This window comes from Streptomyces sp. STR69, assembly GCF_024519455.1.
Taxonomy (GTDB): Bacteria; Actinomycetota; Actinomycetes; order Streptomycetales; family Streptomycetaceae; genus Streptomyces.
Genome location: NZ_JALJRY010000019.1, coordinates 55143 through 110568, shown reverse-complemented (window position 1 = coordinate 110568; position 55426 = coordinate 55143). Strand labels below are relative to the sequence as shown.

59 protein-coding genes, 1 tRNA gene and 1 pseudogene (2 of these 61 only partly in view) are annotated in these 55426 nt (G+C 69.1%); 29 read left to right on the top strand and 32 right to left on the bottom strand.

The features are described from left to right. The 4 genes from OC490_RS31645 to OC490_RS31630 all read left to right on the top strand — a co-directional run. Window positions 1–294, top strand: the 3' portion of a protein-coding gene (locus tag OC490_RS31645; RefSeq protein WP_262061441.1) for a hypothetical protein. It extends 231 nt beyond the left edge of the window; the window shows 294 of its 525 coding nt (coding positions 232–525); its start codon lies off the left edge, out of view; it ends in the stop codon at window positions 292–294. A 183-nt stretch (window positions 295–477) separates the two neighbouring features. Next, window positions 478–1815, top strand: a complete 1338-nt coding sequence (mshA, locus tag OC490_RS31640) for a D-inositol-3-phosphate glycosyltransferase (RefSeq protein ID WP_262061440.1) — start codon at window positions 478–480, stop codon at window positions 1813–1815. Continuing rightward, complete coding sequence (locus OC490_RS31635) at window positions 1808–2317, top strand: YbjN domain-containing protein (protein ID WP_262061439.1); 510 nt, start codon at window positions 1808–1810, stop codon at window positions 2315–2317. The genes mshA and OC490_RS31635 overlap by 8 nt, the downstream gene beginning before the upstream one ends. Before the next feature lie 110 nt (window positions 2318–2427). Next, window positions 2428–4083, top strand: a complete 1656-nt coding sequence (locus tag OC490_RS31630; RefSeq protein ID WP_262061438.1) for a glycosyl hydrolase family 28-related protein — start codon at window positions 2428–2430, stop codon at window positions 4081–4083. A 28-nt stretch (window positions 4084–4111) separates the two neighbouring features. On the opposite strand, the gene OC490_RS31625 is transcribed toward OC490_RS31630, so the two are convergent. Together OC490_RS31625 and OC490_RS31620 are read right to left on the bottom strand one after the other, a co-directional pair. Then, complete coding sequence (locus OC490_RS31625; protein ID WP_262061437.1) at window positions 4112–4756, bottom strand: methyltransferase domain-containing protein; 645 nt, start codon at window positions 4754–4756, stop codon at window positions 4112–4114. A gap of 9 nt (window positions 4757–4765) precedes the next feature. Next, complete coding sequence (locus tag OC490_RS31620; RefSeq protein WP_262061436.1) at window positions 4766–5611, bottom strand: helix-turn-helix transcriptional regulator; 846 nt, start codon at window positions 5609–5611, stop codon at window positions 4766–4768. A gap of 49 nt (window positions 5612–5660) precedes the next feature. Between OC490_RS31620 and OC490_RS31615 the strand changes: the two genes are divergently transcribed. Beyond that, the gene (locus tag OC490_RS31615; RefSeq protein ID WP_262061435.1) at window positions 5661–6098 is read left to right on the top strand and encodes a DUF2000 domain-containing protein; all 438 of its coding nucleotides are present in this window, start codon (window positions 5661–5663) and stop codon (window positions 6096–6098) included. 75 nt (window positions 6099–6173) lie between these two features. On the opposite strand, the gene OC490_RS31610 is transcribed toward OC490_RS31615, so the two are convergent. Further along, window positions 6174–7436, bottom strand: coding sequence for an MDR family MFS transporter (locus OC490_RS31610; RefSeq protein WP_262061539.1), 1263 nt, complete (start codon window positions 7434–7436; stop codon window positions 6174–6176). 176 nt (window positions 7437–7612) lie between these two features. Here OC490_RS31610 and OC490_RS31605 point away from each other — a divergent pair, with 176 nt between their 5' ends. After that, window positions 7613–8374, top strand: a complete 762-nt coding sequence (locus OC490_RS31605; RefSeq protein WP_262061434.1) for a phosphoglyceromutase — start codon at window positions 7613–7615, stop codon at window positions 8372–8374. 88 nt (window positions 8375–8462) lie between these two features. Here the strand turns inward: OC490_RS31605 and OC490_RS31600 are convergent, their stop codons facing one another. Next, window positions 8463–8726, bottom strand: coding sequence for a hypothetical protein (locus OC490_RS31600; protein ID WP_262061433.1), 264 nt, complete (start codon window positions 8724–8726; stop codon window positions 8463–8465). A gap of 182 nt (window positions 8727–8908) precedes the next feature. Between OC490_RS31600 and OC490_RS31595 the strand changes: the two genes are divergently transcribed. From OC490_RS31595 to OC490_RS31585, 3 genes are read left to right on the top strand one after another with little or no spacing between them, the layout of a single operon-like run. Then, entirely contained in the window at window positions 8909–9568 is a 660-nt protein-coding gene (locus tag OC490_RS31595; RefSeq protein ID WP_262061432.1) for a hypothetical protein, read from the top strand. 32 nt (window positions 9569–9600) lie between these two features. After that, on the top strand, window positions 9601–11217 hold the full coding sequence (locus OC490_RS31590; RefSeq protein ID WP_262061431.1) for a hypothetical protein: 1617 nt from the start codon (window positions 9601–9603) through the stop codon (window positions 11215–11217). Then, window positions 11214–11930, top strand: a complete 717-nt coding sequence (locus OC490_RS31585; RefSeq protein WP_262061430.1) for a nucleotide-binding protein — start codon at window positions 11214–11216, stop codon at window positions 11928–11930. The genes OC490_RS31590 and OC490_RS31585 overlap by 4 nt, the downstream gene beginning before the upstream one ends. 59 nt (window positions 11931–11989) lie before the next feature. Here the strand turns inward: OC490_RS31585 and OC490_RS31580 are convergent, their stop codons facing one another. Beyond that, window positions 11990–12781, bottom strand: a complete 792-nt coding sequence (locus tag OC490_RS31580; RefSeq protein ID WP_262061429.1) for a macro domain-containing protein — start codon at window positions 12779–12781, stop codon at window positions 11990–11992. A 208-nt stretch (window positions 12782–12989) separates the two neighbouring features. Here OC490_RS31580 and OC490_RS31575 point away from each other — a divergent pair, with 208 nt between their 5' ends. Both OC490_RS31575 and OC490_RS31570 read left to right on the top strand, forming a co-directional pair. After that, window positions 12990–14375, top strand: a complete 1386-nt coding sequence (locus OC490_RS31575) for a macro domain-containing protein (RefSeq protein WP_262061428.1) — start codon at window positions 12990–12992, stop codon at window positions 14373–14375. Between the two features lie 305 nt (window positions 14376–14680). Continuing rightward, window positions 14681–14992, top strand: a complete 312-nt coding sequence (locus OC490_RS31570) for a hypothetical protein (protein ID WP_262061427.1) — start codon at window positions 14681–14683, stop codon at window positions 14990–14992. A gap of 81 nt (window positions 14993–15073) precedes the next feature. On the opposite strand, the gene OC490_RS31565 is transcribed toward OC490_RS31570, so the two are convergent. The 5 genes from OC490_RS31565 to phoU all read right to left on the bottom strand — a co-directional run bounded on the left by OC490_RS31565 (window position 15074) and on the right by phoU (window position 18441). Beyond that, window positions 15074–16453: a S8 family serine peptidase gene (locus OC490_RS31565; protein ID WP_262061426.1), complete on the bottom strand. Its 1380-nt coding sequence runs from the start codon at window positions 16451–16453 to the stop codon at window positions 15074–15076. A 157-nt stretch (window positions 16454–16610) separates the two neighbouring features. After that, window positions 16611–16802 (bottom strand): hypothetical protein, encoded by a 192-nt coding sequence (locus tag OC490_RS31560; RefSeq protein ID WP_262061425.1) that lies wholly within the window; start codon window positions 16800–16802, stop codon window positions 16611–16613. Between the two features lie 158 nt (window positions 16803–16960). Next, window positions 16961–17209 (bottom strand): SCO4226 family nickel-binding protein, encoded by a 249-nt coding sequence (locus tag OC490_RS31555; RefSeq protein WP_262061424.1) that lies wholly within the window; start codon window positions 17207–17209, stop codon window positions 16961–16963. Window positions 17210–17369: 160 nt separating this feature from the next. Next, window positions 17370–17525, bottom strand: a complete 156-nt coding sequence (locus tag OC490_RS31550; protein WP_019062518.1) for a hypothetical protein — start codon at window positions 17523–17525, stop codon at window positions 17370–17372. A gap of 226 nt (window positions 17526–17751) precedes the next feature. Then, window positions 17752–18441, bottom strand: coding sequence for a phosphate signaling complex protein PhoU (gene phoU / locus OC490_RS31545; RefSeq protein WP_019062517.1), 690 nt, complete (start codon window positions 18439–18441; stop codon window positions 17752–17754). Between the two features lie 231 nt (window positions 18442–18672). On the opposite strand from phoU, the gene OC490_RS31540 reads away from it, so the two are divergent. Both OC490_RS31540 and OC490_RS31535 read left to right on the top strand, forming a co-directional pair. Continuing rightward, window positions 18673–19926 carry a sensor histidine kinase gene (locus tag OC490_RS31540; protein WP_262061423.1) on the top strand — a complete coding sequence of 418 codons (1254 nt, stop codon included), beginning with the start codon at window positions 18673–18675 and terminating at the stop codon, window positions 19924–19926. After that, window positions 19923–20603 (top strand): response regulator transcription factor, encoded by a 681-nt coding sequence (locus OC490_RS31535; protein WP_009340348.1) that lies wholly within the window; start codon window positions 19923–19925, stop codon window positions 20601–20603. The genes OC490_RS31540 and OC490_RS31535 overlap by 4 nt, the downstream gene beginning before the upstream one ends. A gap of 49 nt (window positions 20604–20652) precedes the next feature. On the opposite strand, the gene OC490_RS31530 is transcribed toward OC490_RS31535, so the two are convergent. Then, the gene (locus OC490_RS31530) at window positions 20653–21312 is read right to left on the bottom strand and encodes a DUF461 domain-containing protein (protein WP_262061422.1); all 660 of its coding nucleotides are present in this window, start codon (window positions 21310–21312) and stop codon (window positions 20653–20655) included. Window positions 21313–21923: 611 nt separating this feature from the next. On the opposite strand from OC490_RS31530, the gene OC490_RS31525 reads away from it, so the two are divergent. From OC490_RS31525 to OC490_RS31500, 6 genes are all read left to right on the top strand, one after another. Beyond that, complete coding sequence (locus tag OC490_RS31525; RefSeq protein ID WP_003953493.1) at window positions 21924–22406, top strand: CarD family transcriptional regulator; 483 nt, start codon at window positions 21924–21926, stop codon at window positions 22404–22406. Between the two features lie 250 nt (window positions 22407–22656). Then, window positions 22657–23409 (top strand): 2-C-methyl-D-erythritol 4-phosphate cytidylyltransferase, encoded by a 753-nt coding sequence (ispD, locus tag OC490_RS31520; protein ID WP_262061421.1) that lies wholly within the window; start codon window positions 22657–22659, stop codon window positions 23407–23409. Beyond that, window positions 23399–23899 (top strand): 2-C-methyl-D-erythritol 2,4-cyclodiphosphate synthase, encoded by a 501-nt coding sequence (ispF, locus tag OC490_RS31515; RefSeq protein WP_262061420.1) that lies wholly within the window; start codon window positions 23399–23401, stop codon window positions 23897–23899. Before ispD ends, ispF begins: the two co-directional genes overlap by 11 nt. A 118-nt stretch (window positions 23900–24017) precedes the next feature. Continuing rightward, entirely contained in the window at window positions 24018–25418 is a 1401-nt protein-coding gene (gene cysS / locus OC490_RS31510; RefSeq protein ID WP_262061419.1) for a cysteine--tRNA ligase, read from the top strand. 110 nt (window positions 25419–25528) lie between these two features. Continuing rightward, the gene (gene rlmB, locus OC490_RS31505) at window positions 25529–26473 is read left to right on the top strand and encodes a 23S rRNA (guanosine(2251)-2'-O)-methyltransferase RlmB (protein WP_262061418.1); all 945 of its coding nucleotides are present in this window, start codon (window positions 25529–25531) and stop codon (window positions 26471–26473) included. A 129-nt stretch (window positions 26474–26602) separates the two neighbouring features. Next, window positions 26603–28246: a DoxX family protein gene (locus tag OC490_RS31500; protein WP_262061417.1), complete on the top strand. Its 1644-nt coding sequence runs from the start codon at window positions 26603–26605 to the stop codon at window positions 28244–28246. Window positions 28247–28412: 166 nt separating this feature from the next. On the opposite strand, the gene OC490_RS31495 is transcribed toward OC490_RS31500, so the two are convergent. The 3 genes from OC490_RS31495 to OC490_RS31485 form a co-directional block, all read right to left on the bottom strand. Beyond that, window positions 28413–29144 (bottom strand): NDP-sugar synthase, encoded by a 732-nt coding sequence (locus OC490_RS31495; protein WP_262061416.1) that lies wholly within the window; start codon window positions 29142–29144, stop codon window positions 28413–28415. A 96-nt stretch (window positions 29145–29240) separates the two neighbouring features. Further along, a complete protein-coding gene (locus OC490_RS31490) occupies window positions 29241–29696 on the bottom strand; it encodes a hypothetical protein (protein ID WP_026179108.1) in 456 nt (151 codons plus the stop codon). 219 nt (window positions 29697–29915) lie between these two features. Next, complete coding sequence (locus tag OC490_RS31485) at window positions 29916–31052, bottom strand: ABC transporter ATP-binding protein (RefSeq protein ID WP_262061415.1); 1137 nt, start codon at window positions 31050–31052, stop codon at window positions 29916–29918. A gap of 248 nt (window positions 31053–31300) precedes the next feature. Here OC490_RS31485 and OC490_RS31480 point away from each other — a divergent pair. Then, window positions 31301–31374 (top strand) — tRNA-Thr (locus OC490_RS31480). Between the two features lie 370 nt (window positions 31375–31744). Here OC490_RS31480 and OC490_RS31475 read toward each other — a convergent pair. After that, window positions 31745–32578, bottom strand: coding sequence for a hypothetical protein (locus tag OC490_RS31475; RefSeq protein WP_262061414.1), 834 nt, complete (start codon window positions 32576–32578; stop codon window positions 31745–31747). Window positions 32579–32881: 303 nt separating this feature from the next. On the opposite strand from OC490_RS31475, the gene OC490_RS31470 reads away from it, so the two are divergent. After that, window positions 32882–33838, top strand: coding sequence for an LD-carboxypeptidase (locus OC490_RS31470; protein ID WP_262061413.1), 957 nt, complete (start codon window positions 32882–32884; stop codon window positions 33836–33838). A gap of 150 nt (window positions 33839–33988) precedes the next feature. Here the strand turns inward: OC490_RS31470 and OC490_RS31465 are convergent, their stop codons facing one another. After that, window positions 33989–34756, bottom strand: coding sequence for a hypothetical protein (locus OC490_RS31465; RefSeq protein ID WP_262061412.1), 768 nt, complete (start codon window positions 34754–34756; stop codon window positions 33989–33991). A gap of 78 nt (window positions 34757–34834) precedes the next feature. Here OC490_RS31465 and OC490_RS31460 point away from each other — a divergent pair, with 78 nt between their 5' ends. Continuing rightward, entirely contained in the window at window positions 34835–35164 is a 330-nt protein-coding gene (locus OC490_RS31460) for a GNAT family N-acetyltransferase (protein WP_262061411.1), read from the top strand. Between the two features lie 318 nt (window positions 35165–35482). Here OC490_RS31460 and OC490_RS31455 read toward each other — a convergent pair whose 3' ends face one another. The 4 genes from OC490_RS31455 to OC490_RS31440 form a co-directional block, all read right to left on the bottom strand. Then, a complete protein-coding gene (locus tag OC490_RS31455) occupies window positions 35483–36214 on the bottom strand; it encodes an ATP-binding cassette domain-containing protein (protein WP_262061410.1) in 732 nt (243 codons plus the stop codon). Beyond that, the gene (locus OC490_RS31450; RefSeq protein ID WP_262061409.1) at window positions 36211–36795 is read right to left on the bottom strand and encodes a hypothetical protein; all 585 of its coding nucleotides are present in this window, start codon (window positions 36793–36795) and stop codon (window positions 36211–36213) included. The genes OC490_RS31455 and OC490_RS31450 overlap by 4 nt, the downstream gene beginning before the upstream one ends. Beyond that, the gene (locus OC490_RS31445) at window positions 36795–38066 is read right to left on the bottom strand and encodes a hypothetical protein (protein WP_262061408.1); all 1272 of its coding nucleotides are present in this window, start codon (window positions 38064–38066) and stop codon (window positions 36795–36797) included. Before OC490_RS31445 ends, OC490_RS31450 begins: the two co-directional genes overlap by 1 nt. Window positions 38067–38149: 83 nt before the next feature. Beyond that, window positions 38150–38524: a hypothetical protein gene (locus OC490_RS31440; protein WP_262061407.1), complete on the bottom strand. Its 375-nt coding sequence runs from the start codon at window positions 38522–38524 to the stop codon at window positions 38150–38152. Window positions 38525–39289: 765 nt separating this feature from the next. Here OC490_RS31440 and OC490_RS31435 point away from each other — a divergent pair. Next, window positions 39290–39664: a hypothetical protein gene (locus OC490_RS31435; RefSeq protein WP_262061406.1), complete on the top strand. Its 375-nt coding sequence runs from the start codon at window positions 39290–39292 to the stop codon at window positions 39662–39664. Between the two features lie 69 nt (window positions 39665–39733). Here the strand turns inward: OC490_RS31435 and OC490_RS31430 are convergent, their stop codons facing one another. Continuing rightward, window positions 39734–40123, bottom strand: coding sequence for a hypothetical protein (locus tag OC490_RS31430; protein WP_262061405.1), 390 nt, complete (start codon window positions 40121–40123; stop codon window positions 39734–39736). 231 nt (window positions 40124–40354) lie between these two features. Here OC490_RS31430 and corA point away from each other — a divergent pair, with 231 nt between their 5' ends. Beyond that, entirely contained in the window at window positions 40355–41449 is a 1095-nt protein-coding gene (gene corA / locus OC490_RS31425; protein ID WP_262061404.1) for a magnesium/cobalt transporter CorA, read from the top strand. Here corA and OC490_RS31420 read toward each other — a convergent pair. The 5 genes and pseudogenes from OC490_RS31420 to OC490_RS31400 form a co-directional block, all read right to left on the bottom strand. Next, window positions 41427–42115 (bottom strand): annotated as a pseudogene (locus OC490_RS31420) (ABC transporter ATP-binding protein). The gene corA and the pseudogene OC490_RS31420 sit on opposite strands and share 23 nt — an antisense overlap. 113 nt (window positions 42116–42228) lie before the next feature. After that, window positions 42229–42369 carry a hypothetical protein gene (locus tag OC490_RS31415; RefSeq protein WP_262061403.1) on the bottom strand — a complete coding sequence of 47 codons (141 nt, stop codon included), beginning with the start codon at window positions 42367–42369 and terminating at the stop codon, window positions 42229–42231. After that, window positions 42363–43322, bottom strand: coding sequence for a DUF4037 domain-containing protein (locus OC490_RS31410; RefSeq protein WP_262061402.1), 960 nt, complete (start codon window positions 43320–43322; stop codon window positions 42363–42365). The genes OC490_RS31415 and OC490_RS31410 overlap by 7 nt, the downstream gene beginning before the upstream one ends. Before the next feature lie 121 nt (window positions 43323–43443). Then, window positions 43444–43920 carry a GNAT family N-acetyltransferase gene (locus tag OC490_RS31405; protein WP_262061401.1) on the bottom strand — a complete coding sequence of 159 codons (477 nt, stop codon included), beginning with the start codon at window positions 43918–43920 and terminating at the stop codon, window positions 43444–43446. Continuing rightward, window positions 43917–45164, bottom strand: a complete 1248-nt coding sequence (locus OC490_RS31400) for an MFS transporter (RefSeq protein WP_262061400.1) — start codon at window positions 45162–45164, stop codon at window positions 43917–43919. Before OC490_RS31400 ends, OC490_RS31405 begins: the two co-directional genes overlap by 4 nt. A gap of 203 nt (window positions 45165–45367) precedes the next feature. On the opposite strand from OC490_RS31400, the gene OC490_RS31395 reads away from it, so the two are divergent. Then, a complete protein-coding gene (locus OC490_RS31395) occupies window positions 45368–46021 on the top strand; it encodes a rhomboid-like protein (RefSeq protein ID WP_262061538.1) in 654 nt (217 codons plus the stop codon). A 9-nt stretch (window positions 46022–46030) separates the two neighbouring features. Further along, a complete protein-coding gene (locus OC490_RS31390; protein ID WP_262061399.1) occupies window positions 46031–47437 on the top strand; it encodes an NAD(P)/FAD-dependent oxidoreductase in 1407 nt (468 codons plus the stop codon). A 177-nt stretch (window positions 47438–47614) separates the two neighbouring features. On the opposite strand, the gene OC490_RS31385 is transcribed toward OC490_RS31390, so the two are convergent. Continuing rightward, the gene (locus OC490_RS31385; RefSeq protein WP_262061398.1) at window positions 47615–49120 is read right to left on the bottom strand and encodes an MFS transporter; all 1506 of its coding nucleotides are present in this window, start codon (window positions 49118–49120) and stop codon (window positions 47615–47617) included. A gap of 59 nt (window positions 49121–49179) precedes the next feature. Beyond that, on the bottom strand, window positions 49180–50145 hold the full coding sequence (locus OC490_RS31380) for a zinc-binding dehydrogenase (protein WP_262061397.1): 966 nt from the start codon (window positions 50143–50145) through the stop codon (window positions 49180–49182). Window positions 50146–50227: 82 nt separating this feature from the next. Between OC490_RS31380 and OC490_RS31375 the strand changes: the two genes are divergently transcribed. Further along, window positions 50228–50908, top strand: coding sequence for a pentapeptide repeat-containing protein (locus tag OC490_RS31375; protein WP_262061396.1), 681 nt, complete (start codon window positions 50228–50230; stop codon window positions 50906–50908). Window positions 50909–50965: 57 nt separating this feature from the next. Here OC490_RS31375 and OC490_RS31370 read toward each other — a convergent pair whose 3' ends face one another. Further along, on the bottom strand, window positions 50966–51466 hold the full coding sequence (locus tag OC490_RS31370; RefSeq protein ID WP_262061395.1) for a hypothetical protein: 501 nt from the start codon (window positions 51464–51466) through the stop codon (window positions 50966–50968). A 48-nt stretch (window positions 51467–51514) separates the two neighbouring features. Continuing rightward, window positions 51515–51940: a hypothetical protein gene (locus tag OC490_RS31365; RefSeq protein ID WP_262061394.1), complete on the bottom strand. Its 426-nt coding sequence runs from the start codon at window positions 51938–51940 to the stop codon at window positions 51515–51517. 41 nt (window positions 51941–51981) lie between these two features. Between OC490_RS31365 and OC490_RS31360 the strand changes: the two genes are divergently transcribed. After that, window positions 51982–53394 carry a M1 family metallopeptidase gene (locus OC490_RS31360; protein ID WP_262061393.1) on the top strand — a complete coding sequence of 471 codons (1413 nt, stop codon included), beginning with the start codon at window positions 51982–51984 and terminating at the stop codon, window positions 53392–53394. Between the two features lie 94 nt (window positions 53395–53488). Here OC490_RS31360 and OC490_RS31355 read toward each other — a convergent pair whose 3' ends face one another. Next, window positions 53489–54451 (bottom strand): bifunctional GNAT family N-acetyltransferase/NUDIX hydrolase, encoded by a 963-nt coding sequence (locus OC490_RS31355; protein WP_262061392.1) that lies wholly within the window; start codon window positions 54449–54451, stop codon window positions 53489–53491. A 417-nt stretch (window positions 54452–54868) separates the two neighbouring features. Here OC490_RS31355 and OC490_RS31350 point away from each other — a divergent pair, with 417 nt between their 5' ends. Beyond that, a complete protein-coding gene (locus OC490_RS31350) occupies window positions 54869–55210 on the top strand; it encodes a GNAT family N-acetyltransferase (protein WP_262061391.1) in 342 nt (113 codons plus the stop codon). A 113-nt stretch (window positions 55211–55323) separates the two neighbouring features. Here the strand turns inward: OC490_RS31350 and OC490_RS31345 are convergent, their stop codons facing one another. Beyond that, window positions 55324–55426, bottom strand: partial view of a DUF1266 domain-containing protein gene (locus tag OC490_RS31345; protein ID WP_262061390.1) — the final stretch only. The gene runs 1160 nt beyond the window's last position; the window shows 103 of its 1263 coding nt (coding positions 1161–1263); its start codon lies off the right edge, out of view; its stop codon occupies window positions 55324–55326.

Sequence of the window (55426 nt, the reverse complement as noted above, 5' to 3'; positions counted from 1 at the left end):
GAGATCGTCGAGGTCCCGTTCCGGCCGGTGTCGCAGGAGGCGAAGCTGCGGCAGTGGAACTGGAAGAACGCGTGGGAGCTGGGACTTGAGGAGCGCGACTACCGCGTGCGGTACTCCGCGACAGGCATGGACGACGGCCGGCGCAAGAACGTCCGGGAGGACGACGAGCCGCAGACCGGCGACCGGTATCTCCTGCAGATCTGGCCTGCCGCGCCCGAGCCGGCCCGGCTGCTCAAGCAGACCGGCGGCGCGGCGGCGTACTGGCACGCCTTCGCCACGTCACCCGTGGGCTGACCGCCGGACAGCCGACCCGATGGCGTCAACGCGACCATCCCTCGAACGGTTGAGCGACGCCCGGTATTGGATGGGTAAAAACTGGCTCCCCTGGAATGGGAGCCGCGCCCGCTGACGTTGCATCCCCTTGGAGGGAACCGCACGCCCTCCCTCAGGCATGCCCGCAGCGAGGAGGAACGCCACGTGAGCCAGTACGGCAGCAGGCTCGGGCGGCGTTCCCCTGCCGCGTCCGCCCGGCTGCGGCTGCACCGCAAACCCCGCCGGGTCGCCATGCTCTCCGTGCACACCTCACCGCTGCACCAGCCCGGCACGGGCGACGCCGGCGGCATGAACGTCTACATCGTCGAGCTCGCGCAGCGCCTCGCCGCGATCAACATCGAGGTGGAGATCTTCACGCGCGCGACCACCGCCGTCCTCCCCCCGACCGTCGAGCTGGCCCCCGGCGTCCTCGTCCGGCACGTCGACGCGGGCCCGTACGAGGGTCTTGCCAAGGAGGAACTCCCCGCCCAGCTCTGCGCGTTCACGCATGGAGTGATGCAGGCGTGGGCCGGTCACCGCCCCGGCTACTACGACCTCGTGCACTCGCACTACTGGCTCTCCGGGCACGTCGGCTGGCTCGCCGCCCAGCGCTGGGGCGTCCCGCTCGTGCACGCGATGCACACCATGGCCAAGGTCAAGAACGCCAACCTGGCCGACGGCGACACCCCCGAACCGGCCGCCCGCGTCATCGGCGAGACCCAGATCGTCTCCGCCGCCGACCGCCTCATCGCCAACACGGCGGAGGAGGCCGACGAACTCGTACGGCACTACGCGGCCGACCCCGCCAAGGTCGCCGTAGTGCATCCGGGCGTGAACCTCGAACGCTTCCGCCCTGCCGACGGTCGAGCGGCGGCCCGCGCGCGCCTCGGGCTCCCCCAGGACGCCCTGATCCCGCTCTTCGCCGGCCGCATCCAGCCCCTGAAGGCGCCGGACGTGCTGCTGCGCGCGGTCGCCGTGCTGCTCGACGAGCGGCCGGAACTGCGCTCGAACATCGTCGTCCCGGTCGTCGGCGGCCCCAGCGGCAGCGGCCTCGCCAGGCCGGAGGGGCTGCAGAAGCTGGCCGCGCGGCTGGGCATCGCGGACGTCGTACGGTTCCGGCCGCCGGTCGGGCAGGAGCAGCTCGCGGACTGGTTCCGGGCCGCGTCCGTGCTGGTCATGCCGTCGTACAGCGAGTCCTTCGGGCTGGTCGCCATAGAGGCGCAGGCGGCCGGTACGCCGGTGCTCGCGGCCTCGGTCGGCGGCCTCCCGGTGGCGGTGCGCGACGGTGAGACCGGCTTCCTCGTCCAGGGCCACGATCCCGCCGCGTACGCGCGCGTGCTGCGCGACCTCGCCGACGACCCCCACCTCGCGCCCCGCATGGGCGAGGCCGCCGCCCGGCACGCGCAGTCCTTCGGCTGGGACACGGCCGCCGCCGCCACGGCCGACGTCTACACGGCCGCGGCCCAGGCCCACCGCCGTCACGTACGCTCGCACCATGGGTGAGAAAGCGGACCAGGACCGGGCGGCGCAGGTCATCGAGGGTTTCCTCAAGGGCGCCGAACTCGACTGGGAGAGCCCGGAGTCGGGCACGTTCGTCGTGCAACTCCCGGGCACCCGCAAGCTGTCGACGACCGTCTCCCTCCTCGTCGGCCGCCACTCCCTCTCGCTCAACGCCTTCGTCATCCGCCACCCCGACGAGAACGAGACGGGCGTCCACCGCTGGCTCCTGGAGCGCAACCTCAAGCTGTACGGCGTGAGTTACGCCGTCGATCAGCTCGGTGACGTGTACGTCACCGGCCGCCTCCCGCTGTCCGCCGTCACCGAGGCCGAGATCGACCGCCTCCTCGGCCAGGTCCTGGAGGCCGCCGACGGCAGCTTCAACACCCTCCTTGAACTGGGCTTCGCCACCGCGATCCGCAAGGAGTACACGTGGCGGATGTCGCGCGGGGAGTCGACGCGGAACCTGGACGCGTTCACGCATCTGACCCAGCGCCCGACCGACTGATCGCTATCCAACCCCTTCCCTGCTGACGGGGCTTCGTGGCATGCTCACCGCCAGCACATTTCTGAACGTCGTTCACATCCATGAAGAGCCGCATGGGAGGACGTACGTACATGAGCCACATCCGTCACATTCGTCACACCCGTCTCACCAGACGAACCCTGCTCGGAAGCACGCTGGCCCTGGCGGTCCCCCTGCCGAAGCCGGGACCCAAGGGCTCCGGGGGTGAAGTCCCCTCCCTCTGGCGGGAGTTCACCCGCACCCCCTTCACCCACCCGCAGATCCCGTACGTCGGCAGGGCGGGCGCCCGGCGCCACCCGCGCCCCTCCCGGGTGTTCGACGTCCTCCGCTACGGCGCCGTCCCGGACGGCGTCACCGACTCCGCCCCCGCGATCAACCGTGCCATCGCCGCTGCCGGCCGGGCCGGCGGTGGCACGGTCCACATCCCGCCCGGCACCTTCCGCATCGACGACGTGATCCGCGTGGGCCACTCGAACGTCCTGGTCAGGGGCGCGGGCAGCGACCGTACAAAGCTCTACGCCACCAGGAACCTCACCGAACTCATCGGCGTCTATGGCTCCCGCTACGGCGGCGACAAGTCGTCCTGGTCCTGGGCGGGCGGCCTCATCTGGCTTGCCCCGACGGCCCGTTGGGACTCACTGGTCGCCGCGATCAGGGCGAAGGCCTGGCCCTTCGAGGGCTGGACCGGCAACAGGCGTGACGAATGGCGGCAGTTGACGGCGATCGAACCGGCGAAGCAGGGCGCGTGGACGGTGCGGGTGGCGGACGCCTCGCAACTCAAGCCCGGCACCCTGGTGTTGCTCCGCCTCGCCGACGACCCCGCCCACACCCTCCTCCAGCACATGTCGGGCGGTGGCCCCGGCCCCGAGGCGTACTACTGGGACGACAAGACGAAGCTGCTGTCGTACGTCCCCTACGAATGGCCCGTCCGCATCGCCCACGTCCACGGCCGGAACGTCACGCTGGAGCGCCCGCTGCCGCTCGACCTCCGTCCCGAGTGGAACCCCCAATTCACCACCCATGCGGAGGAGTTGACGGGCTCGGGCGTCGAAGGCCTCACCTTGGAGGCAGTCGAGACCCCGCAGCAACCGCACCTCCTCGACAAGGGCTACAACGGGGTCGTCCTCCAATGTGCCTACGACTGCCGACTGGACGATGTGACGGTCCGTCACGTCGACAACGGCTTCGGCCTGGTGGCGGCCTCGGCGTGCACCCTGCGTGGTACGACGGTGGCGGGCCGGGGCTCGCACCACCCCTACTTCTGCCGCGAGGGCTCGCACGACAACCTCATCGAGGACTTCACGATCGAGGACCGGACGGTCCCGGCACCGCCCAACACCCAGCTCCACGGCATCAACGTCGAGGGCCTGTCCTCCTACAACGTCTGGTCGCGCGGCGACATGCGCATGGGCACCTTCGACAGCCACCGCGGCCTGCCCTTCGCCAACGTCCGCACCGACATCACGGTGAACAACGACGGCCGCCACGGCGGCGACGCGAACGCCGGCCCGCTCTTCGGCGCCCGCTTCACGCACTGGAACATCCGCGTCACCAACGGCCGCGCGGGCCTGATGAAGATCGACCAACTGGCGCCGTACAGCGCCACGGTGGGCCTCAACACGGTCACCGAGTTCGACCAGACCGACGTCCCCGACTTCACCGGCGACCTCGACTCACGCCTTGAGCTCTACGGCACGACGGACGCCGTACGCCCGCGGAACCTGTACGAGGCGCAGCGGAAGCTGTGACTCAGGTGCGCCACCGGGTCTCTGCGACTCAGGTGCGCCACAGGGTGTCGTAGCCGATGAAGTCGAACATGCGCTGTCCGGGAGGGAGTTGGCGTTGCTCGCCGGTGAAGCGGTGGGCGCCGACGGACGCGGTGAGCGCGGGGTCGGAGACCCACAGCCGTTCGAAGCCGCGCTCCTCCAGCCAGGCGCAGATCTGCGGGACGAGGTCCGGGGCCTTGCGGTTGCGGGTCCAGATCACCGTGCCGCCGGTGCGGCAGAGTTGGGTGCAGTGGTCGAGGAGGCGTTCGACGTCCGGGTCGGTGATGTTGCCGAGGACGCCGCACAGGAGGACGAGGTCGGCGGGTGCGAGGTCGGCGTACTGATCCGTCGACGAGGCGTCCCCGGCGACGACTTCGACCCCGGGGAGGCCGGCGGCCCGCGCGGCCTCGGTCGCGTCGGCGACGTTGCGTTCGTCCAACTCGACCAGCCGGGCGCGGACTTCGGCCCCGCGCGGATGGTCGGCCAGTACGCCGATCAGGTCACGGCCCTGTCCGGCGCAGAGGCTGATCGCGGTGAGCGGTCCGGGCGGGGCGGTGTCGAGGGCGAGTCGTAGGCGTTCCTGGACGAGGGCCAGGCGTCGACTCAGGTAGGAATCGGGGGAGTTGTAGGAGTCGTGCCACTCGTGCCAGTCCATGCGGGGAATCTAGCCACGGCGTCGACGGCTGTCGCGTGAATAACGGCCCGGCGTGACCCCCACCAACTTCCGGAAATGGCGGGTGAGATGGGACTGGTCGTAGAAGCCGGTCGCCGCCGCGACCTCGCCCGGCGGGCGGCCGTCGAGGAGGAGCCGGCGGGCACGGTCGACGCGCCGGGACATCAGGTACTGGTGCGGCGCGATGCCGTACGCACCGCTGAACGCCCGTACCAGATGGGCGGGATGGGCGTGCACGAGCAGTGCGGCCTCGTCGAGCGCGATGCCCTCGGTGACGCGTTCGTCGAGGAGTTCGCGGAGGGTGCGGGCGAGGGCGGGGTCCCCGGTGGGGGTGAGGGTGGGGACGGAGGGCCGTAGGTGGGCGTGCAGGCGTTCGGCGATCAGCGTCAGGCGGCTCTCGGCCTCCAGTTCGTCACCTGGATGGTCGAGCGCGGTGTGCAACTGGCCCACTCTCAGCCGGAGTTGGGGGTCGCGGAGATCGGGCCGGTCGACGGCGGATCCGATGAGGTCGTCCGGCAGGTGTGTGCCGTCGAGATAGAGGACGCGCTTGCGGAAGCCGTGCGGGGTGGCGGGGGACCCGTTGTGCGGGACGTGCGGCGGGAGCAGCGACACCGTGTCGTGCGGGGTGCCGTGCTCGTGCCGGTCGAGGTCGTACCGTACGGCACCGTCGTCCACGATCAGCAGCGTCCACGCGTCGTGCACATGCATCGGGTAGGCGTACTCGGTGAAGTGGGCGTGGAAGACCTCGACGACACCGGGGATGCGGGGCCGCCAGGCGGAGACCTCCTGCTGGGGGCGGCCTGGGCCGTGGTGGCCCGGGCCCTGCTGCGGGGCCATGCAAAGAACGTACAAGACGGGGGCGTGGGGCGGTCGGCAGTCTCGGTGCATGAGCACTGACATCGCTGGTGAACCGATCCGCTTCGACACGAAGATCGCTGTGCTGCTGCGGGACGACCTGGAACCGTGGCAGCGGCTGAACGTCACGTCCTTCCTGGTCAGCGGACTGGGCGCGCAGATCCCCGAGGTGATCGGGGAGCCGTACGAGGACGCGGACGGGGTGGCGTATCTGCCGATGTTCCGGCAGCCGGTGATGGTCTTCGAGGCCACGAAGGAGGTCCTGGTGGCGGCCCACGGCCGGGTCCTGTCCCGGGCCCTGCCGCGCGCGGTCTTCACGTCCGACCTGTTCGCCACGGGCAACGACCGCGACAACCGGGCGGCGGTACGGGCCGTGCCCACGGCCGAGCTGGATGTGGTGGGGCTGGCGGTGTACGGGCCGCGGAACGGGGTGGACAAGGTGGTGAAGGGGGCGCGGATGCATCCGTGAGGCGTGACGGGGGGCTGGTGGAGGGTGCCGATGTGTCACACCTTCGCGCCCCCACTCCCACCCCCACCCCGGCTCTCAGACCGCACGGACCTCCGGCTTCACCGCCACCGGGGTTTCGGCGCCCGCCGGTCCGTCGGCCGGGATGCGCCGCATCAGCGCGCCGTACCCGACCGCCGCCACCGTCCCCACGACCGCGCACACTCCCCACAGCCACTCCGCCCCGAAGCGGTCGATGACGAAGCCCGACATCAGCGGAGCGACGAGCGCGGCGACGGCCCACGACAGGGTGTACATGCCCTGGTAGCGCCCGCGTCCCTGCACCGGGGAGAGACGGACCACGAGGCCCGTCTGCGTCGGGGCGTTGATCATCTCACCCAGGGTCCACACGCACACCGTGAGCGCGAAGACGCCGACCGAGCCGGCGAACGCGGTGAGCCCGAAGCCGTAGCCCGCGAGGATGGACGAGACGACCAACAGCCGCTTGGCGTCGCGGTGTTCGATGAGGCGGGTGACCGGGATCTGGAGGGCGACGATGAGGAAGCCGTTGACGGCGATCGCGGTGCCGTAGTCGGCGGGGGTGAACCCGGCCTCGCCCATCGCGACCGGCAGTCCGACCGAACCCTGCTGGAAGACGAGCGCGACGAGGAAGGACAGCCCTACGACGCTCATGAACCGCCGGTCGCGCAGTACGGTCCCCAGCCCCACCGCGTCCACGGGCTTCCTGCCGTCGTCGGCCGCGACGGTGGGCCGGGACTCGGGCAGCTTGAGGAAGACGACGACCGCACAGGCCGCCGTCATCCCGGCCTCCAGCAGGAACCCGGCGCGGTAGCTGACCTCGGCGATGAACCCGGCGGCCATGGAGGAGACGGCGAAACCGAGGTTGATCGCCCAGTAGTTGAGGGAGAACGCGCGGACTCGGTCCTCGGGGCGCACGATGTCGGCCATCATCGCCTGCACCGCCGGGCGGGACGCGTTGCTCGCCATCCCGACGAGGAAGGCGACACCGGCGATGGCGAGGGGGTCGTGCATGAAGCCGAGCAGCGCCACGGCCGCCGCGGTCGAGGACTGGGCGATGAGGAGGGTGGGGCGGCGGCCGAGCCGGTCGGTCATCACGCCCGAGCCGATCGACGAGACGACCCCGCCGAGACCGTGCAGCGAGGCGACGAGACCGGCGTAGGTGGCGGAGTAGCCACGGTCGAGGGTCAGATACAGCGCCATGAACGTCGAGACGAACGCCCCGAGCCGGTTGACGAGGGTGCTGGTCCACAGCCACCAGAACTCGCGGGGCAGCCCGGAGACGGTTTCCCGGGCGGCACGTCTCAGGGCGGCGAGTGACATGGCGGATCCCCCACGGTCGGACTGGTGTGTGCTCGGCATGTAAGTGGCTCCTGCGCCACTCACAACTTACGAAGGGGGGTGTTGTGCGGGCCACTCAATTAACAGAAGCCGTCAACTGTCGGACCGGGAGGCGGGCACCCGACCGTGGCCCGAATGCGTGGATTACGCTCTGAGGCATGGCCGACGCACCGTACAAGCTGATCCTCCTCCGCCACGGCGAGAGCGAGTGGAACGCGAAGAACCTGTTCACCGGCTGGGTGGACGTCAACCTGAACGAGAAGGGCGAGAAGGAGGCGGTCCGCGGTGGCGAACTCCTGAAGGACGCCGACCTCCTCCCCGACGTGGTCCACACGTCCCTCCAGAAGCGCGCGATCCGCACCGCGCAGCTCGCCCTCGAATCCGCCGACCGCCACTGGATCCCGGTCCACCGCAGCTGGCGCCTGAACGAGCGCCACTACGGCGCCCTCCAGGGCAAGGACAAGGCGCAGACCCTCGCGGAGTTCGGCGAGGAGCAGTTCATGCTCTGGCGCCGTTCCTACGACACCCCGCCCCCGCCCCTCGAGGACGGCACGGAGTTCTCCCAGTCCGCGGACCCGCGCTACGCCTCCATCCCCCCGGAGCTGCGCCCCCGCACGGAGTGCCTGAAGGACGTCGTCGTCCGCATGCTCCCGTACTGGTACGACGGCATCGTCCCCGACCTCCTCGCGGGCCGCACGGTCCTGGTCGCCGCCCACGGCAACAGCCTCCGCGCCCTCGTCAAGCACCTCGACGGCATCTCCGACGCCGACATCGCGGGCCTGAACATCCCGACGGGCATCCCGCTGGCGTACGAACTCGACGCCTCCTTCAAGCCGCTCAACCCCGGCGGCACCTACCTCGACCCGGACGCGGCTGCGGCTGCGATCGAGGCGGTCAAGAACCAGGGCAAGAAGAAGTAAGCCGGCACGATCAAGGCCCCTGCCTGCGGTTTGTCCGCTGGTAGGGGCCTTGTTGCTGTGTTGAGGGCGCCTCCGGGACCTCAGCGGGTCATCGTCGCTTCTCGGCGTCGCGCAGAGCTGCGACGAGGGCCTCGAAGGCCGCCACGTTCTTCGGGGACTTGATACCGAGCCGCTGCGCGGCGACCTGCACGGTCAGGGGGCGATTCGGTTGCGCGGTTCCGGCCTCCAGCACTCCGGCCGCCCTGAGCAGATCCATTTGCGGTACGTCCAGGACCGCTGCCAGGGGCTTGAGCAGATCGGTCAGGGCCTGGAACCTTCCCGCGAGGATCTTGGATATGTCGACCACCGACATGCCCGCTGCTTCGGCGAAGTCGGACGCGTTGCCACTTGTAAGCACCCTGCCCCGGAAGTGGATCGGAAGCGGATGGGTTCTGGTGGCGGAAGCGGTGTCGGCGGTGGCATGCAAGGTGTCAACCAGCCTTTGTGCGATGGGTGAGTGAAGTCAGCGCACCGTCGCGACCGTTGGAGTGCCCCATGAACGACCTCGGACCACCGCCGTTCGCCCCCGCCGTACCGAACCCGCCGGCCTCCTACCGTGCCGGTGGGCTGATACCGCCCGCCGGAGCCGCCCGCACCTGGGGGCTCACCGTCATCGGGGTGCCCCTGGTGATCGTCCTGCTCCTGGGGCTGGTCGACGGGGCCTATTCGAGCGGGGGAGGGGGCGGGGGAGCGCAGGCCCAGCCCTGGAGCCCGGCCACCGCGTCGTCGTCATACACGTACACCCAGTCCGTCGTACCGACCCCCTACGGCGCCTCCGATCCGACCTCCGTCCCCGCTCCCACCGCCACCCCTACCCCGACCCCTACGGACGAGGCCACCCCGACGGACGAGGCCACCTCGGCGGTCGAGCCGGAAGCCGTCGTCACCGCCTACTTCGCGGCGATCAACAACCGTGAATACCAGACGGCCTGGGACCTGGGCGGCAAGAACCTGGGCGACGCCGACTACGACGCGTTCGTCGCGGGCTACGCCACCACCCAGCGCGACACCGTCAGCCAGGTGTCCGTGCAGGGGACCGTCGTGACGCTGGTCCTCAACGCCCTTCAGACGGACGGTACTTCGCACTCGTACCACGCCACCTACACCGTTCTCGACGGTGTGATCACCCACGGCACGGCAACCCTGATCGGCTGACCGACCCCGCACGAGTGGAGCGCTGAACCATCGTGAGCACACAGGCACCGCACCGCTATCCGCCCGTCCCACCGCCCGGGGCGCCGCCGCAGGTCGCCCGCGTGTACGCGCGGACCAAGGCCACCCGTCTGCTGTCCGCGGGCACCTACCTCGATCCCGGCTACCGCAGGGCCGTCATCCGCGAACTGCTCAAGAAACGCTTCAGAGTGGTCGCGCCGTCGTACGGCTACGACGCCGTGTCGGTCCTCGCCCACGCCCTCGCCGCGCGCCGACTGCGCCGTATCCAATGGGCAGTTGGGGTTGGTTCGGCGGCCCTGCTGCTGATCCTGCTGAGCAACGGCGCGCTGGGTCCCTTCGTCGCCGCGCAGCTCATGTTCTGGGAGCTGTGGGGCGCGGCCTACCTGCGTCGGGTCGTCACCCTGCACATCCTGATGACCCGGCTGAAGGAGACCGGACCGGCCGGCGGCTTCGACGGCTCCTACCCGGCCGGCGGCAGGCTCACCGACGCCCTGATCGGCAAGATCGACCGCGAGCAGGGCAGCCACAACGGCCTTGTCTTCTACGGCGGTTTCCGGCCCTTCGTCGGCGCCGGACTGCCCCTGCGCGACTGGGCGAACGCCCAACTCCTGCTCGGCGCACCGAAGAACCGCCTCGCCGCGCGCAAGGACTTCGAACGGCCCGGAGCCGGGCCCGACCTGGACGACGTGGAACGCAAGCCCGTCCTGCCGTTCACCGTCCACGACATCACCTCGTACGTCGCCACCAGGATGGGCGCGGAGCTGCGCGACGAGGCCCGCCGGGACGAACGGATCGAGGGGCTGACCGTCGAGCAGCGCCGCTACACGACGGCGATCCGCACCAACGACCGTACGCTGGGCGCCGGTTGGTCCCAGCTGCCCGGCATGGACGATCTCCCGGGCATCCACTGGCGGGAGGACTACGACGCGGCCCGCGAGTATCTGTGCGTGCGCGTCGGATCCTGGAACGAGGAGCTGGTGACCTCGATCTTCGTCGGGTTCGACCTCAAGGGCGACACCCTGCACACCGAGTTCTACACCTATGTACTCGGGCCGCTGGTAGGGGAGTTCCACCTCGTCGACCAACTGCCCGACTCGTTCGACGGCCGGCTGGCGGTGCGGGTGGCGTGGGACATGGTCAAGGCCGTGCCGAGGTGGTGCGTGGCGCTGCCGCTGTGGCCGCTGCGGCTGCTCCCCGAACGGTTCCTGCCGAAGCGGCTGCGCCGGCTGGTGCGGCCCGGGCGGAGCGGGCGGTCCACCATCGAGTTCGCCACGGACAGCACGACGGTCGACACCAGCGAATTCCGACTCGCCCGCTACGCGAACGAGTCGGTGGACTGCGGCGCGCTGACCAGCGTCCGCGAGATGGCCACCAGCGACACCTACCACCACTTCTTCCAGAAGACCGACGCCCTGAAGTACTCGCAGATCGTCGAGCGCCGACTGCTGCACACCATCCGGCAGTTCCTGGACGAGCACAACGTGGATCTCGCCGACCACGACCGCGCGCAGACCAACATCCTCGTCGGGGACAACTCCCAGGCGATCTTCGGCGGGCACAACGAGAACTTCGGGTACAACTACCAGCCGCAGGGCCCCGATTCGTCCGGCGGCCGAGGGGATCAGCCATGAGCGACAGCAACACGTTCGGCGACAACAGCCAGGTCATTCTCGGCGGGGAGAACAAGGGCTTCGGCTACAACTACCACGCGGCGCCCACGACTTCGGCCGCCGAACCGGGGACCTCCGACCAGCCGACGGACCTGCCGTCCGACCAGCCGTCCGGGCGGGCACCCGCCGGTCACGACCGCAGCCGTAGCGTCTTCGTCGTGCACGGCCGGGACGAAGAGGTGCGGCAGGCGATGTTCGGGCTGCTGCGCCGGCTCGACCTGCGGCCGCTGGAGTGGGAGGAGTTGGTGCGGGCCACCGGCAAGCCCTCGCCCTTCCTCGGCGAGGTGGTCATGAACGCACCGGCGCAGGCGCAGGCCGCCCTGGTCCTGCTCACCCCGGACGACGTCGCCAAGCTCCACCCGCACCTGCTCGGCAACCGCGAACGGGACGACGAGACCCAACTCACCGGCCAGCCGCGGCAGAACGTGCTGATCGAGCTGGGCATGGTCCTGATGGCCTACCCCGAGCGGACCGTCATCGTCGAGGTCGGCCGGCTGCGGCATGTCGCCGACACCGCGGGCATCAACGTCATCCGGTTCGACGGCACGGAGGCCTCCCTCGCGAAGATCGCCGCGCGGCTGCGACTGGCCGGCTGCCAACTCGACGACAGCGGGCCGGAATGGCGCGACACCCGGCACTTCCAGAACCTCTCCGCGTACCGTCGGCTCGCCTGAATCACGGAGAGGAAGAGGGGGAACGGACGCCGGAGCGTCCGTCCCCCCTCTTCCTCTTCTCAGACGCGGTCCAGTCCCGATGCGAGAACGCGCAGGAAGGCCGCCACCTCCCGCATGTCGATCCGTTCCAGATCGGCGGGCCGCACCACCACCCGCAACTCCCGGCAGACCGCGCCCTCCCGTGACCTGGCGACGAAGGACATCAGGATCAGCCGCAGCAGGCTGTCCTGGTCGAGATGATCGAGCCGGGACAGCCCCGATCCGACCAACGGCATGGCCACCCGCTCCAGTTGGGCATGCCGGTGCAGGGCGTCCCACAGCCGGCCGAGGCCGAGCCAGAGCTCCTCCACACTGGACGCGGCCACACAGTCGTTGCCGATACGGCTGTACGCGACCGCGAACACCAGCTGCGGCCGGGCGCCCAGGACCGCCACCGTGCCGACCGGATAGCGGTCCAGTTTGCCCAGCGGCTTGCGGTCCCGTTCCTCCCGCCCGACCGGCGCGACCCCGGAGAGCGCCGAGACCAGTTCCGCGTCCAGGCGCCGTACGTCACCGTCGTACCGTCGGAGCAGCAACTGCCCTTGCACACTGGCCGCGTTGATGACCTCCCCGTCGTCCGACGCGGTGTCGAAGGTGTCGCAGAAGCCAACGACGAGATGCGCCGGCTGGTCGAACACGTCGCCCGCCTCGACCACCACCGTCAGATCGGGCCGCCGGAACACCTGCTCCACCCGCAGCACCGGCCGTGCCTGGCCCAGCCCCCACACCAGGCAGGCCACCACCGACACCACCGTGACCGTGCCGGGATCGGGGAAACTCCGCGGGAAGAATTGCCCGACGAACTGAAGCACCGCCGATATTCCGCCGAAAGCCACCATCGTGTTGCGGGCGAAAACCCTTCGGGCGCGCCCGGTGCCGTAGAGCCTCAAAAAGCGTATGGGTATGCGTAGTTGGGCCACACGGTTTCTCCAAGGCCTCATGATAATCTTCTTGTCACTTCTCGGTGACACAGGGTGATACAGGGGCGCGGCGGGGGCGACGCGGGTGGCCGATGGACGAGTGCGCATTCAGGTCAAAGTGCTGGGGCCGGTACGGCTCGACGTCGACGGGATCCCGGTCCGGCTGACCCCCCTGACCACCCGGTTGCTGGTCCGCCTGGTGGCCGCCGAGGGCGAGGCCGTTCCCGTGCGTCAACTGCGGCGCGATGTATGGGGGTTGGCGGACGGGCCCCGTCATCTGGACCAGCGCAACCGCAACGAGGTGCAGAAACGCGTCCTGGAGCTGCGGCGCGCGCTCGATCCCTGCCAGGACGGCACCGCCGCCCGCGTGCTGCGCACCGAGCAGCAGGTCACCGTGCACGGCCCGGAGACGGCCTACCGCCTGGTGCTGCGGCCCGGGGAACTGGACAGCGCACGGTTCACGGCGGTCGTCGGTACCGCCCTGCTGGCCCCGCCCGCCACCGCCGCGCATGAACTCGCCGAGGCGCTGGAACTGATCCGCGGCCGGCCACTGGCCGAGGTCAACGGCGAGACGTTCGCCGACCCCTTCATCCGTCGGCTCACCGCCCTGCTGGACTCCGCGCGCCGTGAACTGGTCCGCGTCCAGGCCGACTTGGGTCGTCCGGACCTCGCACTGCCGGTCGCGGAGCTGATCGTCCGTGACCATCCCGACGACCTCGACGCCGCGCGCACCCTGGACACCCTGCGGGCCGCGCTCCGCGCCCGCCACGGCGCCGAACTGCTGCGCCACCGGGTCCCGTTGCCCGGTCAGCGGGCGGACGTCGTCCTCGTCCGCGGCGACCTGTTCGAGCAGACGGACTGCAATCTGGTGGTCGGCTTCACCGACACCTTCGACACGGAGACCGACCAGGACATCGTCATCAGCCGCGACAGTGTGCAGAGTCAGCTGGTCGACCGGCTCTTCGGCGGCCGACGCCGCCTGCTGGACGAGAAGTTGAAGGCCGGGCTGCGCGCCGTGAAGGCCGTCGGTACGGAGAGCGCACGGGCCAAGCCGCGTGGCCGGCGGGTCCGTTACCCGGTGGGTACGACCATTGCCGTGCCCGTCGACGGGCGCCGGATCTTCGCGGTCGCCTATTCGCGGCTCGGCAACGACCTGGTGGCCCGGTCCGGTGACGAGGATCTGCGCTCCGGCCTGGACAACCTCTGGGCCTCGGTGGCCGTGCACGGCCTGTTCAGACCGGTCGCCGTCCCGCTCATCGGCTCCGGGCTCGCCCGCGTGACCGACCTCGACCGCAGCCAGCTCGTGGCCCTGATCGTCGACTCGTTCATGGCCGCGTGCCGCCGGTACCCCGCGCTCACCCCCGAACTGCGCATAGTGGTCCGCCCGGAGGACCTGGCCAGCACCGATCTGTCGCCGGTCGAGCGGCGTTTCCACGAACTGGTGCCGGATCTGGAGCCCGCTCCGGGGCCCGACCGGAGGGAATGACCAGGGCCGGCAAGGAGGTTGAGGGCGACCCGGCCGCCGGGCCCGAGGTGAGACCGGGCGGTCCTCGGCGTCCGTCCCCCGCTCCGACGGGTTCCTCCGCATTTTCCGGCTCCCCCACGCGGCATCGCCCACCGGTCACTGGCCCGCCACCGCCACCCGGCCTCACCGGACCCCAGTGCACCGCCGCCGGCGCTTCCGGGGGTAGCCGCCATCCGCTTCCGATCCGATTCCGACGCCGAGGAATCGGGGTCCTCCAACTACACTCGGGGACAGGTGAATTGGGGGGAATCGAGATGCTGCGGTTCATGGACTGGTCCGTGGTCGCCATGGGGTGTGTGCTGGTCCTGGTGGCGCTCGGCGGGCGGTGGTGGGAGCGGGCCAAGGGGCGCAAGGGAACCGGTCCAGGTCAGGGCACGCGCTTCTTCTGGGCGTGGCTCCCCCTGCTCATGGGGCTGGGAATGCTCTGCGCCAACCTGCCGGCACTGCTGCACGCGTCCCACCCGGTCGTCATGACCATGGACACTCTCAACCTCGTCCTGGCGGTCACGACGATGGTCCTGGCCCTCCGGGCGGCACGTCAATTCTTCCGGGGACGAGGTCTTCGCACCCTCGAATGAACGCCCCCGTCATGGGATGCGGACGGCCCGGGTTCGCATGGGACGCGAACCCGGGCCGTCTCTGTGTGCGTCAGCGGAGCCTCAGTGCTTCCAACTCGCCTTCGCCAGCGCCGGAACGAAGCGCAGCGCGTCCACCGTGCCCACGCCCGTCGCCATGTCGTAGCCGTTGACCGCCGTGTAACCGGTCACGCCCGCGTACGTGTTGTTCGTGCCGTCGTTCACGTCGACGATGCCGTTGCTCTTGGCGTTGTGCCTCGCCAGCGTGTACAGCGCCTCGTTGATGTTGCCGACGCGGTGACCGGCCGCCTGGTCGGCGAGGGCGACGATGCCCGAGAAGAGCGGGCTGGCCTCGCTCGTGCCGCCGTAGACGTCCCAGCCGATCGCGGTCGGGTCGAAGCTGGAGTACGTCCAGGCGCCGCCGTTGACCGCGGCGGCCATCGACACGTCGGGCGTGGCGCGCTGGGTGCCGACGACGCTCTTCACGCCGTTCTGGAAGGACGGGCGGGAGAACACGTGGGACTGGCCGCCGCCGCCCGCGCCGTAGTCGTTGTAGACGCTGTCCGGCGTGACGCGCTCGCCCTTGTCGTTCAGGTGGAGCTGCGTGCCGCCGATCGACGTGACCAACGGGTCCGAGGAGGGCCAGGAGTTGACGGGCTTGTCGTAGAAGGCCGAGCCGTCCAGGTTGTAGTCGGTGGCGCCGCCGTCGCCGGAGGAGGCGAGCACGGTCACGTGCTTGCGGTTGGCGTCCTGGAAGGCGTAGCGCAGCTTCTTGATGCTGGAGAAGTCGCCCTGGTCGAAGCCGGGGAAGGTGTTCTCGGTGGCACCGAAGCTCTGCGTGATGACGTCGCCGACACCGTGGTCGATCAGGTACTTCTCGGCGTTCATCATCTCCGGCAGACCGGTGACGCCCTCGGTCTCGGCGACGGCCGTCTCCACCAGCACGATCTTCGCGTCGGGCGCGACCGCGTGGGCCATCTCGACGTCCAGGGTGGTCTCGCCGGCCCAGCCGGTCATGTCCGCGTTGGTGGGGTCGAAGACGGGGACCTTGCCCCACTTGACGACGTTGACCTTGGCGCTCTTCAGGCCGAACTGCTTGCTGTAGACGTCGAGATCGTGCTGGATCGTCGGCGAGCCGAAGGAGTCGACGATGACGATCGTGCGTCCCTTGCCCGTAATGCCCCGCTTGTAAAGCGAGTTGAGGTTGTACGCGGTGCGGTACTGCAGCGGGTTGTAGCAGGCGATCTGCCACTTGGCCTCGCACTCCGCGCCGGAGAGCGGGGTCGGTACGTCGCGGGCGAGGGTGTGTCCGGTGATGGCCGGGATCACCTTCGTCTGCGGTACGGCAGTGGGTGCGGCGCTGCTGACGCCGGCCAGCGGGGCGGTCGCCAGTGCGGCGACGGCGAGAGTGGCGGTGGCGGCCGTGGACGCCGCGATGCCACGTCTGTTGCGGGCTATGTGCATGAATGCCCCCTGGATGTCTTTGAGTTGCACGCAAAGGTCTGCGTGCATCTCATCCAGTGAGACATGCACAGGACAAGTCAGTTGAACTGTCGATGCCGAAGCTTTTGCCCAAACAGCACCCAATGCTCGAACGGTCCTGCCGATCGGACGGGTTGACTCAGACCGCGGACCCGGCCCCGGCCAGCCGCCGGAACGCCTCGGTGGTGCGCGGATGCGCGATCTCGTCCAGCAGATGCCGCCACTCCGGATCACCCATGACGGGGTGCGCCTGGTCCCACGCGGTCAGCAGCGGGGCGAGGGCGTTCTCGCCGGAGACCTCGGCCGGTTCGGTGAACTGCCTTGATTCCATGGGACGTTCCTTCCGGGCGGGCGATCGGTTGAGATCGGCGGGGGACCAACTGGTTTCCACGATGCCGCCGTTCGCCCGCCCGGACCATGGAGCACCCCACCCGACCGGGGGTGGGGCTGACCGCACCCTCAGACACCACCGAGCCCCCCCGCACGGTGTCAGATCGAGTACGGCACCGCGTGCACCTCGTCCGCCCGGTGCCCCGCGCGCTCGTGAACACGCTGGACCGCCTCGGGCGACGGCGCCTCCGACAGGCAGTAGACGGTCCCGGACTCCGGATCCGCCCAGGCCCGCTCGAAGTGGACGCCCTCGTCCTTCTCCACGGCGAGATCCGCCTTGTGGGCCGCCATCAACTCGTCGGCCGTGATGCCCTTCATTCCGTGATGTACGTCCATGTACTGGGCCATGGCCTCGCACCTCCTCGTGCTTCTCCCCTCCTCAATGCTGCGCTCCCACAGCGTCCGGGGCCACCGGCGGCGCCCGCAGCCGCGAGGAGCACCGCCGGCCGGACACGCCGGAGGGGCCCCGGCGCCGTAGCACCGAGGCCCCTCCGGGAGCAGGCGGCGGTCAGCCGCACTGGCAGGGATTGCCCGACTGGCACCCGCACCCGCAGCCCGAGCCGCAGCCGCAGGCGCCGAAGAGCGGGAGGCTCTTGATCTCGGCGGGCTGCTGCGTCTCGCGCTCCTGCGTCGGGTCCGGCGTCGTGGCGGGGGATTCGGCCATGGGTCCTCCTGGAGGCTGGTGCCTTTGCCCATCGGATGCTGCCCATTGGATGCCCGTTCCGCTGGGCGCATCAACGGCGCATTGGGGCTTTCCGCCCCGACCGACCTGGCTCCGCCCCGCACCCTGCCCCCTCCACAAGCTGTGGGGCCAGCTCTAACCAGTCACAGGGCGTGACAACGGTTAGAGCTGACCCCACAGCTTCCAGACAGGCTTCCGGTCGGCAGACCTACGCCCCTTCCGCCCCCGTCACCGGCTGGATGTCGGGCTGCAGCTCGTCCGCGTGCTCACCCGTGACCAGGAACACCACGCGCTTCGCCACCGACACCGCGTGGTCGGCGAAGCGCTCGTAGTAGCGGCCGAGCAGGGTCACGTCGACCGCGGTCTCGATGCCGTGCTTCCACTTGTCGTCCAGCAGGTGCTGGAAGAGCGTGCGGTGCAGCAGGTCCATCGCGTCGTCGTCCTGCTCCAGCTGGAGCGCCAGGTCGACGTCCTTCGTGATGATGACCTCGGCCGCCTTGGCCATCAGGCGCTGGGCGAGCTGGCCCATCTCCAGGATGGTCGCGTGCAGGTCGTGCGGCACCGCGCGGTCGGGAAAGCGCAGCCGGGCGAGCTTCGCCACGTGCTGGGCGAGGTCGCCGGAACGCTCCAGGTCGGCCGACATGCGCAGGGACGTGACGACGATCCGCAGGTCGGTCGCCACCGGCTGCTGCCGGGCCAGCAGGGCTATGGCCCGTGCTTCCAGGTCGTGCTGGAGGTCGTCGACCTTCTTGTCGGCCTCGATGACGCTCTCGGCCAGCTTCAGGTCGGAGTCCAGGATCGCCGTCGTGGCGCGTCCGATCGCCGACCCGGTCAGCCGGGCCATCTCCACCAGACCGTCACCGATCGAGTCAAGTTCCTCGTGGTACGCGTCCCGCATCAGGGTTCCCTCTCCTACGTTCGCTTCGGGGGCTCAGGGGCCCCGGGCCTGTCGGTTGTGACGAAAAACCGGCCCTTCCACCCCACGCTCCCACGTTCCCGCTCCTACGCGACGGTTTCCGCCACCCCAAATGAACCAATACTGGCTCCAAGGTGAACTCTGGGCGACGAGTGTTCGAGGTCGCACTCCGATGGCTGTGGCCAGGAGGTATCCCATGCCTAACCTGGGGGCATGGACGTGAACGCGGCGGTCGCCGCAGCGGCAGCGATCGCCGGGGTGCTCACCGGTGTCATCGCCATGCTGGCGTTCCGCTGGAGCGAACGCGACCAGAAACGGCCGACCAGGACTTCCCTGCACACGGACCCGGTGCTTCCGCCGGGCGTGGACACCGTCCTCTCGGTGCTCCGCTCCTCGGCCGTCGTCCTCGACGAAGCGGACGCCGTGGTCAAGGCCAGCTCGGCGGCGTACGCCCTCGGACTGGTCCGTGGCGGGAAACTGTCCGTCGACCCCATGCTCACCATGGCCCGGGACACCCGGCGCGACGGCGAGATACGCCAGGTCGAACTGGACCTCCCCCGGCGGGGCACCGGACGCGGCGAGGCACTCGCCGTGTCCGCACGTGTGGCCCCGCTCGGCTCCCGGCTCGTCCTGCTCCTCGTGGAGGACCTCACCGAGGCCCGCCGTATCGAGGCCGTACGACGTGACTTCGTGGCGAATGTCAGCCACGAACTGAAGACCCCGGTCGGCGCGCTCTCCCTCCTGTCGGAGGCGGTCATGGACGCCTCCGACGATCCTGAGGCGGTGGAGCGCTTCGCCGGCCGGATGCAGATCGAGGCCACCCGGCTGACCAACCTCGTGCAGGAGCTCATCGACCTGTCACGGGTCCAGAACGACGACCCCCTCGAAGACGCCGAACCGGTGCGCGTCGACGAACTCGTCGCCGAGGCCATCGACCGGTGCCGGCACCAGGCCGGCACCAAGCAGATCACCATGGCCGCCGGCGGCACCGCCGACCTGCACGTCTGGGGCAACCGCGGCCAGCTGGCCGCCGCCCTCGGCAACCTGGTCGAGAACGCCGTCAACTACTCGCCCGCCCGTACCCGCGTCGGAATAGCCGCCCGCCGGGTCAGCGCGGGCGGCGGCGACCACATCGAGGTCGCCGTCACCGACCAGGGCATCGGCATCTCCGAGAAGGACAAGGAGCGCGTGTTCGAGCGCTTCTACCGTGTCGACCCGGCCCGCTCGCGGGCCACCGGCGGTACGGGACTCGGGCTGGCGATCGTCAAACACGTGGCCGCCTCGCACGGCGGGGAGGTCACGGTGTGGAGCTCCGAGGGACAGGGCTCCACGTTCACCCTGCGGCTACCGGAGGCGGGTGCGGCCCGCGACCGTGCCCACCAGCACCCCGACCTCGACGACGAGGCCGAGGGGTCCCCTGATCCATCCCCGTACGAACCGCTTCCCGCCCCGGAGGTCCTTCCGTGACCCGAGTGCTTGTCGTCGAGGACGAGGAGTCCTTCTCCGACGCCCTGTCGTACATGCTCCGCAAGGAGGGCTTCGAGGTCGCCATCGCGACCACCGGGCCCGACGGACTCGACGAGTTCGAGCGCAACGGCGCCGATCTCGTCCTGCTCGACCTGATGCTGCCGGGGCTGCCCGGCACGGAGGTCTGCCGCCAGCTGCGCGGCCGTTCCAACGTCCCCGTCATCATGGTGACGGCCAAGGACAGCGAGATCGACAAGGTCGTAGGCCTGGAAATAGGAGCCGATGACTACGTCACCAAGCCCTTCTCGTCCCGCGAACTGGTCGCCCGTATCCGGGCCGTCCTGCGCCGCCGCGGCGAGCCCGAGGAGGTCACCCCGGCCGCCCTCGAAGCCGGTCCGGTCCGCATGGACGTGGATCGCCACGTGGTCACGGTCTCCGGCTCCAAGGTCGACCTGCCCCTCAAGGAGTTCGACCTGCTGGAGATGCTCCTGCGCAACGCGGGCCGCGTACTGACCCGCATGCAGCTCATCGACCGCGTCTGGGGCGCCGACTACGTGGGCGACACCAAGACGCTCGACGTCCACGTCAAGCGCCTCCGCGCCAAGATCGAGCCGGACCCGGGCGCGCCCAGGTACCTGGTGACGGTGCGCGGCCTCGGCTACAAGTTCGAGCCGTAAACCGCCACCACCTTCTTAGCGGCGCTACGACTGTTGCTACGGCCGCTGCTCAGCCGGCGGAGGCCGACTCCGTGGCCGTCGCGGTGGTGCTCTCGGAGGCCGAGTCGGACGGTGTGGCCGGGGTGCTCTTGCCCGGCTTCGGGGAGGCGGAGGTGGTCGCGGTGGCGCCCTCGGCCGGGGTGGGGATCGCGGTCGGGCCCCACTTGGTGAAGTAGTTGTCGGCCGGGACGACGAACGCGCTCAGGCTCACCGCGCCGGTCGCGCTGAGGGTGAAGGTGACCTTCTGGGCGTTGCCGTCCTCAAGGCCGCTGCCGACGTCGGCCAGCGCGGCGGAGGCGTTGCCCTTGCCGCCCAGGACGATCGAGCCGAAGGCCGGGACGACCAGCTTGCCCTTGCCCTTCGCGGGGGTGAGGGTGGCCGTGCCGACGCCGTCGACGCTGACCGAGTCCAGGGTCTGGGGGTCCTTGCTGGTGTTGAACAGGGTCGCGGAGATCACCGCCGGGCCCGTCGGCTGGGGGCTGGAGTCGGTGATGGGCTGGGTGATGACGAGCGCGTTCTGCACCTTGATGGCGCCGACGGAGACGGCCGCGTTGTCCGGCTTGACCTCCAGCGTCTGTGCGTCGTCGCCGGCACCGCACGCGGCGAGCGAGGCGATCGAGAACGCGATGGCGGCGGCGGCGAGGGCGCCGCGTCGAAGGCTGCTGCTCACGGCGGCGGCTACTCCTTGAACGTGGGCGGAGCAGGGCGACTCCCGAATAAAGCCGCCCTAAGTGTCTGTCAGCGGCCTTAGGTTACCGAGCCGTTCCCGCGCCACCGCACCCGACCCTCCCCCAACCTCACCCGTCTTCGTTCGAGCAGGGACACCAGGACCCCACGAGTGCCCCGCGAGTCACTTTGACCCGGCACTCGTCCGCCTTTCACATAAGCGGTCGCGCGGCGGCTCCAGGGATTTTCCGTCAAGAATGCAGTGCGCCTCGGATAATTGATCACACGCGGCCCGGCCGGTTCCGGTGATCAATTCCGGATTGGATCTCGCACCGGGCTCCGGCCACCGAACGGAGTAGTGGAAGTCGAGCACTTGGAACCAGACATTTGGGGACGTTCGTCCACTTGGGGGCGCCTCCGGATGTGTGTAACGTACGCGTTTCACCTCACCCGGAGAGCTGCTCCGACCTGCGATTACCCTCCCCTGCCCGGCCTCCGCAGCACGTTCCTGTTGCTGTTGTCAAGCCCCGAGATATGCCCTGACCTGCGAAAACGCCATTCAGAACACGCGGTTTCCGTGTTACCCTGGATAGCCACGGAAGGGGTACCTGTCACATGACGTTCAAGGTTGGCGACACCGTGGTCTATCCCCATCACGGGGCCGCGCTGATCGAGGCTATCGAAACTCGCCAGATCAAAGGCGTGGACAAGACCTACTTGGTGCTGAAGGTCGCTCAGGGTGACCTGACGGTGCGTGTGCCAGCGGACAATGCGGAGTTCGTCGGCGTACGTGATGTGGTCGGTCAGGACGGGCTGGACCGGGTCTTCGAGGTGCTGCGCGCTCCGTATGCCGAGGAGCCCACGAACTGGTCGCGTCGTTACAAAGCAAATCTGGAGAAGCTCGCCTCCGGCGATGTCATCAAGGTCGCGGAAGTCGTCCGTGACCTGTGGCGTCGTGAGCGCGAGCGCGGACTCTCCGCAGGTGAGAAGCGCATGCTCGCCAAGGCTCGCCAGATCCTGGTGAGTGAGCTCGCGCTCGCGGAGAACACGAACGAGGACAAGGCCGAGGCCCTGCTCGACGAGGTTCTCGCGTCCTGACGCAGGCACCTGGTACGCCCTGCTCAGCACACTGAAATGCCGTAGTGCCCGATGACAGCCCGCCTGTCGCCGGGCGCTTCGGCATGTTCGGGGGCAGGTCATGGCTACGCGGAGAAACCCCCGATAATGGTGTGCCGGGCCCGGGCAGCAGGCTCGACCGGTGTCACGGAAGGGTCCGGTCAAGGCGTCGCGCCCGGCACTCCTCAGGCCATACCCACGTAGGTCGAGCACACAAACCTGACAGGAACCGATGTCTGACGATTCGCGCTCTTCGCAGGCGCAGTCCTCCGTCGCCGCCGTGATTCCGGCCGCCGGGCGGGGCGTACGCCTCGGCCCGGGCGCCCCCAAAGCGCTACGCGCGCTGAACGGCACCCCCATGCTCATCCACGCGGTCCGCGCACTCGCCGCGTCCCGCGCCGTCACCCTGGTCGTCGTCGTGGCCCCGCCCGACGGAGCCTCGGAGGTCAAGACCCTCCTCGACGCGCACGCGCTGCCCGAGCGCACCGACTTCCTGGTCGTCCCCGGCGGCGAGTCCCGCCAGGAGTCCGTGAAGCTCGGCCTCGACGCGCTGCCCCCCGGCTACGACGTCGTCCTCGTCCACGACGCGGCCCGCCCGCTCGTCCCGGTCGACACGGTCGACGCGGTCATCGAGGCCGTACGGGACGGGGCTCCCGCCGTCGTACCGGCCCTGCCGCTCGCCGACACGGTGAAGGAAGTCAAGCCGGCCGCGCACCCCGGCGACCCGGAGCCGGTCGTCGCCACCCCCGAGCGGGCCCGCCTCCGCGCCGTACAGACACCACAGGGCTTCGACCGGGCCACGCTCGTCCGCGCCCACGAGACGGTCACCGACAACGTCACCGACGACGCGAGCATGGTCGAGCAGCTCGGCCTGACGGTCGTGGTCGTCCCCGGCCACGAGGAGGCCTTCAAGGTGACCCGCCCCCTGGACCTCGTCCTCGCGGAGGCGGTCCTGGCCCGCAGGAGGCTGAACGATGGCTTCTGAGCCCCTTCCGTTTCCCCTGCCCCAGGTCGGCATCGGCACCGACATCCACGCCTTCGAGGAGGGCCGCGAGCTGTGGTGCGCGGGTCTGAAGTGGGAGGGCGAGGGTCCGGGTCTGGCCGGCCACTCCGACGCGGACGTCGTCGCCCACGCGGCCTGCAACGCGCTGTTCTCGGCGGCCGGGCTCGGTGACCTCGGCCAGCACTTCGGCACGGGCCGCCCCGAGTGGTCGGGTGCGTCCGGGGTGACCTTGCTGACGGAGGCCGCGAGAATCGTCCGCGAGGCGGGCTTCACCATCGGCAACGTCGCGGTCCAGGTCGTAGGCCCACGCCCGAAGATCGGCAAGCGAAGGGACGAGGCCCAGAAGCTGCTGTCGGAGGCGGCGGGAGCACCGGTGTCGGTCTCGGGCGCGACGACGGACGGCTTGGGCTTCCCGGGCAGGGACGAGGGTCTGATGGCGGTGGCAACGGCCCTGGTGCTGAAACAAGCGTGACCTTGCCTACTTAGGGGCGCGGGGAACTGCGCGCCCAGCCCCCACCGGACCCGCACCCGAAAACGGCTAATCCACCGGAAGGCACCGGGCACCCCGTACCGCCCACTACCCTTGTACCGTGACCATTCGTCTGTACGACACCAGCGCCCGGCAGATTCGCGACTTCATCCCGCTCACCGCGGGCTGTGTCTCGATCTACCTGTGTGGTGCCACCGTGCAGGCCGCCCCGCACATCGGCCACATCCGCTCGGGCCTGAACTTCGACATCCTGCGCCGCTGGTTCGAACACCGCGGCTATGACGTCACGTTCATCCGTAACGTCACCGACATCGACGACAAGATCATTGCCAAGTCCCGTGACCAGGGCCGCCCTTGGTGGTCCATCGGCTACGAGAACGAGCGCGCGTTCAACGACGGCTACCAGGCACTCGGCTGCCTCCCGCCGACGTACGAACCGCGCGCGACCGGTCATGTCCCCGAGATGATCGAGATGATGCGCGGGCTCATCGAGCGCGGGTACGCCTACGAGGCCGACGGCAGCGTCTACTTCGACGTGCGGTCGTACCCGGACTATCTCCAGCTCTCCAACCAGGACATCGACGACCTGCGCCAGCCCTCCGAGGAGGGCATCACCGGCAAGCGGGACCCGCGCGACTTCGCGATGTGGAAGGCGACCAAGCCGGGTGAGCCCGACTGGGAGACCCCGTGGGGCCGCGGCCGGCCCGGCTGGCACCTGGAGTGCTCGGCGATGGCGCACAAGTACCTGGGCCCCGCCTTCGACATCCACGGCGGCGGCCTCGACCTGATCTTCCCGCACCACGAGAACGAGATCGCCCAGGCCAAGGCCTACGGCGACGACTTCGCGCAGTACTGGGTGCACAACGCCTGGGTCACCATGAGCGGCGAGAAGATGTCGAAGTCGCTCGGCAACAGCGTGCTGGTCAGCGAGATGGTCAAGCAGTGGCGGCCGATCGTGCTCCGCTACTACCTCGGCACCCCGCACTACCGCTCGATGATCGAGTACAGCGAGGAGGCCCTGCGCGAGGCGGAGTCCGCGTTCGCGCGGATCGAGGGCTTCGTGCAGCGGGTGATGGAGAAGGCCGGGGGAGTCGTCGAGCCCGCGGCCGAGGTGCCGCCGGCGTTCGCCGAGGCGATGGACGACGACCTGGGCGTGCCGCAGGCCCTCGCCGTCGTGCACACCACGGTCCGGCAGGGCAACAGCGCGCTGGCCGCCGACGACAAGGAAGCCGCCGTGGCGCGTCTCGCCGAGGTGCGCGCCATGCTCGGCGTCCTCGGCCTGGACCCGCTGGACCCGCAGTGGGCCGGCGAGACCGACCGCGGCGAAGACCTGCACGGCGTCGTCGACACCCTGGTCCGCATGGTCCTCGACCAGCGCGAGGCCGCCCGGGGTCGTAAGGACTGGGGCACCGCGGACGCCATCCGCGACCAGCTCAACCAGTCCGGCCTGGTCATCGAGGACGGCCCGCAGGGCCCCCGCTGGACCCTCGGCCCACGCTGAACGCAACCCCGGTCAACGAAGATCGACTGTGCCGCCCGGCCCCCCGGGCGGCACACTGCATAGACGTACGTATTCATTCGCATTCATCGCATCGCACAGACAGGTAGGTCATGGCAGCCAACAACCGCCGCATGTCCGGCAAGAAGGGCGCGCAGGTCGGCAGTGGCGGCCAGCGGCGCAGGGGCCTCGAAGGCAAGGGCCCCACCCCGCCCGCCGAGGCGCGCAAGGGACACAAGAAGAACCGCATCGCCAACGCCAAGGCCAAGCAGGTCCAGCGGCGCGCACCGGTCGCGCGCGGACGCGGCGGCAAGGGCACGTCCGAGATGGTCGTCGGCCGCAACCCGGTCGTGGAGGCGCTGCGCGAGGGCGTTCCGGCGGTCACGCTCTACGTCCAGCAGTTCATCGACAACGACGAGCGGGTGCGCGAGGCGCTCCAGCTGGTCGCCGAGCGCGGTGGCGTCCACCTCATGGAGGCCCCGCGCCCCGAGCTGGACCGCATGACCAACGGCCTCAACCACCAGGGCCTGGTCCTCCAGGTCCCGCCGTACGAGTACGCGCACGCCGAGGACCTCGCCAACGCGGCCTACGACAAGGGCGAGGACCCGCTGATCGTCGCCCTCGACGGGGTGACCGACCCGCGCAACCTCGGCGCGATCGTCCGCTCCGTCTCCGCGTTCGGCGGCCACGGCGTCCTCGTCCCCGAGCGCCGCGCGGCCGGCATGACGGCCGGCGCCTGGAAGACATCGGCCGGTACGGCGGCCCGTACGCCCGTCGCCCGCGCCACGAACCTGACGCGCGCCCTGGAGGCGTACAAGAAGGCCGGTATCGCGATCGTCGGCCTGGCCGCCGACGGAGAGGCCGAGATCGGCGAACTCCCGGCCCTGGAGGGCCCGGTGGTCATCGTCGTGGGCAGCGAGGGCAAGGGCCTCTCCCGTCTCGTCGGCGAGACCTGCGACTACCGGGTACGGATTTCGATGCCGGGCGGCGCGGAGTCGCTGAACGCGGGTGTGGCGGCCGGAATCGTGCTCTACGAGGCGGCTCGGCGCCGTAGCTGAGTCGTAGCTGAACGGGCGTTCGGCGTGGTCACCCACTCGGGGCAATCTGGGGGGCGAGGGCGAGCTTGACGCTGTCCGGACACTTCCGGCAAGTCAAAGCAGTGTCCTAAACACACGTCACTCGGTTAGATGAGTGTGGACACCAGAACACCCCGCACACCCACGGGGGACCGCTCGTCCGGATTCCAGTCCGGATTGGACGACGCTCCCGCGCTGAGCATGGTGAAGGTGCCGAGCGATCCGGCCCAGGTCATCGTCAACCATGCGAGTTTCCGCGTGCAGCTGGGCGCCTCGACGCGCACCCAAAACCCGCGCCTCGCACGGCAGTTGAGTACCGCCGAGGACGCCGCCCGGATGCCCGCGACCGGCCCGGGCGCCGCCCGCCGACGGCCCGTCGTCTGGAGCGGCAAGTCCGCCCCGGACGACACCGGCGCCCACCGGCTGCTCCAGGCCGTGCGGGGCAGCGGCGTGCGCCACGGCGAGCAGCCGACCGCCGACGCCGGCGCCACGCAGGTCATCCCCCGTATCCAGGACGGCGGTTACGGCGGCGGCTACGACGGCGACCTGACCGCGCAGACCCTCGAAACCCCCATCGTCGGCGCCCAGCGCGGCCACGCCCACGACACCGGCGAGAACCGACTCCTGCCGCAGATGCGGACCGTGGGCAGCGCCTACGACGAACCCGCCTACGGAGACGGGGAGTTCGAGGACTTCGAGGCGGACGGCGACACCGAGCGGCGCACCGGACGGCACCCCAACGACCCGGTACGGCACGCCTATTACCCGGGCCGCCGGATGAACCTCGGCGTCGTCCTGCTCCCCCTCCGCATCTTCCTCGGCTTCATCTCCATCTACGCCGGCATGGGCAAGCTGTGCGACCCCGTCTACTTCGACGGCGGCAAACGCGGCTCCATGGTGAAGTGGCTCAACACCCTGCACCCCTGGGAAGTCGCCGAGCCACTACGGCAGTTCGCCCTCCAGCACCCCGTGGGCTCCGGGCTCGTCATCGCCTTCGCCCAGGTCATCGTGGGCGTCCTGACGATCCTCGGCCTGTGGCAGCGGGTCGCGGCGGTCGGCGGCGCGCTGCTCTCCGCCGCGCTCATCGTCACCGTCAGCTGGAAGACCGTTCCCGCCTACGACGCCCCCGACATCATCTACCTCGCCGCCTGGTCCCCGCTGATCATCGCCGGCGCCCCCGTCTACTCCGTCGACGGCCGCCTCGCGGGCAGCGCCTGGCGCCGCCTTGGACCCCGCGCCGACATCTGGGAACTGCGCCGCTACGTCCTGCGCCGCGGTGCCCTGGTCACGGCGGTCTCCATCGGCCTCACCCTGCTCATCGGCTCGCTGCTCGGCGGCGCGGTGCGCGACTCCAGCCGCGTGGTCGTCCCCGGCCCCGGCGAGGCCCCGCGCAACGAACTCCCCGGCGCCCCGCTCCCCGGGGAACCGACCAAGAGCCGCAGCAGCAGCCCCTCGGCGGTCAACTCGCCGTCCAGGCAGCCCACTTCGGCCAGCCCGTCGCACGCCGCGACGAGCCCGGGCGCGACCCACTCGTCCACCGGTACGGCCACCGGCGGCGCCCCCAGCCAGACCCAGGGCACCGCGGGCCGCACCCAGCCCCACCAGTCCTCCCCGGCCGGCCAGGCCCCCAGCACGACCTCCGGCCCCACATCGGGCGGCGGCACCACAGGCGGCACCGGCTCAAGCGGCGGCTCCAGCACCGGGGGTTCGTCCTCCTCCGGCCAGCCGGGCCTGGTGGGCGGCCTGTTGGGGTAACTGGGCCGGTGGGCGGCTTGTTGAAGCAGTCACCGCCCACCGGCTGACCTTCGGCACACGAGAAGGGCCCGCACGAATCCGTGCGGGCCCTTCTCGACGTACGTCAACCGGGGCGCCCCGTTGGGGGCGCGGGGAACTGCGCGACCAGCCACGACGAAAGCCGCACTCAACGACCAAGCGCAGCAAGCTCCTTGGCGGCTTCCCTGAGGTCCTTCGCAGTGTCGATGGCCCGCCAGTACGCTCCCTGAGGAATCGGGAACCCGGCCAGCCGCAACTCACGCGCGAGGTGCGGGAACGTCGTCCGCTCGTGATCCCCCCGCTCCGGCAACAACCCGGCGAACTCGGGCGAGAAGACGTACACCCCCGCATTGATCGCGTACTGCGTCGGCGGCGACTCGATGAAGTCCGTGACGCGCCCGAAGTCGTCCGTCTGCACGGCCCCCCAGGGGATCCGCGGCCGGGCCAGCGCGATCGTGGCGACGGCGTCGCGCTCGGTGTGGAAGTCCGCCATGTCGCGCAGCGAGAAGCGGGTCCAGATGTCGCCGTTGGTGGCGTACCAGGCGCTGTCCGGGCGGGGCAGATGCGCGGCGGCGTACTTGAGGCCGCCGCCGCGGCCCAGCGGCTCCGTCTCGACGACCGTGGTCACGTCGACGGGCAGATCGGCTGTTTTCAGCCAGTCCTGGAGCACCTCGGCGAGATGCCCGCAGCTGACGACGACGTCGGTCACGCCCTCCTCGGCGAGCCAGACGAGCTGATGGCCGATGATCGGCGTCCCGGTGCCCGGGATCTCGACCATCGGCTTGGGCCGGTCGTCGGTGTAGGGGCGCAGCCGGGATCCCTGGCCACCGGCCAGGATCACGGCTTGGGTGGGGCGCGACGCGGTGTTCGGATCGGTCATGACCCGAACTGTACGTGGCGGCCCCACCGCATCTTTCGGCTGCAACCGTTCCTTAATCAGCCGTTACCGACCTCCTACTCCGGGCGCCGGCTCCGGTCAGCTGTGCGCGGCCATGACCCCGGAGGCGAACGCGGTGTCGCACACGGGGCGGGCGTAGGACTGGGCGCGTGCGGCGCCGTAGATACGGACCGCTGCGCGGCCCAGTGCGCGGGCGATGGAGGTGCAGTGCGTGGCGAGCGACGGGTGGCCGTTCACCGCCTCCTGGAGGTGGGTCAGGACGACGCCTGGGTTCTTGTCCTGGAGCTCGGTCATGAGCTGGTCGCGCAGGACGTCCTGGGGGGCGCGTGCGGCGGCCCGCGAGGAGGCTCCGGCCGCGGTGACGTCCGTCGCGGTGAGCATCGAACTGGACGGGCTCCCCGACCAGTTGACCCGGGTGACCGCGAGGGTCCCGGAGAGCACCATCATGACGGGCAGGACGAGGGCGAGGGTGCGGCCGACCCGGCGGGCGGGGCCCCGGCCGCGTCGCGGCTGTTGGTTATTGGAGTGCTTCACGCGTGTGAGGGTAGCGCCCGGTAATGATTTGGCGACATTTAGTCACCAATTCGGGGGATGGATTGGTGCCTCGAATTGGGTAGAGCGTTGACGAACACTGCTCGAAATGACGGGTCTGCCGGGGTATTTGTCACATCGGTCGGCCGACGCGAACCGGGAACGGGAGAGGGCCCCGCGGATCACCGCGGGGCCCTCTCCGTGGAACGTGCGAACGTCCGGTCAGTCGGTGAGGCGCTCGCCCGTGGAGGTCGAGAACACGTGCAGCTCGCCCGGACGCGGCACCACGTGCAGGGTGGCGCCCTTGTCCGGCACCGAACGGCCGCTGACGCGGACGACCAGGTCCTTCAGGTCGTCGCCGACCTTGGCGCTGCCGTAGACGAAACCGTCGGCGCCCAGCTCCTCGACGACGTTCACGGAGACCGCGAGACCGGCCGGGGCGTCCTCGGAGTCCTTGGTGAGGGACTTCGCGGCCTCGCCGTTGTGCTCGTCGATGTCGAAGTGCTCGGGGCGCACGCCGACGGTCACCGTACGGTCACCCTTGTCGGTGGCGGCCTTGAGCGCCTCGCGGTTGACGGGGACGACCGAGTTGCCGAACTTCACACCGCCGTCCGTGATCGGGACCTCGATCAGGTTCATGGCCGGAGAGCCGATGAAGCCGGCGACGAAGAGGTTCTTGGGGCGGTCGTACATGTTGCGGGGCGAGTCGACCTGCTGGAGCAGACCGTCCTTGAGCACCGCCACCCGGTCGCCCATCGTCATGGCCTCGACCTGGTCGTGGGTGACGTAGACGGTGGTGATGCCGAGACGGCGCTGCAGCGAGGCGATCTGCGTACGGGTCGAGACACGGAGCTTGGCGTCGAGGTTCGACAGCGGCTCGTCCATGAGGAAGACCTGCGGCTCACGCACGATGGCGCGACCCATCGCGACACGCTGGCGCTGACCACCGGAGAGGGCCTTCGGCTTGCGGCCCAGGTAGTCGGTCAGGTCGAGGATCTTCGCCGCGTCCTCCACCTTCTGGCGGATCTCGGCCTTGTTGACGCCGGCGATCTTGAGCGCGAAGCCCATGTTGTCGGCGACCGTCATGTGCGGGTACAGCGCGTAGTTCTGGAACACCATGGCGATGTCCCGGTCCTTCGGCGGCAGGTGCGTGACGTCGCGGTCACCGATGCGGATGGCACCCGCGTTGACGTCCTCAAGCCCCGCGAGCATGCGGAGCGAGGTGGACTTGCCACAGCCGGACGGACCGACGAGGACGAGGAACTCGCCGTCCCCGACCTCGATCTCCAGACCGTCAACAGCGGGCTTCTCGGTGCCCGGGTAGATCCGGGTCGCCTTGTCGAACGAAACAGTGGCCATGGTGAAGGCCCCCTTCTACCGGCAGGAACGTGCCGGACGATCCGTTGTAGGAAGGTGGTGGTGTAGTCCACGCGAGTGAACTGGATACGGACGGTACCTGGCGTTTGCCCGGTCTGTCAGTACCCGAGGGCATGTGAACTTCGCGGAAATTTTCGACAGGGCGCCGCGGGGACCTGGGTACACTGCACCAGGCACGTGATCGCGCACGACTCGGCTACGCCGGGTACACCCGCATCACACCCGTGCAGGCCTCCTTAGCTCAGTTGGCCAGAGCAACGCACTTGTAATGCGTAGGTCGTCGGTTCGAATCCGACAGGGGGCTCCTTCGAAGGCCAGGTCACATCGCCCGTGACCTGGCCTTTTGTGTTGCTCGGGGCCCTACTTCTTGGGCTTTTCCCGCGCTTTGTTGCCGATCCAGTACTGCCAAGCCGAGACAGCGCCCTCGTCTTTCGTGGTGGCGAGGGCACGAGCGCGTCCTGCGGCTTGTCCCGGTGGCGATGCCGTTTCGGCGCGAGCCGGGGAGTCGTGCACCCGTGCGGCTGGGCCATGTACACGAGAACGGGAGTCACCCGCGCCCCAGTTGGGGGACCGGCGAAATGGGGTGCTCGGGTCACGGAATGCGCGGGGCGCAACGTCGGTCGGCTGGGCAGCTTCGGCTCTGGCGGGACTCGCGGTGATGGGTCGGTGCCCCGTTAGCCGAGCTTTCGTAGCACCTCGGCGATGGTGGCCCGGTATGTCCGCAGCGCCTGCAGCCCGGCGGTGTAGCGGTTGCGGTGCTGTGCGATGTCCAGGGCCTGCTGCTGTGCCCGTGCAGCGTGCCAGAGTTCGGCCGTGTGGTGGCGTTGCTTGCAGGTGACGTCCGCGACGGCGGTGGCCCGTTCGCGCTGCGTATGGCGGGTGTTGCCGTCACTGCTCCGTTGCCAGGCGGTGTCCGTGTACGCCGCGACGGGGTCGGGATAGCGCGTGAATCCTTGTTCTGCGACACAGCGGGACCACACCTCCCAAGCCGCACGCAGGCGCGGGTCGCGCTTGACCGCCTTGTCGACCTCGATCGCCCGTGTATTTGCGTAGAGCCAGTCCCGTTTGAGGTCGATGCCGCGCAGCAGCCGCCGGCTCGCCTCGGCGTTGCAGGCGGGGAAGTCCGCGTACTCGGCGCTGGTCATCCGGCGGCCCTTCGGCCGGAGGGCCAGGGGCTTGGCCGGGTCCCAGCCGTAGCCCCAGCGGCGGGCGGCGGCGAGATCCAGGGCGCCGTAGTCGGTGCCGACCGCGGTGACGACGACGGGGTCGCTGGGGTAGCGGGGGTCGAGCGGGAAGTCCCGGTGGCCGCGCTCCGCCATGCACTGCCGGACCAGCAACGCCGATGCCCGCTGCGATCGTTGGTAGTCCTGCGGCGTGTAGTCGTAGCGGTCGGCCGGCAGGGGGCCGAGGTCCGACGCCGTGCGGATGACGTCCGGGCGCTCGGGACCGGAGACGCAGATCGCCGCCAGCACTGCCACGACACCCAGTCGCCACCCCCGCCTCGTCATGCGGAGGGATGTTAGCGGGCGGCGTGCAGCGGTCGGCGGTGGCCCCCGGCAATCGTCCGCGCCCGCCATGAGTTCGCGTGTGCTGGTGTGGAGTAGCCCGCTCACGACTGCACGACTGCACGACTGCACGACTGCACGACTGCACGACTGCACGAATGCACGAATGCACGAATGCCTGACAGCACGACTGCACGAATGCCTGACAGCACGACTGCACGAATGCCTGACAGCACGACTTCCTGACGCTGCGTGATCCATGTGCAAGGCTCAGCTTCTGCTCGGCGGGTGTAGGAAGATCACGCCATGGACACCTCCGACAATCCCCAGACCTTGAGATCGCCACGGTTACGGCCGGGCGACCGGGTTCGGATCGTCGCTCCGGCCTGCCCGCCCGGCCGCGAGCATGTCGCCCGCGGCGTCGAGCAGTTGACGTCGTGGGGGCTTCGGGCCGAGGTGGGTGAGCACGTCTTCGACCAATGGGGGTACATGGCTGGTCGGGACGAGGATCGTGTCTCCGACCTGAACTCCGCCTTCCGCGACCCGGGGGTCCGCGCCGTGTTCGCCGCCATGGGCGGCAAGGGCACCTATCGCATCGTCGACGAACTCGACACCGACGCGCTGCGCCGCGACCCGAAACCGGTGGTCGGCTTCAGCGACATCACCCACCTCCACCTCGCCCTCTGGGCTCGATGCCGCCTGGCCTGCCTGCACGGTCCCTACCCCAACGCGAGCGACGCGTGGTGCGGGCCCGAGTCGGCGGACGCCGTTCGCCGCGCGCTGATGACCACTGATCCCGTGGTCATTCACCGGGACGCCGGCCAGGCCAGTGCGGCGGTCACCGTCGAGGGCACCGCGACCGGTGTCCTGGTCGGCGGCAACCTCGACGCGATCCGCACCGAGGCCGGCGCCGGTCTGCCGAACCTCAAGGGCGCGATCCTCTTCCTCGAACACCAGCGAGGCACAGGGCTCGGGGAGGTCGACCGCGCACTGACCCAACTGATCCGCACCGGGGCGCTGGACGGGCTGCGCGGTGTCGCGCTCGGCCAGTTCATCGGCTTCGAGCAGGATGCCGACGACCCGACCCTGGGGGGATGGGGCATCGCCGACGTCCTGCGTGACCGGCTGACCCGCCTGGGCGTTCCCGTCCTCGGCGGACTCCCCGCAGGACATGGCTCACACCCTCCGACCATCCCGCTCGGCACGCAGGCCACCATCAACACAGCCGAAGGAACCCTGACGGTTCAGCCAGCCGTCGTGTGACCGCCGGCCCCCTTGCCCGGCCAGACCTCCTGGACCGAGCACAAGCATCAGCAACGCCACCGCTGGAGCGCCCTCGCCCAAAGGGACTGGAGCGACTGCATCGCCTGCCGCAAGCAGAGCCGACAGGCCCGGCCGACATACGGGACGGGCTCAGTGCCCCGGCCTGCCGAGTACGTCGGTTCCCGCGAGCACGCAGGCTGTCACGTAACTGAGCAGAGCAGGGACCGCCATCGTTGCCACCGTCATCCACAAGCCCCAGAACCTGTGCATCGCCCTGGGGAGCCGGGAGCGCGGCGCCATGCCAAGTGCGGTGCGGGCGTGACGGGTCACCTGCACGGGCGCCAAACCGTTATGACCCGGGCGCGCATCTGGCGACGGGACGGCCCGGCGGAGCGCTGCGTTGATCGCGAGCTCATTGGTGACCGTCAGCCGGACCCCTTGGCGGTCGTAAAGGTGGAACTCGTCGACGTAGCCACCGGTCCGCTGGATCGTCTCGAAGCGGCGCACGCTGACCAGGCCGTCGAGATTCAGCGTGCGCACGCCGGTGAGTGTCCTGGCGGACACCAGGTGCTGGCCGTCCCGCACCATGAGGGACGGACGCCCGGCCCATCCATAGTGGATGCCGAGAAGCAGGGGGCCCGCGACGGCACCGGTCAGCGTGGATATCCCGGTGTAGGTGTCCTTCAGCACATGGGCACGGATCAAGATCACGTCAACGAGCACCGTCATCGTCCACGCTGCCGATACGCCGCACGCTCCCCGCAGCTTCCGGTGACGGGCGTCCGACGCCGACACAAGGCCGGGGACAGCAACGGCGGCCAAGCGGCGTTCAGAGCGGCGCGTGGCACGCGCCAGGAGTCGACGGCTGCGGGCCAACTCGGTCTCGACCTGCTGCCACCCGCGGTCTCGCTCGTCCACCAGCACAGCATAGGCATCGGTGCGGTGCGCCAATATGTGCGGAGGCTACCGGTCATCCAGGCACCGTCTTCGGCGGGCATGTCAGTCGGCGGACATCTTCTCCAGGTGGCCGGCCTGGGAGGAGTCATCGTCGCACCGCACCTGCGGGGACACGGGCTGGCACGTTCGGTCGTCACCGCGGCGATGGAGCATGCCCGAGGGGAGGGGCATCGCTTCGGGCTTCTGTTCTGCCTGCCGGAGCGGACCGCGATCTACCGGCGGCTCGGCTGGCGGTTGCTGGACGAGGACGTCCTCGTCCAACAGCCCACCGGCACTCAGGTCATGCCGCTTCCGAGCATGTGGGCTCCGCTGGTGGACGGAGCCCGGTGGCCGTCCGGACCGGTTCACGTCCGGTCACTGCCGATGTGACCGATCACCTTGGCAGGCTCCAACAAGACATCGGTAGGCCGCAGTTCAACGGCTTCTGCCGGGGCGCCCTCGCATGGGCCGGCCAACCGAGCGACTACCGCGGCCCGTTCCCCGATCCGGGCAAGGCATCCTTTGCTGGAGCACCCGTGCCCGTGGACCGGCAGGCGTCCGAGGAAGCCGAGTCGGCGCCCGCGGTGGTCACGAATGATCAGCCGAAGGTTGTCAGTCGCACTGGCTGCTCGATCCCATGGTCCGAGCTTTGTCCGCCGGTGCCGGACCGGACAAAGCAGCCTGACCCGCCCTCGTCCGCAGGACTCGTCAGCCTTGTTCCAGCAGGGCTGTGTACGCGCCTTCGGCCAGGCGGCCGCTTGCGGTGCCGGGTGGAGTGTGGCTCAGGAAGCCTGCCGTGTCTCCCGAGTACAGGAATCGGCCGCCTTCGAGTACGGCGACGTTGTCCGCCTCTTCGGCGAGGTCCGCCACGTCGTGGGTGGACATCAGCACCTGCACATCATCGGCGAGGCCGCGAAGGAGGTCTCGGAACACTCTTCGCTGTCGGGGATCCATGCCGGCTGTGGGCTCGTCCAGGAGGATCACGCGTGCCTGGTGCACGAGTGCGCCGGCCACTCCTACGCGGCGCAGTTGGCCTCCGGAAAGCCGCGTGGTGCGGGTGTCGGCCAGTTCGCTCAGTTCCACTCGCTTCAGGGCCTGTGCGGCTTCGGTCCAGGCATCGCTGCGATTCATCCCCTTGAGCCATCCCAGATAACTGACGTACTCCCGGGCGGTCAGTCCGCGGATCGGCGTGATGTTCTGTGGCATCCATGCGATCGCCTGGCGGTATTCCCGCCTGCGGGACGGCATGTCCTGAAAACGCACGGTGCCGGTGCGGGGCAGCGCCACCGCGGCGCACAGGCGCAACAGGGTGGATTTTCCTGCACCGTTGGGCCCCAGCAGGATCGTCAGCCCTTGGGGCAGTTCCCAACTGAAGTCCGTCAGGACGGGCTTCAGCCACCGCCTGTAGGCATATGTGCATGAGTCCATTTCCAAGGTCATGGAGTCTTCCTCGAAGAGATGATCTGAGCAGCGACACCTATGACGCAGGCTGCGGCTGAAGCGACGGCGGCGTGAACAGAATTGACGGATTCGGGGACGACCGTCCACGCGCGGGGACGATGCCCGGTTTCAAAACCGAAGAGCACTACGATCATCAGCCAGGCGACAGGCACCATGACCGCGGGTTGGCCGAACAGAGACCGCGCGAGCAAGGTGACGCCGGCCAGGAACGCGGTGTTGCGCCCAGCTGCCGCCGCATGCGGTGAGGCTGTGAAGGCGCTGACGAACCAGCTGGACAGCAGGGCCACAGCGATGACCGACAGACTCAGCGCGGCATCGAACAGCTCCACGCGACGCACACCCGACACCTCCGCCGTGGCCAGTCGTGACTCCAGACACATGACCAGGCCGACGATCAGGGGGAGTGGAACGAAGAGCATGAGGGGTACGGGATCCGTTCCACCGATGAAAGACGGCAGGACGGCTGAGCCCTCCCGGATCCCGGTCACCAGAAACAGAAACGCGAGAAAGCCGACCACCAGTGTCGAATGAGCACCCCGCGCCTTGACCCACCATCGCATTACGAGCCCTTGCCGCAGGCGGACGAGATGCGCTCCTCGTACCATTCGGTCTGTTGCGCACGGGGGAGACGGAGAATGCGGGTGACTTCTCTCTGGGCTTCGCCTTGACCTGCGAAAGGCGGCTCCTCGCCGATGCGCCGGTCGTACTCGCCGATCTGCCCCGTGATGGTCGCGGCCCAGAGCCTGACCTCTCGACTGACGACGAGGTTCGGACTGGAGCATGGAAACTGAATGGCCGCGTCCATGATGCGAAGGCGAAGGTCGTCGGATTGCTCTCCGGCGGTAAGCCCTACCCTCCACCGTGTCGGAGTGGATGCAACGGACATTCGCCCGGTGGTGATGTCGTCGACAATGGAGTGAGGCATTTCCTTGATGCCTCCGAAGGTTTTCATCGTGGCCAGCACGGAAAGTGTGTCCCGTTGTACCGCGGGCAGACTCTTGGCGGTTGCTTCGGGCATGCAGATCTGCGGGTTGCCGCCGACGCACTTCATCGGGGCCTTGTCGACCTCGATGGGAGGGTTGTAGTTCCAGCCGTGGGCCATGGAAACCGCCAAAGCGCAGCAGGCCAGGCCGGCTGCGAGGCTGAGAGCCATGCGCGGCAACCGTGGACGGAAGGGCAGCCACAGGAGGCAGAGGCCTATTGCAATGCCTCCGGCGAACAGGATGTGCGGCACGAGCGAACCGAGGGTCGCCTGCTCGCCGAACATCAAGTACTCGGGGTACTGGCCGGATATGTGACGCAGCCAGAACGGCGTCGTGGACGCCGAAAACGCGACCAGCACCCATGTCATCACGGTCATCAAGGGTGCGGCCACAAGGCGCGGGAGGCGATATCCGGCAGCGAAGCCGATGACGCAGTGGGCGATGCAGACGACAAGTGACATTTCCAGCGGAAGGAGGCTGGCGAATGTCGGGAAGGTCGCCGTTTGGACGAGGGCGATGAGCACCGGCGTCAGAAGGACGAGCCAGGAGAGGCTCAACACGGGAGTCAGCGCCTCGGCCGCGATGTGGAAGCGTGACCGCACGGAACCGAGTTCCCATATGCGGTCGGCCTTGAGGGTCCCGCTTTCCCAGGCCGCCAGCCCGGAGGCGGTGGCGTAGGCAAATGCGTAGGTCATCTCCAGCGGATGGGAGACGATGGTCGCCGCATAGCCGAAGTTGTGCGGGGGCGGCGCTCCACCGTTGAGGAAGTAGTACGCCAGAGGGATTCCGAGGGCGAAGGGGAACGCCCATTTGGCGCTGCTGGCCCGGAACCGGGCATAAAGCTGCACGACACACTCCGAGAGGGTCACATGAATGCAGGAGCGCGGCACGCCCCCCCGACGGGGGGCGTGCCACAGCGACCGGCTGAGAACTAGTCGGCCTTCGTCGTGTCGGCGTAGCTGTGGCCGTAGACGTACACGTTGTGCGCGTCCCCGTTGTCGATCTTGTTGATTCTGAAGAACTGGTCTCCGTACACCAGGTCGTGCCACTCGCCCGAACTGCCGAAGCTGCTGAAGCACTTGGTGAACGTCTTCGATCCCCAGCTGTGGTCGGGCCACGCCGTGTTGTCCATGCGGAGCTCGATCACGAGGCTCTTGTTCGGCGCGCCCTGGTTGGACTGGCAGTAGTCGAAGTAGACCTGGGAGTAGTCCTCGTCCTTCCAGCGCTTCGAGCTGTATCCCGGGCCGGCGTTGAAGTCGCCGAACGAGACGGTGGTTGCGCTCGCGGACGGAGCCAGAACGAGCATGACCGCTGAAACCATGCCGGTCGCAACGGCGATCCTTGCCTTCAACAAAGTTGTTACCCCCTGTTTTGGAGCATACGAAGCTCCGAGTGGTCGTCTTGCTCGTGGTCGGCCGCGGATGGTGCTGCGGGCTTTGCCATCCGGGCGGTTGCTCTACCAGGCGCAGGCTTTGGTGCCGTCCGGGAAAGCGGTGTTCACCGCTTCAGGGCCGAGGGCGAAGTCCCGGGCGTCGCGGATTTCCGGGCCGGGCCGGTGATGGACGTGATGTCGCCGAAGTCGGTGTGCGGAGTCCCGCAGTTGTCCGCATGGTTCTTCGGCAGCGTGGTCGTCGCTGCTTCGACATGCGGTCCGGTTCCTGCGACATGGATGCGCTTCGAGCCGTTGCCGCCGGGAGTTCCCGGCGCATCTCGAAGTCCCGCTCACCATGACCGCATCGGCTGCCAGTACTGAGGCAGCACAAATACGCCCCACCATGAGAGTGGTTCCCCCTTGCCGTGCTTGGTCGCGAACACTTTATCGATTGACTGCTCTCGATCAAGTAATTTTTCTGGCAAGCGCCCACGCGGCTGCCGTCTTTGGGGTCCGGGCGTGCGTCTCACGGCGATGCGCGCCATCAGGGAAGCGGTCGTGCCGACGGCCCGCAGTGCCGCCGTGCCGCTCGGCCCAACTCCGGTCGGTGATCCGGTAATTGGCTTGCCCGGAAGATCCACACTGGCTAACGTCGCTCCCCGACCGAATCAACATGCTCACAACAAACGGGGAGTAAGCGTGCGCCATCGCACCATCATCGCCGGGTTCTGTGTCGTCGCCGCACTGTGCGTCTCGCCGCCGGCCTACGCATCCGCCACCGGCTGTACCGGCAACCCGGGCAGCAACGGATCGAAGTGCATCGACGTCAAGGGCACCAAGCTGCACGTGGACACAGTGAAGACCACACTGACCAAGAACCACGCCGACGACTGCGGCAAGGCCACCATCACGATCGGTAGCAGCTGGAAGAGGACCAGCGCGAAGATATGCGAGGCGCGGGACTTCTCCTGGGGGCCGATCACGGTGAACAAGAGTTTCCCGGACGGCACCAAGGCCTGCGCCAGCTGGTCCAACTACCCGGACGGCAAGGCGTGCATCACCATCCACGACTGACCGACTGATATCGGGGGATCGTAGAACCGGGTGCCGGACCGATGAGCAGGAACGGTCCGGCACCCCGGGTCAGCCGGAGCAGAGATTCCAGGCGGGCGCCACTCCGTCGAGCTGCTGCCTGCCGTCCTTCTCCTTGACCTGCCACGCGGTGCACAGCGGGCGTTGACCAGCCGTACCGCTGACGACCACGAAGGACGCCCCGTACTGGCGCTTCACCACTGCCTGCAGGGAGGCCACCGGCTTCGGGCCCAGCTTCTTGACGTAACTCCCGGCGTAGCCGTCGGAGACCGTGTCCTCGTCGAAGAGGTTCTGCAGTGTGTCGCCGTCCTCGTCGCGGAGGGCCTTCTGTACATCCGCCCGAAGCGCCTGAAGGTTCGGGGCTCCCTTGGGGGGCTCAGTGGCGATCGAGTAGCAGATGACCCCCAACCAGGTGGCCAGCCCTGCCAGCAAGACGATCAACCCCAGCCGCGACCTCCATTTCTGCCTCGCGGATTTCACAGAAGTACCCCTTAATGGCGCATACGTCCGCGCGCGGCAGACGTCCATGGTTATGTGGATGGATGGTAGGCCCAGCCCGAAGGATCCCCCGCAGCGGGGACTGACCTGGTGATGTGCGGGTCTTCCGGCTGCCCGCCGGACTCGTTGCCGTCTCCTGGCACACTGTCCGAAGCCGGTGAAGGAGAGTCCCGCATGTCGATGGTCGGCAACCTGCGCAGAGTGGCCCGCCTGGCCGGGCGCCGGCGTCGCGTGGACCTCAGTCACCCGGCCCGCTCTCCGCTCGGCTCCGCGGTGGTCAACTGCGTGATCTACCGCGACGGTGTACGCCTGCCCGACACGGACACGGTCGAGGAAGCCGTCCATCAGGTACGCAGACACGGCCACGGCTTCGTCTGGCTCGGCCTGCACGAACCGAGCGGGACGGAGTTCGCCCAGGTCGCCGAAGTCTTCGGCCTGCACCCGCTCGCCGTCGAAGACGCCGTACAGGCCCATCAGCGGCCCAAGTTGGAGCAGTACGACGACGTGCTGTTCGCCGTCTTCAAGACGGTCACCTACGTCGAACACGAGCAGCTCACCGCCACCAGCGAGGTCGTCGACACCGGCGAGATCATGGTCTTCACCGGGCCCGACTTCGTGGTCACCGTCCGCCACGGACGCCACGGTTCCCTGGGCCCCCTGCGGGAAGACCTGGAAGCGGTTCCCGAACAACTGGCCAAGGGCCCGTCCGCAGTGCTGCACGCCATCGCCGACCACGTCGTCGACGACTATCTGACCGTCACCGACGCCATCCAGGACGACATCAACGAGGTCGAGTCCGAGGTCTTCTCCCCGCAGGGTTCCCAGAGCACGGATGCGGGCCGCAGCTACCAACTCAAGCGTGAACTGCTTGAGTTGAAGCGGGCCGTGGTCCCTCTCTCCCGGCCCCTGGAGGTGCTTTCCACCAGGCACCTGCGCGCCGTCGACCCGGAGATACGGGCCTACTTCCGGGACGTGGCCGACCACTTGGCCCGCGTCACCGAGCAGATCACGTCTTTCGGCTCGCTGCTCGACTCCATCCTGCAGGCCCACCTCGCGCAGGTCGCCGTGGCCCAGAACGAGAGTGCCCGCAAGATCACCTCCTGGGCGGCGATCGTCGCCGTACCGACCATGCTGTGCGGCGTGTACGGCATGAACTACGACCACATGCCGGAACTCCGCTGGGCTTTCGGCTATCCCCTCGTGCTCGGCGTCATCGCCACCGCCTGCCTCCTCCTGTACCGCACCTTCAAACGCAACGGCTGGCTCTGACGGCCCGCGCGAACGCCTGCCGCCGGTAGCGTAGTTGCCGGTCGAGACCGACCTCGAAGGCCTCGCGGATCGTGCCGTAGGGGCGGGCGCCGAGGACCACGATCCGGTCGGCCATCAGCACGGCCTCCTCGATGTTGTGGGTGACCAGCAGCTCGCCGCGCAGGTTCTCGGCGGCCAGTACGTCGAGGGCGGAGAACGGCTCGTCCATCATCGGGACGTCCGGTTCGACGACCAACGCCCGTGCGAAGCCGACGCGTTGGCGCATGCCGCCGGACAGCTCCTTCGGGTAGGCGGACTCGAAGCCGTCCAGGCCGATCAGGTCGATGGCCTGGCGGGCCGCGTCCGCACGCTCGGCCAGGGCAGCAGGGCGAAGGTCTGGAACACCATGGCCGTGCCCGGGTTGGCGCCGGTGAGCGGGGTGTTCTTGTAGGTGACGGTGCCGGAGCCGGCGGGTACGAGACCGGCCATGCAGCGCAGCAGCGTCGACTTGCCCGAGCCCGACTTGCCCAGCAGGGCGACGACTTCACCGGCGCGGACCTGGAGGTCGATGCCGGACGGGACGGGCAGTTCGCCGTCGGCAGGGCGGGTCCGCTCGGCGGTGAGGTGGGCGCGGCCGGCGCGGGCGGCCCGGTCTGCGCGGAGGTTGCGCAGGGTGTTCAGCACCATGACGTGCTCCAAATATGTTCTGTGGGAGGGGAGTTCAGAGGGAGTAGCGGCCTCGGCCAGCCGGTACGGGCGGCGCCACAGCAGCCGGTTCAGGGCGACGACGTAGACGCTCATCACGGCGACCCGGCGTTCCAGGCGCCGCCGGACGCGGTGATCCCGCCGGTGACGCCGAGGTCGTCCATGGGCTCGCGCAGGTCGGAGGGGACGGCCCGTGCCACCGCCGTCATCGACGAGCGGTGGAGCGTGGTCAGCACCGCTCGGGCAGGTGTCTCAACGCCGGGTCCGTGATGCGGGCGAGCAGGGCGGCGGTGAAGCGTTCGGCGTCCAGGACGCGGAACGGTCCGGAGGGGTGCGGGCGGGTGGCCGGGGCGACGCGGTCGGTCAGGTTCAGTTGGTTGTGGATGCCTGCTACGGCTTCGTAGGCGTAGGCCAGGTGTTTCTCGCGGGTGTGCCAGTCGGTGGCGGCGAGGGCGGCCGTGAGGACCGGGGTGAGACGGTGGCCGGCCGTCGTACGGGCGAAGGCGGTGCCCAGCCATTTGTCGTACGGCGGGTAGCGGCGGTCCATGAGGAGGCACAGGCGCATCAGGCGGCGGGTCAGGTGGGCCGCGTTCATGGCGGAGCCCAGTTCGTCGCCCACCTCGCCGCAGCGGCCCACGAAGGCTTCACGTTCGGTGATGTGCTGCCACTCGCGGGCCAGGACGTGCAGCCAGATGTCGTGGGGGTACCAGCGCAAGGTGTGGCGCAGGGGGCCGAGTTGGTGGAGGCCGTCGTGGAACACCGCGCCCCCGGTGACCTCCGTGAGGAGGTGGGTGGGGGTGGCCAGCCAGTCGGCGGGCGTTATGGCGTGGGCCGGGTCGAAGCCGAGGGTGTCGGTGAACCAGGCCGTGGTGTGGGTGACTTCGACGCAGTGGTGGGTGGGGTGGCCGTGGAACGTTCTCGGGAGGTGTTCGGCGAGGTGGTGTCTGATACGGCCCGCGTGCCGGGGTAAGTCCCGGGGGCGGAGGAAGAGTTGGAGTCGCGGGCCCCAGGTGTCGTTCTGTGAGCGGGGGGTGTCGTAGCCGAGGACCTCGGAGCCGGCGCCGATGCGGGCGGCGGAGTGGGGGAGGGCGGGGGCGGTCTCTTCCAGGAGGGGGCGGACGGTTTCTGTGTAGAAGCGGCGGGAGAGTTCGAGGCCCGGTAGGAAAGTCGGCGAATTCGTGAAGCTCATGCGGGGACCCTGCCCAGTCCGGGCGGGATCGTGTGGGCGGATTTGCGTCGTCGGTCTCCACTCGGCTTCCGGCCATTGCGTTCAGCTTCCGGTCAGTGCGGTCAGTTCCCGGTCAGTGCCTTCAGTTCCTGGCCAGTGCGGTCAGTGCGTCGTCCGTCAGGCGGTACACCGTCCATTCGTCCTGGGGGCGGGCGCCCAGTGCCTCGTAGAAGGCGATCGACGGGGTGTTCCAGTTGAGGACGGACCACTCCAGGCGTTCGTAGCCGCGGGCGACGCAGATACGGGCGAGTTCGGTGAGGAGGGCCTTGCCGTGGCCGGCGCCGCGGGCGGTGGGGCGGACGTAGAGGTCCTCCAGGTAGATGCCGTGGACTCCGCGCCAGGTCGAGAAGTTGAGGAACCACAGCGCGAAGCCGACCGGTTCGCCGGTGGTGTCGTCGGTCGCGATGTGGGCGTGGGCGCCGGGCTGTTCGCCGAAGAGGGCCTCGTGGAGCTGTTCCGGGGTGGCCCTCGCCTCCTGGGGTTCCTTCTCGTAGGTGGCGAGTTCGCGGATCAGGGCGTGGATGAAGGGGATGTCGGTGGGGATCGCGGTGCGGATCATGCGGAGAGGGTAGACGGGCTCGGGTCCGTGTCCCGCTCGGCGGGCTCGCGCCGGGGGAGGAGGAGCGGGCTGGCCAGGAGGAGGACCCCGGCGAGTGCGATCGCTGTGCGGGGGGTCGTGGCCGCGGCCACCCATCCCCACGCGGCCGTCGTCAGCGCGATCGCCGCGCTGGTGCTGACCGACCATGCCGTGAGTGTGCGGGCCACCCGGTCGGGGGCGGTCTGGGTGAGGCGGGCGGTGGCGAGGAGGGGGTTGAAGACGCCGATGCAGGTCACCAGGCCGAGTTGGACGGCGGTCACCAGGAGCATCCCGGGGACTCCGGGGCCGACGAACGCCAGGCCGATCGGCCAGCACGCGCGCAGTGCCCCGGCGGTGAGCAGCACCCTGTGCTGTCCGAAGCGGGCCGCGAGCGGGCGTGCGAGGCGTGAGCCGATGAAGCCGCCGGCGCCGGAGGAGGCCGCGAGCGCGAGCGCGAACTGCCAGGGCGCGAATCCGAGACGGCCCAGCAGGAGTACGGCGAGCAAGGGCTCGGAGGCCATGATCAGGGCGTTGACCGTCATCGCGTTGAGGAGCAGTGGGCGCAGGGTGGGGTGGGCGAGGATGTAGCGCCAGCCGTTCAGCAGGTCGCCCGCGCGGAGTTGTGGTGCGCCGGTTCGCTCGGGGCGCGGTTCCGTTCCGCCGATGGCGCGGATGCCCAGGGCCGAGAGCAGGTAGCTCGTGGCATCGGCCACTACGGTCGTCACCGGGCCGAACAGGCCGATCGCGGCGCCGCCCAGTGGAGGGCCGAGCATGGTCGAGGTCCAAGTCGTGGACTCGAAGCGGGCGTTCGCGACGAGCAGGTTCTCGGGGGCGATGAGGGATTTCAGGTATGCGCCGCCGGCCGCGTTGAAGGCGATGTTCGCGGTGGCGACGGTGATCGAGACGAGGAGGAGTTGGGTGAAGGTGAGTCCGCCGAGCGCGTAGGCGACCGGGATGCTCAGCAGGGCCGCGAAGCGGGTCAGGTCCATCGCGATCATCACCGGTCGTTTGCGGCGGAACTCCACCCAGGGGCCGAGTGGTACCGCGATCAGTGAACCCACTGCCCGGCCTGAGGCGGCCAGTACCGCTACCTGGGTCGGGCCGGAGTGCAGTACGAGGATCGCCAGCACGGAGAAGGCGCCGAAGCCCAGGCCGGTGCCGTATGAACTGACCGCGAATGCTGCCCACAGCCAGCCGAACTGTCGGCCCAGCTTCTGTCTGCCCACCTGCGCTCCCTGTGTCGCACAACCTCGTGTTGACCTCAGGGATCCAAGCGAGTGGTGCTGTCGGGGGTCAAACAACCCGCTCGTGGGTCGTGTACAACCAGGGGTTGTGTCTGCCGGTGGTCCGTTGTGCGGTCGGTGGAGCCGTGAGTTCGGCCGGAATGTCGATCACGCCCGGGACGATACTGGCGTGCGTGAATCGGCTCATGCGAATTATCCGGGGCCTCGACAGGGTGTGGGCGTACGTCCGCAGCGCTCCCGGCACGTATGTCTGGCTGGGGATTCTCTTTGTCACCACGGTCGCCATGCATCACATGTCGCCCGAGTTCGAGCAGGAGTTCCTGCGGCAGCGGTCCACCAACATCCACGAGCTGTCGAACAACCCGGTGCGGGTGCTGTTCGCGAGCGCGATGTGGATCGACGGGGGGCGCTGGCTGCCGTACGCCGTGCTGTACACGGTGTTCCATGCGCAGGCGGAGCGGTGGCTCGGGACGGCGCGGTGGCTGATGGTGTGTGTGGCCGCGCATGTGCTTGCCTCGTTGATCAGTGAGGGGGCGCTGTTGTGGGCCGTGAAGAATGGGATGGCGCCGCGGTCGTCTCTTGACACCCTTGATATCGGGGTGAGTTACGCGCTGGCGGGGGTGGTGGGGGTGCTGGTCTATCGGATCGCTGTGCCTTGGCGGTATGTGTATCTGGTGGTGGTGCTCGTGGTTTACGGGGTGCCCTTGGCTACCCATCGGACGTTCACCGATCTCGGGCATTTCACCTCCATGGCGATCGGCCTGGCGTGTTATCCGCTGGTCAGGGGCTGCGGAAAAGCATGGAATCCGAAGGAGACAGTGGCCGCCTTCAGGGGTTAGCGTCCGGATATGAGCAGCTCGGCTAGCGGTGTCGTGAACGGTGGCGTCTCCTTCTGGTACGCGGACGATGGGCTTCCCGCGCGGCGGGAGCCCCTCGATGGTGACGCTTCCGCCGACGTCGTCATCGTGGGCGGCGGGTACACGGGGCTGTGGACCGCCTACTACTTGAAGAAGGCGGATCCTGCTCTTCGCGTCACGGTCCTGGAGCAGAAGTTCTGCGGGTACGGCGCGTCTGGGCGGAACGGTGGCTGGCTGTACAACGGGATCGCCGGGCGGGACCGGTACGCCGAACTTCATGGCCAGGGAGCTGCGGTACGGCTGCAGAAGGCCATGAACGACACCGTTGCCGAGGTCGTGAAGGTCGCGGAGGAGGAGCGGATCCACGCCGACATCCATCGGGGTGGCGTGCTCGAAGTCGCTTGTACGCCTGCGCAGTTGGCCCGGCTGAAGGCCTTTCACGAGCATGAGTTGTCGTACGGCGAGAAAGACCGGGAGTTGTACGGCGCTCGTGAGACCGCTGAGCGGATTCGCGTTGCGGACGCGGTCGGGTCCGCGTGGACGCCGCACGGGGCGCGGTTGCATCCGGTGAAGCTTGTGAAGGGGCTGGCGGAGGCGGCCGAGTTGTTGGGGGTTGTTATTTGTGAGTCGACGCCCGTGACGGAGATTCGGCCTCGGTGCGCTGTCACTCCGTACGGCAGTGTTCGTGCGCCCTATGTTCTGCGTTGTACGGAGGGCTTCACCGCGAGTCTCAAGGGGCAGCGGCGGACCTGGCTGCCGATGAACTCCTCGATGATCGCCACTGCGCCGCTGAGTGAAGAGCAGTGGGCGTCGGTGGGGTGGGACGGGCTGGAGACGCTGGGGGATATGGCCCACGCGTACATGTATGCGCAGCGGACTGCCGATGGGCGGATCGCGTTGGGTGGGCGTGGGGTGCCGTATCGGTTCGGGTCCAAGACCGACAACGACGGGCGGACGCAGGCTGCGACGGTCGAGGCGTTGCGGGAGATCCTTGTGCGGTTCTTTCCGTCGCTGGTTGGGGTGCCGGTTGAGCACGCTTGGTCGGGGGTGCTCGGGGTGCCTCGGGATTGGTGTGCGACGGTGACTTTGGATCGGTCTACGGGGCTGGGGTGGGCGGGGGGTTACGTCGGCTCGGGGGTTGCTACGGCCAACCTTGCGGCTCGGACGTTGCGGGATCTGGTTCGGCTGGATTCCGGGCAGGGCGGCGCTACTGATCTCACCGGCCTTCCGTGGGTCGGCCACAAGGTGCGCAAGTGGGAGCCGGAGCCGTTTCGTTGGCTGGGGGTGCAGGGGATGTACGCGACCTATCGCGCGGCGGACCGGCGTGAACTCGTCGGGCATGGCGCGGAGTCCTCGCGGTTGGCGCGGTTCGCTGATCGGGTGGCCGGGCGTCACTGAGACGTGCGGGTGTGTGGGTGGTTCGCCGGTTCGTCGTGGTGGGTCGGTGCCGCGTCGGGGGGTGTCCGTCCTCGGAACGGCGCGGAATCGGTGTCTTGAGAAGCTGGTGGTGTTGACGCGCCAACCGCTGCGGGCGGACCCCCCCCGACACGTCACCTTCGCGCCGTACGCGGCTGATCAGTTCACCGACTCCGACTCGTTCACCGGTGCTTGGGCCGGTGCGTTGTGCTTCGGCGCCCGTGCCGTCACCATCAGGCCCGCTACCAGGCCTGCCAGGAGCATTACGGCTACGGCCCACCAGATGGCGACCGTGTAGCCGTGGACGATGCCCTTGCTGGTGATCAGGGCCTTCTGGGCCGGGGTGTGGAGGTGCGCGGCGATGTAGGCCGTGCTGCTGGTGGTGGCGATCGTGTTGAGCAGGGCCGTGCCGATCGAACCGCCCACCTGCTGTGAGGTGTTGACGGTCGCGGACGTCACGCCCGAGTCCTGTGGGGCCACCCCTGCGGTGGCTGTGGCGAAGACCGGCATGAAGATCAGGCCCATGCCCAGGCCCATCAGGATCAGGCCGGGGAGGAGTTCGGTGGTGTAGGAGGAGTTGACGGTCAGGCGGGTGAAGAAGGACATGCCTGTTGCGGCCAGGATCGCGCCCGGCACCATCAGGGTGCGCGGTGGTACGTGGTGCATCAGGCGGGCCGAGATCTGGGTCGAGCCGATGATGATCGCGACCGTGAGGGGGAGGAAGGCCATGCCGGTTTTTACGGGGGAGTAGTTGAGGATGACCTGTAGGTAGTAGGTCATGAAGAGGAACACGCCGAACATGCCGATGACTGCCAGGCCCATCGTGAGGAAGCAGCCGGCCCGGTTGCGGTCCTTGACGATGTGGAGGGGGAGGAGGGGGCTGGGTGCCCTTGTCTGCCACCAGACGAAGGAGGCGAGCAGTAGCGCGCCTGCGGCGAACAGGGTCAGGACCAGGGAGTCCGTCCAGCCTCGTGGCTCTGCCTCGCTGAAGCCGTAGACGATCGCGACCAGTCCGCCGCAGCCGAGCAGTACGCCGGGTACGTCCAGGCGGGCGCCGGTGTGGCCGGGGCGGTCGTGGAGGAGGGCGAAGGCGCCGAAGACGGCGACGGCTGCGATGGGGATGTTGACGTAGAGGCACCAGCGCCAGTTCAGGTATTCGGTGAGCAGGCCGCCCGCTATGAAGCCGATCGCCGAACCGCTGCCCGCGAGTGCGCCGTAGATCCCGAAGGCCTTTCCGCGTTCCTTCGGGTCGGTGAAGGTGGTGGTGAGGAGGGAGAGGGCGGAGGGGGCCAGTACGGCGGCGAAGACGCCCTGGAGGGCTCGGGCGCCGAAGAGCATGGCGGAGGTGGTGGCCGCGCCGCCCAGTGCGGAGGCGCCGGCGAAGCCGATCAGGCCGATGATGAACGTTCGTTTGCGGCCCACCAGGTCGGCGATCCTCCCGCCCAGCAGGAGCAGGCCGCCGAAGGCGAGGGTGTAGGCGGTGATGACCCACTGGCGGTTGCCGTCGGACATGCCCAGGTCACGTTGTGCGGAGGGGAGCGCGATGTTCACGATCGTCGCGTCGAGGACGACCATCAGCTGGGCGAGAGCGATGATCACCAGGCCCCACCAGCGCCGGGGGTCGGGCTCCGCGGCCGTTGCTTCACCTGTTTGGGTGACGCTCATCTGCCCAGAAGACCATGAATCGGTGTGTATTGCATCCGCGGGTGAACGCTTCTATGTGGTTATGGTTCCAGTACTACCTTTCCGGTTGTCTGTCGCGATTCCAGTGCTTGGTGTGCTTTCGCTGCGGCGGACAGTGGGAAACGTTGAATCGCTGGTACGAGTCGGGCCTCGGCGGCCTCCGTGAGTGCCCGTAGTTCGAGGGTGCGGATGGGGCTCGGGCCGCCGGTCTTCTGCATCATGGCGGGGCCCAGCACTCGTACGGATGTTTGTTCGGCTGTGTACTGTTCTCCGCTCGACCAGCCGAAGATGATGTGTTGGCCGTCCGGCTTGAGCAATCCCACGGACTCGCGGGCTATGGCCCCGCCCACGCCGTCGAACACGGTGGTTGCCTGTCGGCCGCCCAGCCAGGCCCTCACCTTTTCCGGCCACTCCGGGTTCGTGTAGTCGACGGCCAGGTCGGCGCCGTTCGCCCGTGCGAGGGCCGTCTTCTCGGGGCTGCCCGTGAGGCCGATCACTGTGGCGCCGGCGTGTTTGGCGTACTGGACCAGGAGGGTGCCCAGGCCTCCTGCGGCGGCCGGGATGATGACCGTCGAGTCTGGTCCCAGCTCGCTGAACTGCACGATTCCCATGGCCGTACGGCCCGTTCCGATCATGGCTACTGCCTGTGCGAAGTCCAGGTTCCCGGGGATCTCGTGCACCCGGTCGACATCGACCACGGCCGACTCGGCGTATCCGCCGGGTGCGAATCCGAGGTGGGCTACCACCCGTTTCCCGAGCCACAGTCCGGCGACCTCCTCGCCGAGCGACTCGACCACACCGGCTACCTCGCGGCCGGGGATCGTGGGGAGGGCGGGGAGGGTGGGGAGCGGGCCCTGCTCGCCCCTCCGGAGTGCGGTGTCCAGGAGGTGCACTCCGGCCGCTGCTACGGCGATGCGGACCTGGCCGGGGGCGGGGGAGGGGGCGTCGACGTGTTCGTAGGTGAGGTTGTCGGCGGGGCCGAAGGCGTGGAGTCGTATGGCGTGCATGGGGTCACTCTTCGACCTCAAGTGTGCTTGAGGTCAAGGGTTCGTCGGTCTTGTTGTCAGTGGTGGGGTGCAGGATGGGGGCATGGCGAGGAGAGCGGCTGGTGGGACGGGTGGAGTGAAGGGGGCGCGGCGGCCGGAGGTGCGGTTGCCGGCTCTGGAGGCTTATGGGGGTGGGGAGTTGGAGCCGGACGGGGACTATGACGGGCTGGAGATCCGGGACGAGGACTTCGCGGGGCAGGACGGCGGGGGTGCCCGGTTCATGGACTGCGCGCTGACGGGCTGCGCGCTGGACGAGACGCGACTGCACCATGCGCGAGTACTCGACTCGGTTCTCACCGGCATGCGGGGGGTCGGTACGGACCTCGCGGAGTCGACCCTGCGCGACGTCGAGGTGATCGACCCCAGGATGGGCGGCGTGCAGCTCCACGGCGCGGTTCTGGAACGGGTGGTGATTCGGGGAGGGAAGATCGACTACCTGAATCTGCGCAAGGCGCGGCTCCGGGATGTTGTTTTTGAGGGGTGCGTGCTCGTAGAGCCGGACTTTCTCGATGCCCGGCTGGAGCGGGTCGAGTTCGTGGACTGTGTGTTGAAGGGGGTGGACTTCACGGGGGTGACGTTCACGGATGTGGATCTGAGGGGGGTGGCTGAGCTGGAGATCGCTCGGGGGGTGGAGCGGTTGTCGGGGGCCGTGATCAGCATGGGGCAACTGCTGGATCTGGCGCCGGTGTTGGCGGTGCAGATGGGGATTCGGGTGGAGGGCTGAGAGGGGCAGCTGTCCGGTGCAGGGTGAGGGGGGCCTGGGGGCGCAGCCCCCAGAGGCTCACTGCACCCGGGGGAACTTCGCCTGCAGCGTCCAGATCGCCGGGTTCTCGCCGAGGGCATCGTGCATGTCGACCAGGTCGGCGATCAGGTCGTGCAGGAAGTCCCTTGCCTCGCGGCGGAGTTCGGTGTGCGAGAAGGTCAACGGCTCCTCGTCGCGCCGCATCCAGTCCGCCTCCACGTCCACCCAGCCGAAGCGGCGCTCGAACAGCATCCGGTCCGTGGACTCGGTGAAGTCCAGCTCCGCCCGCTGCGGGCGGGACGCCCGTGATCCCGCCGGGTCCTGGTCGATCCGCTCCACGATGTCGCACAGCGCCCACGCGAAGTCGAGCACCGGTACCCAGCCCCAGGCCGTGGCCACCTCCCGGTCCGCCTTGGTGTCGGCGAGATACACGTCACCGCAGAACAGGTCGTGCCGCAGCGCGTGGACGTCGGCGCGCCGGTAGTCGGTCTGCGGGGGGTCCGGGAAGCGGTTGGAGAGGGCGTAGCCGATGTCGAGCACGTAGGTGATGGTGTCACGGTTCGGGAGGGCGGACGGCAGGTGGAGCGATCACTCACACTGCCCCGGGGGATGGTCTCCGGCCCCGTTCTGCGCGGCGGTGGCTGCCTCCAGGAGGGGCCAGCCGTCGAGCTCTGCGATCTGTGGTTCTTCCGGTCGTGGCAGCCATCCTTGGGCCGTCGCCGCGTCGAGCAGGGCGCGGACGGCGCCGGGTTCGTGCAGGTTGAGGGACGGGCCTCGGACGTACCCCACGTCCCCGGAGCCCAGGGGGGCGCCGCCCGGGACGTACCGCCCCGGCCCCGCGGCGAACACGATGCGCAGTGGGCCGCCGGTGCCGGCCGGCTGGGGGCGCAGGGTGAGGGTGTGGACGCAGCCCGCAGGCTCGGTGTCGGTGTCGGTGTGGCTGTGGCGCAGGCTCCAGAGGTATGTGCGTCCGTTGGCCACGAGTCGGCGGGGCTTCTTGGAGGAGCGGGGCATGGAGCCGAGCGTACGAGCTCCGGACTCATAGGATCGCGGACGTGCCCCGATCCGTACGGCTCGTTCCCATGGTCATCGCCTGCGTGCTGGCCCTTGCCCTGAGCGCGTGCACGGGGTCGGGTGCCCGGAGCACGAGCGGCGGTTCCGGCCTGGGGGACCCGTACTTCCCGAAGGCTGGCAACGGCGGCTACGACGTGACCCACTACGACCTGACCCTCGCCTACACCCCCGGCGCCCCTGAACTGACCGGCACGGCGACGATCACCGCCCGTGCCACCGCCGAACTCTCCTCCTTCGACCTGGACTTCAAGGGCATGACGGTCGAGTCGCTGACGGTGGGGGGACGGGACGCCCGCTGGACCCGGCGAGGACAGGAACTGACGGTCCGTCCGTCTTCCGCCCTCCGTAAGGGCAGGACGTTCGAGACGACCGTTCGCTACTCCGGCGTCCCCGGGGCGATCACCGATCCGGACGGTTCGGAGGAAGGCTGGCTGCGTACGGCGGACGGTGCGGTGGCGCTGGGTGAGCCGGTCGGCTCGATGGCGTGGTTCCCGGGCAACGACCATCCCTCCGACAAGGCGACGTACGACATCGCGATCACCGTCCCCAAGGGTCTGCAGGCCGTCTCCAACGGGGAGTTGAGGGCTGAGACGACCAGCAACAGCCGGACGACCTACCGCTGGCGCACCGCCCAGCCCATGGCGACCTATCTGGCCACGGTTGCCATCGGTCACTACGACATCACCCGCACCACGACGGGTGACGGCCTCCCCGTCTACGTCGCGGTCGACCCGCACGAGGCGGCGGCCGGCCGCAAGGCGCTGGCCCGGCTGCCGGAGATCATGGAGTGGGAGGAGTACAACTTCGGTCCGTATCCCTTCTCCTCGACCGGTGCGATCGTCGACCGCCGGGGCGACGCGGGGTACGCGTTGGAGACGCAGAACCGCCCCTTCTTTCCCGGTGCCCCCGACACCGTCCTCCTCGTCCACGAACTCGCCCACCAGTGGTACGGCGACTCCGTCACCCCGAGGACCTGGCGCGACATGTGGCTCAACGAGGGCTTCGCGACCTACGCGGAATGGCTCTGGGACGAGGACCACGACGGCGACACCGCCCAGGAGACCTTCGACGCGCTCTACGACGGGACCTACTTCGACGACCCGGCTGAGAGCGAGGCGGTCTGGGCCTTTCCGCCGGCCCGGCCCAGCTCCGCCGCGCACATTTCCGACAGCCCCGTCTACGAGCGGGGCGCGATGGTGCTCCACAAGATCCGGCAGACGGTCGGCGATGCCCGGTTCTACGACATCGTCCAGGGCTGGGCCGCCGCCCACCGTCACGGCACCGCGGACACCGCGGACTTCACGGCGTACGTGGAGCGGATGGCGCCGGGGAAGGACTTCGGGGGGATCTGGCGGGACTGGTTGTACGGGGACGGGAAGCCGGCCCACGCCTGAGCCGGCGGCCCCTTCACCGCGTCCGACGAGTCTGCGTACCAGGGCGGCGACCGATCCGGGAGATCTTCGGGAACGGTTCGGGCGCAGGCCCGTGTCACGTCTGCGGCCGGCTTTTGTCCAACTCGTCCAGGAGTACGGCGAGTTCGGCGGGCCACACAGTCTCCGTCGTTTCGCGCAACTCCTTCTGGGTCCACCATCGCCAGGCGAGGATGCCGTCCTGGGCGTGGGCGGCGGTGAGGTGGGCGCCGGTGGGGTCGCGGTGCGGACCGTGGGTGACGTAGATGCGTTCGTACTGGTGGACCGGGGTGCCGGCGAAGGTGAGGTCGACCTCCCTGGTGCTGAGCAGGGGGCCGGGCTCCAGGTCGGTCCAGCCGGTCTCCTCCCGGAGTTCGCGCAGAGCGCCCTCGCGTGGGGTCTCGTCGCCTTCGAGGCCGCCGCCAGGCAGGGCCCAGAAGGCGCCGCCGGTTTCGGAGTCGTCGTAGCGGAAGAGGAAGACGCAACCGGCAGGGTCCAGTACCGCGACGCGGGCGGAGTGGCGGATTCTGCCCAGCCGCTTGCGCAACACAGCGCAGGGGCGGCCGAGTTGGCGGTCCTGGCGGTGGTCGATGACCTCGTAGCCGAGGGCGGTCCAGAAAGCGAGGCCGTCGGGATTGTTGTCAAGGACGGCGAGGCGTACGGCGGTTCGGCCGGCCGTGCGGAAGCGGTCCTCGACGAGGGACGCCAACTGCCTTCCGTGTCCCTGCTGTTGCTGTGTGGCGTCGATCATCAGCAACCCGATCCAGGGGTCGTCGTCATCGGGGTCGGGATGGGTGCCGAGGGTGATCGCCATCCCGACGAGCCGCCCCTCGCTGCGCGCGAGCAGCACCTCTGCCTCCGGGTCGGCCAGCTCGTCGGCCAGCGCGGTCGCCACCTGCTCGGGCCGGATGTCCTCCGGGTCCGGGAAGTCGCCGCTGAGGGCGTGGAAGGCGTGGTTGGAGGCGTAGAGGGCGGCGAGTTCGGTAAGCAACTCACCGGGGAGGGCACCGGCCTCGGTCGGCGTGAGCGGTTCGAGGAACATGGGGGCACGCTAGCGGCCGGGGGCTCCGCCGAGCTCGAACCAGATCTGTTTGGCGGGGGTGCCGTGTGCGGTGGCGCCGCGGTGTACGGCCCAGTCCCGGGCGAGGTCGGTGAGCAGGAGCAGGCCCCGACCGTTCTCGTCGTAGACCGGGACGCGTAAGCGGTCGTGGACCCAGGCCAGCGCAAAATGCCTGATCGCAGGGGATGAACGGGTGTTATCGTCGCGCGCATGCCTGAACTGATCACACCCACAGGTCGACTTCGGTCCTCATGGCTCGCGGCGCGTGACGAGTGGTCTCCAGGTGCCCACCAGGACGGGAGCGGCCTGCGTCTCGCACCTGAAGGCGACCTCGACAGCCCCGAGGTTTTCGCGGCGTGGGTCGAGCAACTGCGGCAGCAGTCGGACAGGTCGGTTGCCGTGGGAGAAGGGCGTGTCCACGCCACCCACTGGTGGATCGTCGAGGGCGACAGCTATCTGGGAGCCATCGATCTGCGGCACTATCTGAACGCCTTTCTGCTCGATGTCGGCGGGCACATCGGCTATAGCATCCGGCCCACCGCCCGGAGACGTGGCCTGGCCACGTGGGCCCTCGGGGCGGTTCTCCCTGAGGCTCGTGCGTTCGGTCTGGGGCGGGTCCTCGTCACCTGCGACGACGACAACGTCGGATCGGCGCGCAGCATCGAGCGCAACGGTGGCGTCTTGGAGGACGTCCGCACCACCGACGCGGGCATCAAGCGCCGTTACTGGATCACTCTGTAGGCGGTGGCGCGGCCGTGCTGGTTGCAGCCACTCGTTGTCACCGAGAAGCGCAACCTGCTGGAGGATGCGCCGGACTTCGGTTCTTCGCCTCCGAGGCGGAGTGGCAACCACCCCTACCGGAACGGAATGTTCAGCCAAGGGCTCCCCGGATCCGACGTCAGGATCCGATGCGCGGTGACCATGTCCTGGTACCAGGGGCCGAACTCCTCCTCGTCG

Bases quoted from the DNA above. Each gene is read 5' to 3' on its own strand.
- corA (WP_262061404.1), top strand. From the start codon at position 40,355: ATGTCGATGGTCGGCAACCTGCGCAGAGTGGCCCGCCTGGCCGGGCGC.
- OC490_RS31395 (WP_262061538.1), top strand. From the start codon at position 45,368: ATGCGAATTATCCGGGGCCTCGACAGGGTGTGGGCGTACGTCCGCAGC.
- OC490_RS31405 (WP_262061401.1), bottom strand. From the start codon at position 43,920: ATGATCCGCACCGCGATCCCCACCGACATCCCCTTCATCCACGCCCTG.
- OC490_RS31620 (WP_262061436.1), bottom strand. From the start codon at position 5,611: ATGGCCCCGCAGCAGGGCCCGGGCCACCACGGCCCAGGCCGCCCCCAG.
- OC490_RS31455 (WP_262061410.1), bottom strand. From the start codon at position 36,214: ATGACCTTGGAAATGGACTCATGCACATATGCCTACAGGCGGTGGCTG.
- OC490_RS31525 (WP_003953493.1), top strand. From the start codon at position 21,924: ATGACGTTCAAGGTTGGCGACACCGTGGTCTATCCCCATCACGGGGCC.
- ispF (WP_262061420.1), top strand. From the start codon at position 23,399: ATGGCTTCTGAGCCCCTTCCGTTTCCCCTGCCCCAGGTCGGCATCGGC.
- OC490_RS31550 (WP_019062518.1), bottom strand. From the start codon at position 17,525: ATGGCCGAATCCCCCGCCACGACGCCGGACCCGACGCAGGAGCGCGAG.
- OC490_RS31560 (WP_262061425.1), bottom strand. From the start codon at position 16,802: ATGGAATCAAGGCAGTTCACCGAACCGGCCGAGGTCTCCGGCGAGAAC.
- rlmB (WP_262061418.1), top strand. From the start codon at position 25,529: ATGGCAGCCAACAACCGCCGCATGTCCGGCAAGAAGGGCGCGCAGGTC.
- OC490_RS31470 (WP_262061413.1), top strand. From the start codon at position 32,882: ATGGACACCTCCGACAATCCCCAGACCTTGAGATCGCCACGGTTACGG.
- OC490_RS31460 (WP_262061411.1), top strand. From the start codon at position 34,835: ATGTCAGTCGGCGGACATCTTCTCCAGGTGGCCGGCCTGGGAGGAGTC.
- OC490_RS31385 (WP_262061398.1), bottom strand. From the start codon at position 49,120: ATGAGCGTCACCCAAACAGGTGAAGCAACGGCCGCGGAGCCCGACCCC.
- OC490_RS31500 (WP_262061417.1), top strand. From the start codon at position 26,603: ATGAGTGTGGACACCAGAACACCCCGCACACCCACGGGGGACCGCTCG.
- OC490_RS31390 (WP_262061399.1), top strand. From the start codon at position 46,031: ATGAGCAGCTCGGCTAGCGGTGTCGTGAACGGTGGCGTCTCCTTCTGG.
- OC490_RS31635 (WP_262061439.1), top strand. From the start codon at position 1,808: ATGGGTGAGAAAGCGGACCAGGACCGGGCGGCGCAGGTCATCGAGGGT.
- OC490_RS31355 (WP_262061392.1), bottom strand. From the start codon at position 54,451: ATGTTCCTCGAACCGCTCACGCCGACCGAGGCCGGTGCCCTCCCCGGT.
- OC490_RS31630 (WP_262061438.1), top strand. From the start codon at position 2,428: ATGAGCCACATCCGTCACATTCGTCACACCCGTCTCACCAGACGAACC.
- OC490_RS31600 (WP_262061433.1), bottom strand. From the start codon at position 8,726: ATGTCGGTGGTCGACATATCCAAGATCCTCGCGGGAAGGTTCCAGGCC.
- OC490_RS31485 (WP_262061415.1), bottom strand. From the start codon at position 31,052: ATGGCCACTGTTTCGTTCGACAAGGCGACCCGGATCTACCCGGGCACC.
- OC490_RS31475 (WP_262061414.1), bottom strand. From the start codon at position 32,578: ATGACGAGGCGGGGGTGGCGACTGGGTGTCGTGGCAGTGCTGGCGGCG.
- OC490_RS31565 (WP_262061426.1), bottom strand. From the start codon at position 16,453: ATGCACATAGCCCGCAACAGACGTGGCATCGCGGCGTCCACGGCCGCC.
- OC490_RS31380 (WP_262061397.1), bottom strand. From the start codon at position 50,145: ATGCACGCCATACGACTCCACGCCTTCGGCCCCGCCGACAACCTCACC.
- OC490_RS31375 (WP_262061396.1), top strand. From the start codon at position 50,228: ATGGCGAGGAGAGCGGCTGGTGGGACGGGTGGAGTGAAGGGGGCGCGG.
- OC490_RS31615 (WP_262061435.1), top strand. From the start codon at position 5,661: ATGAGCACTGACATCGCTGGTGAACCGATCCGCTTCGACACGAAGATC.
- OC490_RS31610 (WP_262061539.1), bottom strand. From the start codon at position 7,436: ATGTCACTCGCCGCCCTGAGACGTGCCGCCCGGGAAACCGTCTCCGGG.
- OC490_RS31595 (WP_262061432.1), top strand. From the start codon at position 8,909: ATGAACGACCTCGGACCACCGCCGTTCGCCCCCGCCGTACCGAACCCG.
- OC490_RS31450 (WP_262061409.1), bottom strand. From the start codon at position 36,795: ATGCGATGGTGGGTCAAGGCGCGGGGTGCTCATTCGACACTGGTGGTC.
- ispD (WP_262061421.1), top strand. From the start codon at position 22,657: ATGTCTGACGATTCGCGCTCTTCGCAGGCGCAGTCCTCCGTCGCCGCC.
- phoU (WP_019062517.1), bottom strand. From the start codon at position 18,441: ATGCGGGACGCGTACCACGAGGAACTTGACTCGATCGGTGACGGTCTG.
- OC490_RS31555 (WP_262061424.1), bottom strand. From the start codon at position 17,209: ATGGCCCAGTACATGGACGTACATCACGGAATGAAGGGCATCACGGCC.
- OC490_RS31365 (WP_262061394.1), bottom strand. From the start codon at position 51,940: ATGCCCCGCTCCTCCAAGAAGCCCCGCCGACTCGTGGCCAACGGACGC.
- OC490_RS31570 (WP_262061427.1), top strand. From the start codon at position 14,681: ATGGACTGGTCCGTGGTCGCCATGGGGTGTGTGCTGGTCCTGGTGGCG.
- OC490_RS31540 (WP_262061423.1), top strand. From the start codon at position 18,673: ATGGACGTGAACGCGGCGGTCGCCGCAGCGGCAGCGATCGCCGGGGTG.
- OC490_RS31585 (WP_262061430.1), top strand. From the start codon at position 11,214: ATGAGCGACAGCAACACGTTCGGCGACAACAGCCAGGTCATTCTCGGC.
- OC490_RS31625 (WP_262061437.1), bottom strand. From the start codon at position 4,756: ATGGACTGGCACGAGTGGCACGACTCCTACAACTCCCCCGATTCCTAC.
- OC490_RS31440 (WP_262061407.1), bottom strand. From the start codon at position 38,524: ATGCTCGTTCTGGCTCCGTCCGCGAGCGCAACCACCGTCTCGTTCGGC.
- OC490_RS31410 (WP_262061402.1), bottom strand. From the start codon at position 43,322: ATGAGCTTCACGAATTCGCCGACTTTCCTACCGGGCCTCGAACTCTCC.
- OC490_RS31495 (WP_262061416.1), bottom strand. From the start codon at position 29,144: ATGACCGATCCGAACACCGCGTCGCGCCCCACCCAAGCCGTGATCCTG.
- OC490_RS31605 (WP_262061434.1), top strand. From the start codon at position 7,613: ATGGCCGACGCACCGTACAAGCTGATCCTCCTCCGCCACGGCGAGAGC.